The organism is Sphingomonas azotifigens NBRC 15497, from assembly GCF_002091475.1.
Lineage (GTDB): Bacteria > Pseudomonadota > Alphaproteobacteria > Sphingomonadales > Sphingomonadaceae > Sphingomonas > Sphingomonas azotifigens.
Genome location: NZ_BCTR01000028.1, coordinates 55,240 through 110,371, shown reverse-complemented (window position 1 = coordinate 110,371; position 55,132 = coordinate 55,240). Strand labels below are relative to the sequence as shown.

General features: G+C 68.3%; 53 protein-coding genes (1 of these 53 cut by a window edge). 27 read left to right on the top strand and 26 right to left on the bottom strand.

Going from position 1 to position 55,132, the window contains the following annotated elements; all coding sequences use genetic code 11:
- Window positions 1–254: 254 nt before the first annotated feature.
- From SAZ01S_RS11850 to SAZ01S_RS11835, 4 genes are read left to right on the top strand one after another with little or no spacing between them, the layout of a single operon-like run.
- The gene (locus SAZ01S_RS11850) at window positions 255–1,160 is read left to right on the top strand and encodes a LysR substrate-binding domain-containing protein (protein WP_084582468.1); all 906 of its coding nucleotides are present in this window, start codon (window positions 255–257) and stop codon (window positions 1,158–1,160) included.
- 59 nt (window positions 1,161–1,219) lie between these two features.
- Window positions 1,220–1,720: a sterol desaturase family protein gene (locus SAZ01S_RS11845; protein ID WP_084582503.1), complete on the top strand. Its 501-nt coding sequence runs from the start codon at window positions 1,220–1,222 to the stop codon at window positions 1,718–1,720.
- 50 nt (window positions 1,721–1,770) lie between these two features.
- The gene (gene msrB / locus SAZ01S_RS11840) at window positions 1,771–2,184 is read left to right on the top strand and encodes a peptide-methionine (R)-S-oxide reductase MsrB (protein WP_084582467.1); all 414 of its coding nucleotides are present in this window, start codon (window positions 1,771–1,773) and stop codon (window positions 2,182–2,184) included.
- Between the two features lie 44 nt (window positions 2,185–2,228).
- The gene (locus tag SAZ01S_RS11835) at window positions 2,229–4,376 is read left to right on the top strand and encodes a transglycosylase domain-containing protein (protein ID WP_084582466.1); all 2,148 of its coding nucleotides are present in this window, start codon (window positions 2,229–2,231) and stop codon (window positions 4,374–4,376) included.
- Here SAZ01S_RS11835 and SAZ01S_RS11830 read toward each other — a convergent pair.
- Genes SAZ01S_RS11830 through SAZ01S_RS11820 form a run of 3 tightly spaced genes read right to left on the bottom strand, consistent with a single transcriptional unit; the run spans window position 4,373 to window position 6,053 of the window.
- Window positions 4,373–5,044 (bottom strand): M48 family metallopeptidase, encoded by a 672-nt coding sequence (locus SAZ01S_RS11830; RefSeq protein ID WP_084582465.1) that lies wholly within the window; start codon window positions 5,042–5,044, stop codon window positions 4,373–4,375. The two genes, SAZ01S_RS11835 and SAZ01S_RS11830, sit on opposite strands and share 4 nt — an antisense overlap.
- Complete coding sequence (locus SAZ01S_RS11825) at window positions 5,041–5,484, bottom strand: YcgN family cysteine cluster protein (RefSeq protein ID WP_084582464.1); 444 nt, start codon at window positions 5,482–5,484, stop codon at window positions 5,041–5,043. Before SAZ01S_RS11825 ends, SAZ01S_RS11830 begins: the two co-directional genes overlap by 4 nt.
- Window positions 5,472–6,053, bottom strand: a complete 582-nt coding sequence (locus tag SAZ01S_RS11820; protein ID WP_084582463.1) for an SCO family protein — start codon at window positions 6,051–6,053, stop codon at window positions 5,472–5,474. Before SAZ01S_RS11820 ends, SAZ01S_RS11825 begins: the two co-directional genes overlap by 13 nt.
- A gap of 71 nt (window positions 6,054–6,124) precedes the next feature.
- Between SAZ01S_RS11820 and SAZ01S_RS11815 the strand changes: the two genes are divergently transcribed.
- The gene (locus SAZ01S_RS11815) at window positions 6,125–6,742 is read left to right on the top strand and encodes an ankyrin repeat domain-containing protein (protein ID WP_084582462.1); all 618 of its coding nucleotides are present in this window, start codon (window positions 6,125–6,127) and stop codon (window positions 6,740–6,742) included.
- Window positions 6,743–6,746: 4 nt separating this feature from the next.
- On the opposite strand, the gene SAZ01S_RS11810 is transcribed toward SAZ01S_RS11815, so the two are convergent.
- From SAZ01S_RS11810 to SAZ01S_RS11760, 11 genes are all read right to left on the bottom strand, one after another.
- Window positions 6,747–7,244 carry an MmcB family DNA repair protein gene (locus SAZ01S_RS11810; protein WP_084582461.1) on the bottom strand — a complete coding sequence of 166 codons (498 nt, stop codon included), beginning with the start codon at window positions 7,242–7,244 and terminating at the stop codon, window positions 6,747–6,749.
- An 86-nt stretch (window positions 7,245–7,330) separates the two neighbouring features.
- Entirely contained in the window at window positions 7,331–7,948 is a 618-nt protein-coding gene (locus SAZ01S_RS11805; protein WP_245824790.1) for a cell wall hydrolase, read from the bottom strand.
- A gap of 197 nt (window positions 7,949–8,145) precedes the next feature.
- The gene (locus tag SAZ01S_RS11800) at window positions 8,146–8,487 is read right to left on the bottom strand and encodes a DUF1491 family protein (protein ID WP_084582459.1); all 342 of its coding nucleotides are present in this window, start codon (window positions 8,485–8,487) and stop codon (window positions 8,146–8,148) included.
- Window positions 8,484–8,951, bottom strand: a complete 468-nt coding sequence (locus SAZ01S_RS11795; RefSeq protein WP_084582458.1) for a PaaI family thioesterase — start codon at window positions 8,949–8,951, stop codon at window positions 8,484–8,486. Before SAZ01S_RS11795 ends, SAZ01S_RS11800 begins: the two co-directional genes overlap by 4 nt.
- Window positions 8,938–9,405 (bottom strand): PTS sugar transporter subunit IIA, encoded by a 468-nt coding sequence (locus tag SAZ01S_RS11790; protein WP_084582457.1) that lies wholly within the window; start codon window positions 9,403–9,405, stop codon window positions 8,938–8,940. Before SAZ01S_RS11790 ends, SAZ01S_RS11795 begins: the two co-directional genes overlap by 14 nt.
- Window positions 9,406–9,446: 41 nt before the next feature.
- Entirely contained in the window at window positions 9,447–10,046 is a 600-nt protein-coding gene (hpf, locus tag SAZ01S_RS11785; RefSeq protein WP_084582456.1) for a ribosome hibernation-promoting factor, HPF/YfiA family, read from the bottom strand.
- Between the two features lie 34 nt (window positions 10,047–10,080).
- Window positions 10,081–10,791: a DNA polymerase III subunit epsilon gene (gene dnaQ / locus SAZ01S_RS11780; protein WP_084582455.1), complete on the bottom strand. Its 711-nt coding sequence runs from the start codon at window positions 10,789–10,791 to the stop codon at window positions 10,081–10,083.
- A 7-nt stretch (window positions 10,792–10,798) separates the two neighbouring features.
- Window positions 10,799–11,404, bottom strand: a complete 606-nt coding sequence (gene coaE, locus SAZ01S_RS11775; RefSeq protein ID WP_084582454.1) for a dephospho-CoA kinase — start codon at window positions 11,402–11,404, stop codon at window positions 10,799–10,801.
- Complete coding sequence (gene aroE / locus SAZ01S_RS11770; protein WP_084582453.1) at window positions 11,401–12,210, bottom strand: shikimate dehydrogenase; 810 nt, start codon at window positions 12,208–12,210, stop codon at window positions 11,401–11,403. Before aroE ends, coaE begins: the two co-directional genes overlap by 4 nt.
- Window positions 12,207–12,806 (bottom strand): Maf family protein, encoded by a 600-nt coding sequence (locus tag SAZ01S_RS11765; protein WP_084582452.1) that lies wholly within the window; start codon window positions 12,804–12,806, stop codon window positions 12,207–12,209. The genes aroE and SAZ01S_RS11765 overlap by 4 nt, the downstream gene beginning before the upstream one ends.
- Window positions 12,806–13,621 carry a pyruvate, water dikinase regulatory protein gene (locus tag SAZ01S_RS11760; protein WP_174596110.1) on the bottom strand — a complete coding sequence of 272 codons (816 nt, stop codon included), beginning with the start codon at window positions 13,619–13,621 and terminating at the stop codon, window positions 12,806–12,808. The genes SAZ01S_RS11765 and SAZ01S_RS11760 overlap by 1 nt, the downstream gene beginning before the upstream one ends.
- A 377-nt stretch (window positions 13,622–13,998) precedes the next feature.
- Between SAZ01S_RS11760 and hemE the strand changes: the two genes are divergently transcribed.
- From hemE to SAZ01S_RS11740, 4 genes are all read left to right on the top strand, one after another.
- Complete coding sequence (gene hemE, locus SAZ01S_RS11755) at window positions 13,999–14,955, top strand: uroporphyrinogen decarboxylase (protein WP_245824788.1); 957 nt, start codon at window positions 13,999–14,001, stop codon at window positions 14,953–14,955.
- Window positions 14,952–15,404 carry a CopD family protein gene (locus SAZ01S_RS11750; protein ID WP_084582451.1) on the top strand — a complete coding sequence of 151 codons (453 nt, stop codon included), beginning with the start codon at window positions 14,952–14,954 and terminating at the stop codon, window positions 15,402–15,404. The genes hemE and SAZ01S_RS11750 overlap by 4 nt, the downstream gene beginning before the upstream one ends.
- Before the next feature lie 174 nt (window positions 15,405–15,578).
- Window positions 15,579–16,835 (top strand): transcription termination factor Rho, encoded by a 1,257-nt coding sequence (rho, locus tag SAZ01S_RS11745; protein WP_064313625.1) that lies wholly within the window; start codon window positions 15,579–15,581, stop codon window positions 16,833–16,835.
- Between the two features lie 136 nt (window positions 16,836–16,971).
- The gene (locus SAZ01S_RS11740) at window positions 16,972–17,691 is read left to right on the top strand and encodes a TerC family protein (RefSeq protein ID WP_084582450.1); all 720 of its coding nucleotides are present in this window, start codon (window positions 16,972–16,974) and stop codon (window positions 17,689–17,691) included.
- A gap of 45 nt (window positions 17,692–17,736) precedes the next feature.
- On the opposite strand, the gene SAZ01S_RS11735 is transcribed toward SAZ01S_RS11740, so the two are convergent.
- Both SAZ01S_RS11735 and SAZ01S_RS11730 read right to left on the bottom strand, forming a co-directional pair.
- Window positions 17,737–18,432 (bottom strand): dienelactone hydrolase family protein, encoded by a 696-nt coding sequence (locus tag SAZ01S_RS11735; protein WP_084582449.1) that lies wholly within the window; start codon window positions 18,430–18,432, stop codon window positions 17,737–17,739.
- Window positions 18,429–18,905 carry a methylated-DNA--[protein]-cysteine S-methyltransferase gene (locus SAZ01S_RS11730; RefSeq protein WP_084582448.1) on the bottom strand — a complete coding sequence of 159 codons (477 nt, stop codon included), beginning with the start codon at window positions 18,903–18,905 and terminating at the stop codon, window positions 18,429–18,431. Before SAZ01S_RS11730 ends, SAZ01S_RS11735 begins: the two co-directional genes overlap by 4 nt.
- Before the next feature lie 53 nt (window positions 18,906–18,958).
- Between SAZ01S_RS11730 and SAZ01S_RS11725 the strand changes: the two genes are divergently transcribed.
- The 7 genes from SAZ01S_RS11725 (at window position 18,959) to SAZ01S_RS11695 (ending at window position 25,990) form a co-directional block, all read left to right on the top strand.
- Entirely contained in the window at window positions 18,959–19,195 is a 237-nt protein-coding gene (locus tag SAZ01S_RS11725; protein WP_084582447.1) for a DUF6489 family protein, read from the top strand.
- A 10-nt stretch (window positions 19,196–19,205) separates the two neighbouring features.
- Window positions 19,206–20,489, top strand: coding sequence for a tRNA uridine-5-carboxymethylaminomethyl(34) synthesis GTPase MnmE (mnmE, locus tag SAZ01S_RS11720; RefSeq protein WP_084582446.1), 1,284 nt, complete (start codon window positions 19,206–19,208; stop codon window positions 20,487–20,489).
- A gap of 84 nt (window positions 20,490–20,573) precedes the next feature.
- A complete protein-coding gene (gene mnmG / locus SAZ01S_RS11715; RefSeq protein WP_084582445.1) occupies window positions 20,574–22,409 on the top strand; it encodes a tRNA uridine-5-carboxymethylaminomethyl(34) synthesis enzyme MnmG in 1,836 nt (611 codons plus the stop codon).
- On the top strand, window positions 22,406–23,029 hold the full coding sequence (gene rsmG, locus SAZ01S_RS11710) for a 16S rRNA (guanine(527)-N(7))-methyltransferase RsmG (RefSeq protein ID WP_084582444.1): 624 nt from the start codon (window positions 22,406–22,408) through the stop codon (window positions 23,027–23,029). The genes mnmG and rsmG overlap by 4 nt, the downstream gene beginning before the upstream one ends.
- On the top strand, window positions 23,026–23,808 hold the full coding sequence (locus tag SAZ01S_RS11705) for a ParA family protein (protein ID WP_084582443.1): 783 nt from the start codon (window positions 23,026–23,028) through the stop codon (window positions 23,806–23,808). Before rsmG ends, SAZ01S_RS11705 begins: the two co-directional genes overlap by 4 nt.
- Complete coding sequence (locus SAZ01S_RS11700) at window positions 23,805–24,704, top strand: ParB/RepB/Spo0J family partition protein (RefSeq protein ID WP_084582442.1); 900 nt, start codon at window positions 23,805–23,807, stop codon at window positions 24,702–24,704. The genes SAZ01S_RS11705 and SAZ01S_RS11700 overlap by 4 nt, the downstream gene beginning before the upstream one ends.
- Before the next feature lie 62 nt (window positions 24,705–24,766).
- Window positions 24,767–25,990, top strand: coding sequence for an FAD-binding domain-containing protein (locus SAZ01S_RS11695; protein ID WP_084582441.1), 1,224 nt, complete (start codon window positions 24,767–24,769; stop codon window positions 25,988–25,990).
- 21 nt (window positions 25,991–26,011) lie between these two features.
- Here SAZ01S_RS11695 and SAZ01S_RS11690 read toward each other — a convergent pair whose 3' ends face one another.
- Window positions 26,012–27,085 carry an alpha/beta hydrolase gene (locus SAZ01S_RS11690; protein ID WP_084582440.1) on the bottom strand — a complete coding sequence of 358 codons (1,074 nt, stop codon included), beginning with the start codon at window positions 27,083–27,085 and terminating at the stop codon, window positions 26,012–26,014.
- 156 nt (window positions 27,086–27,241) lie between these two features.
- On the opposite strand from SAZ01S_RS11690, the gene upp reads away from it, so the two are divergent.
- Window positions 27,242–27,898 (top strand): uracil phosphoribosyltransferase, encoded by a 657-nt coding sequence (gene upp, locus SAZ01S_RS11685; protein WP_084582439.1) that lies wholly within the window; start codon window positions 27,242–27,244, stop codon window positions 27,896–27,898.
- Between the two features lie 6 nt (window positions 27,899–27,904).
- Here the strand turns inward: upp and SAZ01S_RS11680 are convergent, their stop codons facing one another.
- A complete protein-coding gene (locus SAZ01S_RS11680) occupies window positions 27,905–28,909 on the bottom strand; it encodes a cupin-like domain-containing protein (protein WP_084582438.1) in 1,005 nt (334 codons plus the stop codon).
- The gene (locus SAZ01S_RS11675) at window positions 28,910–29,587 is read right to left on the bottom strand and encodes a SapC family protein (protein ID WP_084582437.1); all 678 of its coding nucleotides are present in this window, start codon (window positions 29,585–29,587) and stop codon (window positions 28,910–28,912) included.
- Window positions 29,588–29,904: 317 nt separating this feature from the next.
- Here SAZ01S_RS11675 and SAZ01S_RS11670 point away from each other — a divergent pair, with 317 nt between their 5' ends.
- From SAZ01S_RS11670 to SAZ01S_RS11635, 8 genes are all read left to right on the top strand, one after another.
- Entirely contained in the window at window positions 29,905–32,826 is a 2,922-nt protein-coding gene (locus SAZ01S_RS11670) for a TonB-dependent receptor (RefSeq protein ID WP_084582500.1), read from the top strand.
- A gap of 69 nt (window positions 32,827–32,895) precedes the next feature.
- Window positions 32,896–34,437: a tryptophan halogenase family protein gene (locus tag SAZ01S_RS11665; protein WP_084582436.1), complete on the top strand. Its 1,542-nt coding sequence runs from the start codon at window positions 32,896–32,898 to the stop codon at window positions 34,435–34,437.
- 20 nt (window positions 34,438–34,457) lie between these two features.
- Entirely contained in the window at window positions 34,458–37,109 is a 2,652-nt protein-coding gene (locus SAZ01S_RS11660) for a glycoside hydrolase family 3 C-terminal domain-containing protein (RefSeq protein WP_084582435.1), read from the top strand.
- 242 nt (window positions 37,110–37,351) lie between these two features.
- Entirely contained in the window at window positions 37,352–38,290 is a 939-nt protein-coding gene (locus SAZ01S_RS11655) for a DUF808 domain-containing protein (protein WP_084582434.1), read from the top strand.
- Window positions 38,291–38,546: 256 nt separating this feature from the next.
- Window positions 38,547–39,047, top strand: coding sequence for a 2Fe-2S iron-sulfur cluster-binding protein (locus tag SAZ01S_RS11650; protein WP_084582433.1), 501 nt, complete (start codon window positions 38,547–38,549; stop codon window positions 39,045–39,047).
- Window positions 39,044–40,027 (top strand): FAD binding domain-containing protein, encoded by a 984-nt coding sequence (locus tag SAZ01S_RS11645; RefSeq protein ID WP_084582432.1) that lies wholly within the window; start codon window positions 39,044–39,046, stop codon window positions 40,025–40,027. Before SAZ01S_RS11650 ends, SAZ01S_RS11645 begins: the two co-directional genes overlap by 4 nt.
- 14 nt (window positions 40,028–40,041) lie before the next feature.
- The gene (locus SAZ01S_RS11640) at window positions 40,042–42,231 is read left to right on the top strand and encodes a xanthine dehydrogenase family protein molybdopterin-binding subunit (RefSeq protein ID WP_084582431.1); all 2,190 of its coding nucleotides are present in this window, start codon (window positions 40,042–40,044) and stop codon (window positions 42,229–42,231) included.
- Window positions 42,232–42,435: 204 nt separating this feature from the next.
- Window positions 42,436–43,173, top strand: coding sequence for a Crp/Fnr family transcriptional regulator (locus tag SAZ01S_RS11635; protein WP_245824785.1), 738 nt, complete (start codon window positions 42,436–42,438; stop codon window positions 43,171–43,173).
- Between the two features lie 7 nt (window positions 43,174–43,180).
- On the opposite strand, the gene SAZ01S_RS11630 is transcribed toward SAZ01S_RS11635, so the two are convergent.
- Both SAZ01S_RS11630 and SAZ01S_RS11625 read right to left on the bottom strand, forming a co-directional pair.
- Window positions 43,181–45,115: a hybrid sensor histidine kinase/response regulator gene (locus SAZ01S_RS11630; protein ID WP_084582430.1), complete on the bottom strand. Its 1,935-nt coding sequence runs from the start codon at window positions 45,113–45,115 to the stop codon at window positions 43,181–43,183.
- Between the two features lie 117 nt (window positions 45,116–45,232).
- Window positions 45,233–47,635 carry a membrane-bound PQQ-dependent dehydrogenase, glucose/quinate/shikimate family gene (locus tag SAZ01S_RS11625; RefSeq protein ID WP_084582429.1) on the bottom strand — a complete coding sequence of 801 codons (2,403 nt, stop codon included), beginning with the start codon at window positions 47,633–47,635 and terminating at the stop codon, window positions 45,233–45,235.
- Between the two features lie 165 nt (window positions 47,636–47,800).
- Here SAZ01S_RS11625 and kdsA point away from each other — a divergent pair, with 165 nt between their 5' ends.
- Window positions 47,801–48,622, top strand: coding sequence for a 3-deoxy-8-phosphooctulonate synthase (gene kdsA, locus SAZ01S_RS11620; RefSeq protein WP_084582498.1), 822 nt, complete (start codon window positions 47,801–47,803; stop codon window positions 48,620–48,622).
- A gap of 192 nt (window positions 48,623–48,814) precedes the next feature.
- On the opposite strand, the gene SAZ01S_RS11615 is transcribed toward kdsA, so the two are convergent.
- The 4 genes from SAZ01S_RS11615 to dinB all read right to left on the bottom strand — a co-directional run bounded on the left by SAZ01S_RS11615 (window position 48,815) and on the right by dinB (window position 53,650).
- On the bottom strand, window positions 48,815–49,039 hold the full coding sequence (locus SAZ01S_RS11615; protein WP_084582428.1) for a DUF3072 domain-containing protein: 225 nt from the start codon (window positions 49,037–49,039) through the stop codon (window positions 48,815–48,817).
- Window positions 49,040–49,106: 67 nt separating this feature from the next.
- Window positions 49,107–51,467, bottom strand: a complete 2,361-nt coding sequence (locus SAZ01S_RS11610; RefSeq protein ID WP_084582427.1) for a hypothetical protein — start codon at window positions 51,465–51,467, stop codon at window positions 49,107–49,109.
- Between the two features lie 63 nt (window positions 51,468–51,530).
- The gene (locus SAZ01S_RS11605; protein WP_084582426.1) at window positions 51,531–52,472 is read right to left on the bottom strand and encodes a YihY/virulence factor BrkB family protein; all 942 of its coding nucleotides are present in this window, start codon (window positions 52,470–52,472) and stop codon (window positions 51,531–51,533) included.
- Window positions 52,473–52,564: 92 nt separating this feature from the next.
- Entirely contained in the window at window positions 52,565–53,650 is a 1,086-nt protein-coding gene (gene dinB / locus SAZ01S_RS11600) for a DNA polymerase IV (protein WP_084582497.1), read from the bottom strand.
- A gap of 92 nt (window positions 53,651–53,742) precedes the next feature.
- Here dinB and SAZ01S_RS11595 point away from each other — a divergent pair, with 92 nt between their 5' ends.
- On the top strand, window positions 53,743–54,621 hold the full coding sequence (locus SAZ01S_RS11595) for a PEP-CTERM sorting domain-containing protein (RefSeq protein ID WP_084582425.1): 879 nt from the start codon (window positions 53,743–53,745) through the stop codon (window positions 54,619–54,621).
- Here SAZ01S_RS11595 and SAZ01S_RS11590 read toward each other — a convergent pair.
- Window positions 54,597–55,132: the 3' portion of a glycosyl hydrolase 115 family protein gene (locus SAZ01S_RS11590; protein WP_084582424.1), read on the bottom strand. The gene runs 2,212 nt beyond the window's last position; the window shows 536 of its 2,748 coding nt (coding positions 2,213–2,748); the start codon falls outside the window, past its right edge; the stop codon is at window positions 54,597–54,599. The genes SAZ01S_RS11595 and SAZ01S_RS11590 overlap by 25 nt on opposite strands.

The following is a 55,132-nucleotide window of genomic DNA, read 5'->3' as shown; positions in this document are numbered from 1 at the left end:
CGGCGGAGGCAAAAAAAAGGGCCGCCTCAAAAAGGGCGGCCTTGGAAAGTTTTAGGAGAGGATGCCTGAAAGGCCTGCTCTATGTGCAGCGCGGCACGGTTTTGTGCAAGTGCGAAAATTACACCGCGTAGATGCAAGGCTTGCAATCAGTGTTGTCCGTAGCGATACTGGTGGGGAGGGAGCGGGGCTGCTGCGCCGGGCAGAGAGTGCCGCTTTGAGTATACTGCATTGCACCATTGAGAGAGTCGGATTCGATGCGTCGCCTTCCGCCGCTCACTGCCATCGAAGCCTTTGTCCAGGTTGCGCGCCTGGGCTCGATCAAGGCCGCTGCCGAGGAACTGGCGCTGTCTTCTCCAGCACTTAGCCGCCGCGTGCAGGCGCTGGAGCGTTTCATCGGCAAGCCGCTGTTCGAGCGCCGTCACCAGTCGCTACGGCTCAACGACGATGGCGACCGGCTGCTCAGCCTGATCGCGCCGGCGCTCGACACGATGACCGATGCGATCGAGACGATGACCAGCGGCAGCGAGTTGCTGCGGCTCCGACTCGGCGTGCTGCCGCTCTACGCTACGCAGCAATTGCTGCCGCGCCTGCCCGAGCTCAAGAAGCAGCACCCTCAGCTGCATCTCGACGTCGACACCGGCAGCCATGGCATGGCGCGGCTGGGCGACGGTCTCGATGCGGCGATCGTCATCGCCCGGGATATCGATCCCGGCTATTACTCGCGCCGGCTCGATCGCAACCGCGTCCACGTCATCGGCGCGCGGAGTCTCGTCGAGGGCCCCAACCCGGTGCGCGATCCGACCGACCTGTCGCGCCTGACCGCATTGGTCCACCGCGAAATGCCCGAGACCTTCACCGCCTGGCGAATGGCGGCGGGCTATCCCGATCTCGAGCCCGCCGCGATCGACCTGTTCGATTCGGGCAACCTGATGCTGGAGGCCGCCGCGCAGGGGCTGGGCGTCGCCTTCATGCTCGAATCGCACTACCAGTCCGCCCGCGACGAGCGGCTGGTGCAGCTGTTCGACCTCGCGGTGGAGAGTCATTACAGCTACTGGTTCGTCTGCCGCCCCCGCGCGCTGACGCTGCGACCGGTGCAGATCTTCCACGACTGGCTGATCTCGGCGATGGGCGCCGATCTGCTCGACATGCCGCAGGGCTGACCCTGCCCCTTTGGGCAAAGTCAATGGAACGGCGGGCCGCAATCGCCTACAGGGAGGCCATGTCGCCGCTCAATGCCTTCCTGCTGTTCGTCGCTACCGTGCTCGGCATGGAGCTGTTCGCTTATGCCGCGCATCGCTGGATCATGCACGGGCCGGGCTGGTTCCTGCATGCCAGCCATCATCGCCCCCGCACCGGCAATTGGGAGTGGAACGATCTGTACGCCGCGATCTTCGCGGTGCCCTCGTTCGTGCTGCTGCTCGGCGGCGTCCAGCTCGGCTGGTGGCCGGGCTTCACCTGGATCGGCGCAGGCATCGCCGCCTATGGCGCGATCTATTTCGGCTTCCACGACCTGATCGTCCACAAGCGGATACGCCACCGCTACATTCCCCGCTCCAGCTACATGAAGCGGATCGTCCAGGCGCACCGGCTTCACCATGCAGTACGTACCCGCAAGGGCACGGTGAGCTTCGGCTTCCTCTATGCGCCCAGGCCCGAGGTGCTGAAGGCGCAGCTGCGGCAGAGCGGGGCGGTCGTCCAGCGGATCACCATTCCCGATTGAGCGCTTCCCCGGATTGACGGCGGCTGCCCCCAGACCCACATTTTGGGCCTATGGAACAGCTGAACCTCCCCGAGTCCGAATGGCGCAAGCGCCTTACCCCCGAGCAGTTCCACGTACTGCGCGAGGCAGGTACCGAGCGCGCCTTTTCGGGCCGCTACAACGACAACAAGGCCGACGGCATCTATCGCTGCGCCGGCTGCCAGCTCGAACTGTTCGACAGCATCGACAAATATGATTCCGGCTCCGGCTGGCCGAGCTTCACCCAGCCGATCGCGGCTGGCCATGTCAGCGAGCATGCCGATACCAGTCATGGCATGCGCCGGATCGAGGCGCGGTGCGCACGCTGCGATGGCCATCTCGGCCATGTCTTCCCCGACGGGCCGCCGCCGACGGGCCTGCGCTATTGCATGAATTCGGTCAGCCTCGATTTCCGGGCGCGCGCCGCGGGCGCATCGGCCGCCTGATCCTTGTGGGAATGCCCCGCACGCTGTAATCGACCACGCCGTACATGGCCGTGAAATCGAAAACCGCAGCTGCGCCCTGGTGGCGCCGGGGCTCCTTCTGGAAGAAGTTCTTCCTCTGGTCGCTGGTCAGCGGCGTGGCGTTGGCGCTGATCGCCTTCATCGCGCTGGTGATCGCGGTCTATTCGGCGCGGGCGACGCTGCCCAGCTTCGACCAGATGAAGTCCTCGCCCAACGGCCAGATGATCCGCGTGCATGCGGTCGACGGCACGGTCCTGGTCTCGCTCGGGCCGAGCTATGGCGAGTGGATCAAGTACGACCAGATCCCGCAGGTGATGAAGGACGCGATCATCGCGACCGAGGATCGTCGTTATGAATCGCACTGGGGCGTCGACCCGATCGGCGTGCTTCGCATCCTCTGGGTGGCCAAGCGGCTGCACGACGAGGGCCGGCGCCTGCAGGGCGGCTCGACCATCACCCAGCAGGTCGCGCGCACGATCTTCCTGTCGAACAAGTACAGCGTCGGCCGCAAAATTCGCGAGGCGGTCCTCGCGCTGGCGCTCGAGCGTAAATTCTCCAAGCAGGAGATCCTCGAGCTCTACCTCAACAAGGTCTATTTCGGCGGCGGCGCCTATGGCATCGACGCGGCGAGCCGCAAGTTCTTCGGCCACCCGGCGACCAACCTGACGCTGGGCGAATCCGCGATCATCGCGGGGCTGGTGAAGGCGCCGTCGCATTATTCGCCCACCGCCGATGCCGAGGCCGCGGTCGATCGCGCGACCGTGGTGCTGAAGGTGATGGCCGATGCCGGCAAGATCAGCGACGCGCAGGCCAGCGCGACCGATCCGCACGCGGTGCAGCTGGCGCCGGAGCCCAAGCAGAACAGCGTGCGCTACTTCACCGATTGGGCACTGCCGCAGCTGGAGACGCTGATCGACGAGACCGACGCGCCGCTCGACGTGTGGACGACGCTCGACCTCAACATGCAGCGCAGCGCCGACCAGGCGATCCGCGTCAACGCGCCCGACGGCGCGCAGGGCGCGCTCGTCTCGATCGACCGCGACGGCGCGGTGCGGGCGATGGTCGGCGGCAAGGACTATGTGTCCTCGATCTACAACCGCGCGACCCAGGCCCAGCGCCAGCCGGGTTCGTCGTTCAAGCTGTTCGTCTATCTCTCGGCGCTGGAGGCTGGGCACAAGCCCGACGACATCGTCGTCGACGAGCCGGTGACGATTGATGGCTGGACCCCGCGCAACGATTCGCGCCGCAACAGCGGCCCGATCACGATCCGCACCGCCTTCGCCTATTCGGTCAACACGATCGCGGCGAAGCTGGGCCAGGAGGTGGGCTTCACCACCGTGGCGGACATGGCCAAGCGCTTCGGCATCACCACGCCGATCAACACCCAGCCGGCGATGGTGCTCGGCACCTCGAACGTCCGCCTGATCGACATGACCCGCGCCTTCGCCTCGGTCGGCAACAACGGCGTCGCGGTGACGCCCTATGGCATCACCCGGGTGACCGCGAACAACCGCGTGATCTACCAGCATGAGGTGGACACGAGTCACGTGCTGGTCGCCAACTATGTCGCGGCGCAGATGATCGACCTGATGCAGACGGCGGTGGCCACCGGCACCGGCCGCGCGGCGCAGATCGGCCGCCCGGTCGCGGGCAAGACCGGCACTACGACGTCGAACAAGGACGGCTGGTTCATCGGCTTCTCGAGCGGCCTCACTACGGGCGTGTGGATGGGCCGCGACGACGCCAAGGTCGTGCCGGGGCTGCAGGGCGGCCGCGCGCCTGCACGCGCCTTCCACGACTTCATGATCCAGGCGGTCGCCAATCGCCCGGTCGAACAGTTCGAGACGCAACTGACCCCGCCCGACAACATGCTCGAACCCGACGAGGACGCCTATGGCGCACCCGACAACGGCATGATGGTCGATCCCGACGGCAATCCGATCGCCCAGCCGCCGCAGGTGCCGGTGGAGCCGCAGGACGGCGGCGACAGCGACGGCACTCCGCCGGCGCAGCAGGGCGGGCGCCCTGCGCCCGTCCAACAGCAGGGCGAACGGCTCGATCGCGACTGGATCAACCGGATGACCGGCCGCGCGCCCGCGCAGCAACAGCCCGGCCGCCAGCCGCAGCGCCAGCCGGCACCGCAGGACCGCCAACGGCCCAACGACGAATACTAGGCTCGACCGACCCAGTGCAGCGCCGCACCGTGGCGGCGTAGCCAGTGCCGATGCGGCGTCGGGTCAGCGCCGTAGAGCTGCTCGACCAGCGCGTGAAATTCGGGGCCGTGGTTCATGTGCACCCGGTGCGCGACTTCGTGCGCTACCGTCGCCCGGCGGACCTCGCTGGGCGCCAGGATCAGTCGCCAGCTGTAGCGGATCACCCCCGTCGAAGCGCAGCTCCCCCAGCGGCTGCGCGCATCGCCGATCGCCACCTTGGTGACGCGCACCCCCGCGATCGCCGCATAATACGCGGTTTCTTCGCTCAGCACCCGCAGCGCCTCGGCGCGGAGCCAGCGTTCGACGCGGCGGCCCAGTCCTTCCTCGGTCCCGCCGCAGAGCAGTTGATCGCCTTCGCGCCGCACCCCGCGCACGCCCGCCGCAGGCCAGACGATCACAAGCTCGCCATCGCCGAACGGCACACGCGCTCCCGGCACGAACGGTCGCCCACCCGGCAGCCGCGCGCGTTGCGCGGCGATCCAGACCTGCTGCTCGCCCACCCATTGCATCGCCTTGGCGAGGCTGGCGCGCGGCGGGATGGTCAGCCGCACCTTGCCGTCGCGGGGGTTGATCGCGAGCCGCATCCGCCGCGCGCGGGGATGGCGGATCACTTCGAGCCCCTCGATCAAAGGCGGCGGTCCGTCATGTGATGTTCGAGATCGCCGGCATCGTCCTCGGAGATGGTCCAGCCGCGGGTCGATTCCCCCGCCTTATGCACTGCCTCGCGGTCGCCCGAGACGAGATAGTGCCATTCGGGCAGCTTCTCGCCATTCGCCCGCAGACGATAGGCGCAGGTGGTGGGCAGCCATTCGATGTCGCGCACGTTGCGCGTCGTCAGCCGCACGCATTCGGGCACATAGGCGCGGCGGTGCTTGTAATCCTTGCACAGCCCCATCCGGCGATCGAGCAGCTTGCAGGCGACGTTGGTGGCGAACAGTTCGCCGGTCTCCTCGTCCTCCAGCTTGTGGAGGCAGCATTTGCCGCAGCCGTCGCACAGGGCTTCCCATTGTGCGCGGTCGAGGGCCTCCAGCGGCAGATCTTCCCAGAATTTGATGGTCAACGCACCCAATGCTCAAGCTCGGCGACGATCGCCTTGGGATCCTTTTCCAGCGGCAGGCTGGTGATCGGCTTGCCGTCCGGCCCCATCAGATAGGCGACCTCGGTATGGCCCATCAGATAGCCCGACGGCGTCGGCTGCTTCATATAGGCGATAGCATATTCCTTTGCCACCTGCGCGATCGCTTGCGGCGTGCCGGTGAGCCCCACCAGACGCGGGTGGAAATTGCCGACATATTGCTTGAGTTGCGCCGGGGTGTCGCGCTCGGGATCGACCGAGATGAACAGCGGCACGATCTTCTGCGCGATGCGCGGCGCCTGCTTGTCGAGCGTGCGCAGCGCGGCGCCGATCTTGGTGAGGTCGGTCGGGCAGACGTCCGGGCAATAGGTGTAGCCGAAATAGACGATGCGGTACTTGCCGGCGAAATCGGCGTCGGTGACGGTCTTGCCATCCTGGTTGGTGAGCGTGAACGGACCGCCAACGCGCGCGCCGGCCAGCGGCGGCTCGCCGGGGCCGCTCGCGCCACAGGCCGGCAGCGCCAGAAGTGCCGCAACGCCAAAGATCCGAAACATGCTGTTCATGGTAACCACCGCCAGTCTTTGCTAGGAGGGTCGCCGCATCCGTCGCCAGTATCGAAGGTACCGATCCAGCAATGACGTTCCGTCTCGCCTCTGCCGCCGCCGCGGCGCTGTTTCTCCTGCCGCTCCCCGCATCGGCCCAGGGCTTGGGCCAGCCGCGCGAAAGCATCCAGTTCCTCGATGCGATCCGTAAGCAGGACGGGAACAAGGTCAACGAGTTCCTGCGCGACAAGGCCGTCACGATGATCAACGTGAAGGATCCGTACGGCACCGGCGAGGCGGCGCTCCACATCGTCGTGAAGCGGCAGGACCCGACCTATCTGTCGGTGCTGATCAACCAGCCGGGCGTGAACGTGAACATCCAGGACCGCGACGGCAACACGCCGCTGATCTTCGCGGCAGGCCTCGGCTGGGCCCCGGGCGTGGACGCGCTGCTCGCCAAGAAGGCCAACGTCAACCTCGCCAACAATGGCGGCGTCACCCCGCTGATTCGTGCGGTGCTGGCGCATGACCCGGAAGTGGTGAAGAAGCTGCTCGACGCCGGCGCCGATCCCGATCGCGCCGATTTCGGCGGCGGCCTCTCGGCGCGCGAATATGCCCAGCGCGAAACCCGCTATCCGACGATCGCCAAGCTGCTCGCCGACGCCCCCAAGGTGGGTCGCGCCGCCGCCGCGGCAGGTCCCAAGCTCTAAACGCTCAGAACCCGTCGGCGACGTCGGGGTCGAGCGTTCCCAGCAGCCTTCGCCCCGCGCGCCGGGCGAAGGCCAGCGTGGCCTTGCGCCGCGCTGCGGCCGCAAGCGGCACCGTCGCCGCTTCGCGCGCCACTGCCGCGTCGTAGCGATCGGCGACGATCAGCCCGGTGCGTTCGGGCAGGAAATGCGGCTGGTCAAGCGGGCGCAGGTCGAAGCCTTGCGGCACCGCCCAGAAAAATCGATCGCAATGGGCGAGATATTCCTGCCACTTGCCGTCGCCGAGCAGATCGGCACGCGATACCTTGATCTCGACGATCACGATGTTGCCGCGCGCATCGAGCGCCATCAGGTCGACCCGCCGGCCGCCTTCCAGCGGCACCTCGGCGATCGCCACGCAATCATGGCGCAGCAGCATCCGGCACACGCCGCGCACGACGTCGGCGCTGACCAGCGCCGACGCTTCTGGCGAGGGCGAGGGGGGCAGGGGATGGTGCGCGTTCATGGTCGGAAACCTAGAACAATCCACGAACATAGAAAAGCCGCCGAATCGCTTCGGCGGCTTTTCGATTCCGGTCGGCAGCGAGCCGATCAGCGATAGAAGATGTGGTTGCCCACCGTGGCGACCGACGCGCGACCAAGGCTGGCATTGGCGTAGCGCGCGTGGAAATAGAGCGCGTCCCCGGCCGGGCTTTCCCACAGATTCTTGCGGGCAACCTGCGCCACCGCCAGCGCGCGGCGCCACTGCGCGTTCGCCGGCGGGGTCGGCAGCTTGCCGTGGCGGACGAACGAGAACTGGCCCTTCTGGGTGACGACCGAGCAGACCGAGCCGGGGAAGCGACCCGAGGTGCTGCGGTTGAGAATCACGTCGGCGACGGCGAGCTGGCCGGAGAGCGACTCGCTGCGTGCCTCGAAATACACGCCCGTGGCGAGGCAGCGCAGTTCGCGATCCTCTTCGAGCGTGGCGATATCCTCTTGTGCGGCAACCGCGTCGGAGAGGGTGGCATATTCGGTGTTGCTGCCGTCCTGGGTGTCGGTCCCCTGCTGCTCGACCGCGGCCTGGGGCGCGGGAACCTGCTGGGAAGCGAGGACGTTCTGTACCTGAGCCGGTGCGGGCTGCACCGTCGCCTGAATCTTCGCCTCCTGCTGCGGGAGCGCGTTCAGGTTGAGCGTGGCGGCATTCGCAAGTGCGCCAGCGCAAAAAGTCACAGCTGCGAAAGTCGCAGCCCGTGGCAGAAACTTCATTTCAAATCTGTATTGTGCGGTTGGCGTGCGGTCGGACACTGCTCCCGAGGAGACTGGACCGCCGGACTTACCCCCCGACTGCGTAACCGATCGACTTCACACCCCGAACGGCACAACGCGAATGAACGTGGTAGCTCCTTTCGCGGGCGAGGCTCGGGCTGTCAACAAAGGTTCATCGTTTCAGCGGCGAACCGTTCGCCGCCTGCGATATCCAGTTCGACGACCCACAGATCGGTGTCGCGTTCGCGCCGCCGCCGCCAATAGGCGCTCGCCTCGGCCTCGTCGGCCAGTTCTCGGGGGCCGGCGGGGAGGAGCACCGGGACTCCGTCGGGCCCGATCGCCCGCTCGACAAAACGGGGTCGGCCGCCGCGTTCGAGCAGCAGGAGGAGAATCGCGCCCGAGGTCGCGTCGCCCTTGGCCAACACCATCGCCGAACCGCCGGTCGAATCCGCCCGGCGTACCAGCGCGCTCACCAGCATCGCGCTGGTCAGCCGCGGAGTCATGCGGTGCGATAGCCGGGCAGGGTGGCGAGCGGGATGCGCGAGCGCATGAAGGTACCGGTGCCGCGCGCCGCTTCCTCGCCATGCGCGTCGATCAGCCGCGCCTCGGCGACGAACACGCGGCGCTGGCCGCTTACCCAGCGGCCTTCGGCAATGACCGGGCCTTCCGCCAGCGGCTTGGTCAGCAGCAGGTTGAACGCGGTGGTCAGCAGAAAGCGATCGGTGACGAGGCTGTTCGCCGCATAGAAGGCGGCATCGTCCAGCATCTTGAAATAGCTGGTGCCGTGCGCCGCGCCGGCAGCGTGGAAATAGCGCGGATCGACCTCGAAGCGAATCCGCGCGACGCCTGCTTCCGGAATCTCGAGCACCGACGGAAACAGCTGGTTGATCGGTGCCGCAGCGTAGAGCGATTCGAGCGCCCGATAATGCGCCTCGGCCCCGGTCGGGGCCGATTCAGGCGGCGTCACGCGCCTCGACTCCGGTGAGCAGCACGTAGAGCGCGTCCGGCGAGCCGGCGCCGCGCAGCTTTTCCGCGAATGGCCGCTCGCGCAGGCGGCGCGAAACCGAAGCGAGCGCCTTGAGATGCTCGGCACCGGCATTGGTCGGCGAGAGCAGCATGAACACCAGGTCCACCGGCAGATCGTCGACGGCACCGAAATCGATCGGCTGGGTGAGCCGGGCGAACACCCCACACACGCGCGGCAGATCGTCCAGCCGCGCATGAGGAATGGCAATGCCACCACCAAAGCCGGTCGAGCCCAGTCGCTCGCGCTCGGCCAGGCGCTCCGCCACCAGCCGCGGATCGACGCCGTGCGCCGCCGCCGCGGTGGTACCAAGCTGCTGGAACAGCGCCTTCTTGTTGCCCGCCGTCACGCCGGCGAGCACCGCCTCCGGGACGAGCAAATCGCTCAGATCAGTCATTACTCGTTCCAAAGAAGCGGCTGCCCGCCGGCAGGCCGGCCTTACGCCGGTGCGCGGTTTGGCTCAACCCAGCCGATCGTCCCGTCGCCGCGGCGATAGACCATATTATAGGCGCCGGTGCCGCTGTTGCGGAACAGCAGCGCGTTGGTATTGCGCAAGTCGAGCATCATTACCGCGTCCGAAACCGTTGAATCCGGCACGTCGACACGGGTTTCCGCGATAACCAGCGGCGCATCGGCGACTTCTTCCTCGGCAAGCGGTTCCTGGAACAGCGTGTAGCCGGCATTATCGAAGCCGTTATCATAGGCGCCCCCCTCGGCCAGTGCGATGACTTCGGTGGGGCGGCGATCCTTGAGCCGACGGACATAACGGCGCAGCTGCTTGTCGATCCGGTCCGCCGCGCCGTCGAACGCGCCATGCGCCTCCATGCCGCTGTTGGTCGCCTTGAGCACCAGCCCCTGCGTCACGTGCATCACGATGTCGCACTTGAAACCGTTGTCGTGCGGCCCTTTGCCGAAGGTGATCTGTGACGAAATCGTTCGGGAGAAATACTTATCGGCGATACCCTGAACCCGATCCGTCACCTGCGTCTTGAGCGCGTCGCCCGTATCGACCTGATGCCCCGAGATCCGGATATCCATATGTACCTCCACTTCGCAAATTAGGACGAGCGACCTAGGGCTGCGCCGAAACCGCGTCGATTGTGGGAACACCCCATAGCGGCTCGTCCAGGGACTTCAGAAACGCTGCGTGCCGTTCTAGTTCCACAGCACTCGCGGTGAACTGCCGCGCAGGCCGGACGTGTACCCGGCTCGGCGCCTCGGCGACGGTCTCCGGCACCACCGGCACCTCTTCGGCCAGACCCAGCGTGATCTGACGGCCGCCGGTCAGCTCGACATAGACCTGCGCCAGCAACTGCGCGTCGAGCAGCGCGCCGTGCAGCGTCCGCGCGCTGAGATCGATGCCGTAGCGGCTGCACAGCGCATCGAGGGTGTGCTTGGCGCCGGGGTGCCTGGTGCGGGCGAGCACCAGCGTGTCGACCATGCGGCTCAGGTCGACGATGGGACGACTGCAGCGGCCCAGTTCGCCGTTGAGGAAGCTGAAGTCGAATCCGGCATTGTGGGCCACCATCGGCGAGTCGCCGATGAACGCCAGCAGGTCCTCGACAACATCCTCGAACAGCGGCTTGTCGGAGAGGAATCGCTCGGACAGGCCGTGGACGTTGAACGCCTCCACCGGCATGGGCCGCTGCGGATTGATATAGGCGTGGAAGTGGTTGCCGGTGGCAACGCGGTTCACCAGCTCGACACAACCGATTTCGACGAGGCGATCGCCGCCTGAGAAGCTGAGTCCCGTCGTTTCGGTGTCAAACACGATTTCCCGCATGGAGCGCTTATCCACCCGCAGGCGGCGCGAGGCAAGCGATGACCTTGCGTACGCAATCTTCCGTAACGCGCAGACCTTCGCCCGTCGGGATCACGAAATCGGCACGGGCGCGCTTTTCGGCATCGGATAGCTGGCGCGCGAGAATGGCGTCGAAGCGTTCCGCGGTCATGCCGGGCCGGGCGAGCACGCGTTCGCGCTGCACCTCGGGCGGGGCGGAGACAACGACGATCTTGTCGACATGCCGCCAGCCGCCAGCCTCGAACAGCAATGGTACGTCAAGAACGACCATCGGCGACTCGGCGTGGGCAGCCAGGAACGACTCGCGCGCCTCGGCAACGGCGGGGTGGAGAATCGCCTCGAGTCGGGCGAAGGCGGTGGGATCGGCCATCACCGCCTCGCGCAGCAGCGTGCGATTCACCCCGAGTTCGGTGGTGGTGTCCGGAAACTCGGCTTCGATCGCTGCGACCGCCGCACCGTTCGGGCCCTGGAGGTGGTGGACGGTCGCGTCGGCGTCGAACACCGGGACGCCGTCGGCGGCGAACATCGCCGCGACCGTCGACTTGCCCATGCCGATCGAGCCGGTGAGCCCGAGCACGATCGGCCGCCTGCTCATGCGGTAAGCAGCGCGCGCAGTTCCTCGTCGCGGTCGCGCGGGGGCTCGGCGCCGAAGAACAGCTCGAAGGCGAGCGCGGCCTGGCCGACCAGCATCTCGAGGCCGTCGACCGTATCCAGCTCCCGGTCGCGCGCCTGGGCGAGCAGCCGCGTCTCGAGCGGGGCGTAGACGATATCGTACACCACCGCATGCTCGGGCAGCGGATCGAGATCCAGGTCGAGCGGGGGCTGGCCGTCCATGCCGAGCGGGCTGGCGTTCACCAGCAGATCGGCGGCGGGGAGGGGCGCGCCGATCGGCAACGCATCGCCCTTCATCCCGAAGCTGGAGAGCAAGGCGGCCGCCTTGAGCACGTTGCGGTTGAGAATCGTCACCCGGCCGATGCCGACGCGGGAGAGCGCGAACAGCACCGCGCGGGCACCACCACCGGCGCCGACCACCACCGCATGACGCCCTTCCAGCTCCAGCCCGGCGATCGGCGAGAAGAAGCCGCCGGCATCGGTATTGGTGCCGATCAGCGCGCCGTCCTCGCCGCGGATCACGGTGTTCATCGCACCGATGGTGTTCCGCACCCCGCCGGGATCGCCGACCAGCTCCATCACCGCCAGCTTGTGCGGGATCGTGACGTTGCAGCCGCGCCAATCGGCATCGTCCTTCGCGCGGGCGAAATAGGCCGCGAGATCGTCGCCCAGCACATGGGTCCGGCGATAATCGCCCTCTATCCCCAGCGCCTCGAGCCAGAATTTGTGGATGATCGGCGATTTGGAATGGGCGATCGGATCGCCGATCACCTCGGCATAGCGAGTCACTTGGGCAGCACTCCGCGGGTACGCAGATAGTCGAGAATCGGCAGCAGCGGCATGCCGAGGATGGTGAAATGGCTGCCGTCGGTGCGGTGGAACAGCTGCACACCGAGCCCTTCGATCCGGAAGCAGCCGACACAGCCGGCAATGGCGGGCCATTCGAGGTCGAGGTAGGATTCGATGAAGGCGTCGCTCAGCGGGCGGACGTGCAGCCGGGCGCGATCGACATGCCGCCAGACGGGGCGACCGCCCTCGGCGATCACCGCCGCGCTGTAGATGTCGTGGGTCTTGCCCGACATGCGCTGGAGATGATCGCGCGCCTGGTCGCGGCTCTCGGGCTTGTCGAGCAGGCTGCCATCGTCGAGCGCGACGAGCGAATCGCCACCCAGCACCAGCGCCTGCGGCGCCATGCGCGAGACCTTGAGCGCCTTGAGCTCGGCGAGCGCATCGGCGAGGTCGCGGGGAGACGTGCCCTCGGCGAGCAGCGATTCCTTCGCGCTGGCTTCATCGACCATCGCCGGTAGCGCCTCATGCGCGACGCCGGCGGCATCGAGCATCGCGCGACGCGAGGCGCTCTGGGAGGCGAGGACGAGAGTCGGCATTATCGGCGGTCCATTTCACGGTCGTTGCACAGCTGGATGATCGCGGCGGCGGTCTCCTCGATCGAGCGGCGGGTGACGTCGATCACCGGCCAGCCATTGTCGGCGAACATGCGGCGGGCATAGGCTATCTCGCGCTGCACCGCTTCCTGATCGACATAGTCGGTCTCGGGCGCCTGGTTGAGCGAGAGCAGCCGGTTGCGGCGGATCTGCACCAGTCGATCGGCGCTGGTGGTAAGGCCGACGACCAGCGGCCGCTTCAGGTCGAACAGTTTGGCCGGCGGCGGCGACTCCACGACGATCGGGATGTTCGAGACCTTGTAGCCGCGATTGGCGAGATAGATCGAGGTCGGCGTCTTCGACGAGCGCGATACGCCGGCGAGCAGGATGTCGCTCTCCTCCCAATCCTCCCAGCCGATGCCGTCGTCATGGGCGATGGTGAACTGGATCGCATCGACGCGCGCGAAATAGGCGGCGTCGAGCATGTGCTGCCGCCCCGGCCGCGCCTTCGCCTCCTGCCCGAGCAGGTTCGAGAGCGCGTGGCTCACCGGATCGAGCGGCGCGATCGCCGGCAGGCCGAGGGCGCGGCAGCGCGTCTCGAGCATGCGGCGGATGTCGCGATTGACCAATGTGTAGATCACCAGCCCGGGGTTCTGCGCGATCTCCTGGAGGATCCGCTCGAGATGGGCCTCGCTGCGCACCATCGGCCAGAAATGGCGCAGCGGCTCGACATCGTCGAACTGCGCCAAGGCGGCCTTGGCGATATTTTCCAGCGTCTCGCCGGTCGAGTCCGACAGCAGATGGAGGTGCAGCCGCATCAGGCTGGGGAGCGATCTGTGCATAACATGGCGAACAAGCGGTAGCGTAACCGCGGCACCCGGCCAACCCGCCGAGATTCGGGAAAGCCCGCGTGATTCGTCCACAGCGGCGTCCCCAGCTTGTGCTTTCCGTTCACAGCCTGTGAGTCTTGTGGACAGATTTCCCGAATCCGGGCGAATCCGTATGGCCACAGGAGTCAAATTGTTGGCAACTGACTCACATCGCCATAAGCCCCGGCTTTCACCCGCCAACAGACTCCAACATCCTGAGAATCGAATCTTCTAGTAGTGGGATCCCGGCTCTGACTCTTCGCGCATCCAAGCCGCTGCTCGCGACCCTCCAAGGTGTTCGCCAGCCCGTTCCGCCCGTCTGGCTCATGCGCCAAGCCGGTCGATACCTGCCCGAATATCGTGCGCTTCGTGCCGAGAAGGGCGGATTCCTGGCGCTCGCAATGGACCCCGACGCGGCCGCCGAGATCACGCTGCAGCCGATCCGCCGCTTCGGCATGGACGGCGCGATCCTGTTTTCCGACATCCTGGTGGTGCCCATGGCGCTCGGTCAGCAGCTCTGGTTCGAGACCGGCGAAGGCCCCAGACTCGCCCCGACCGTGACCGCACGGGACGTGCTCGACGGCTTCGATGCCGATTCCAGCGTCCTGGAGCCCATCTACGACACGATTCGGCGGGTGAAGGCGGCACTGGACCCCTCGACCACCTTCCTGGGCTTTGCGGGCTCTCCCTGGACCGTGGCGACGTACATGATCGCGGGGCAGGGCAGCCGCGAACAGGCCGAGGCGCGCCGCCTGGCCTATCGCGACGAGGGCCTGATGCAGGCGCTGGTCGATCGGATCGCCGACCAGACCATCGCCTATCTCCGCGCTCAGGCCGAAGCGGGCGTGGAGGCGGTGCAGCTGTTCGACAGCTGGGCCGGTAGCTTGAGCCCGGCCCAGTTCGAACGCTGGGTGATCGCCCCGAACGCCCGGATCGCGGCCGCCGTTCGGGATCTGGTGCCCGTGATTGGATTCCCGAAGGGGGCGGGGGGCAAGCTCGCCGCCTATGCTCGCGAAACCGGCGTTGATGCGATCGGACTCGACGAAACGGTCGACCCCGATTGGGCGAATGCGGTGCTGCCGGAGGAGCTGCCGGTGCAGGGCAATCTCGATCCGCTGGCGCTGATCACCGGCGGTGCGGTGCTCGACAGCGCCATCGACCGGATCCTCGCGGCCTTCCCGGAGCGGCCGCATGTGTTCAACCTGGGCCATGGCATCCTGCCCGACACGCCGATCGCGCATGTCGAGCAGCTGCTGGCCCGCGTGCAGGGGACTTCGGCATGATCGGCTGCCTCGGCAGTGCCTATCTTTGGGTGAAGGCGTTCCACGTCATCTTCGTGGTGTTCTGGATGGCAGGGCTGTTCCTGTTCCCGCGCTACCTGATCCATCACCAGGAGGCGCTCGGCACGCCCGAGGCCGCTGCCTGGGCGAAGCGCGAGGCGCTGCTCAAGCGGATGATCCTCACGCCTTCGATGCTCATCGTCTGGGTGCTCGGGCTGGCGCTTTCCGCCAATATCGGGCTGTTCGATGGGCAGACGGGGATCGGCTGGCTGCATGCCAAGCTGCTGCTCGTCGTGCTGCTCAGCGGCTATCATGGCTGGGCGGTGGGCTATGGGAAGAAGCTGGCCCGCGGCGAGGCGCCGATCGCCACCCGCACGCTGCGTTTCCTCAATGAAGTGCCGGCGCTGGCGCTGGTCTTCATCGTCATTCTCGCCGAGGTGAAGCCCTTCTGAGAACACTGCGATTCGGCGGGGTAAATCTGCGCCGAATCGCAGTTGACTTGGGGCAACCCGATACCTAATTTTATCGACGTGTACCGAACCCGGTGCATCCTTCCTTCAAGCATCGACTCCTGCGCGTACCTATCGCCGATCGACGCTCTCCCCCTTAGAATTTCCGGACCTTCCATGCATCTCAAGGACCTCAAGAAAACCGCCCCCGCCGAGCTGGTCACCATGGCCGAGGCACTGGGCGTCGAGAGCGCGTCGACGCTGCGCAAGCAGGACCTGCTCTTCGCCATCCTCAAGGCCCAGGCCGAGCAGGGTGACCAGATCATGGGCGAAGGCACGATCGAAGTGCTGCCCGACGGCTTCGGCTTCCTGCGCTCGCCCGAAGCCAATTATCTCGCCGGCCCCGACGACATCTATGTCAGCCCCAACCAAGTCCGGAAGTTCGGGCTGCGCACCGGCGACACGGTCGAGGGCGAAATCCGCGGTCCGAAGGACGGCGAACGCTATTTCGCGCTCACCAAGCTGGTGAAGGTCAATTTCGACGATCCCGATGCGGTGCGCCACCGCGTCAACTTCGACAACCTGACCCCGCTCTACCCCGAGCAGAAGCTGCGCCTCGACACGCTCGACCCGACGGTCAAGGACAAGTCGGCGCGCGTGATCGACATCGTCGCGCCGCAGGGCAAGGGCCAGCGCGCGCTGATCGTCGCGCCGCCGCGCGTCGGTAAGACCGTTCTCTTGCAGAACATCGCCAAGGCGATTACCGACAACCATCCCGAAGTCTTCCTGATCGTGCTGCTCATCGACGAGCGCCCGGAAGAAGTCACCGACATGCAGCGTTCGGTGAAGGGCGAAGTGATCAGCTCGACCTTCGACGAACCGGCAACGCGCCACGTGCAGGTTGCCGAAATGGTGATCGAAAAGGCCAAGCGCCTGGTCGAGCACAAGAAGGACGTGGTGATCCTGCTCGACTCGATCACCCGCCTCGGCCGCGCCTACAACACCGTGGTACCGAGCTCGGGCAAGGTGCTGACCGGCGGTGTCGACGCCAACGCCCTGCAGCGCCCGAAGCGCTTCTTCGGCGCGGCGCGCAACATCGAGGAAGGCGGCTCGCTTTCGATCATCGCCACCGCGCTGATCGACACCGGCAGCCGCATGGACGAAGTGATCTTCGAAGAGTTCAAGGGCACCGGCAACTCGGAAATCGTGCTCGACCGCAAGGTGGCGGACAAGCGCATCTTCCCGGCGCTGGACGTCGGCAAGTCGGGCACCCGCAAGGAAGAGCTGCTGGTCGAAAAGGCCAAGCTCACCAAGATGTGGGTGCTGCGCCGCATCCTGATGCAGATGGGTACCATCGACGCGATGGAATTCCTGCTCGACAAGATGAAGGATTCGAAGACCAACGAAGACTTCTTCGACAGCATGAACCAGTAACGCGGGCCGTCGCTCGCGTGATTTCGGAAAGGCCGGGCCTGGGTGCCCGGCCTTTTTGCGTCGCGGCCGGACGGAACGTCTCGGGCCGGGCAAGCGTAGGCGTTGCGTGCGCCGATGGGGGCGCTAGGGTTTTGGCATGATCGATCTTCTTCTCAGCGCCGCGGCGGGCGGCATCGGCTCCCCGCTCGACATCTGGCAGCACATCGTCGCCGATTTCTCCAATCTCGGCGATCCGGCGGCGCTGGCAGCGTTCGGCTCGGTGCTGATGATCGATCTGGTGCTGGCCGGCGACAACGCCATCGTCGTCGGCGCGCTGGCGGCGGGGCTGCCGGCGGACCAGCGCAAGAAGGTCATCCTGATCGGCATCGGCGCGGCGCTGGTGCTGCGTATCGCCTTCGCGCTGATCGTCAGCTGGCTGATGGGGATCGTCGGGCTGATCTTCGCGGGCGGGCTGCTGCTGCTCTGGGTCAGCTGGAAGTTCTGGCGCGAGATCCGCCATGGCGGTGAGAGCGCCGGATCGGAGGAGATCGAGGGTGACGAGCATTCGGGCGTGCGTTCCGCGCGCAGCTTCGCCGGTGCTGCCTGGGCGGTAGCCGTTGCCGACGTCTCGATGAGCCTCGACAATGTGCTGGCGGTCGCCGGGGCCGCGCGCGAGCATCCGGGCATCCTCGTGGTCGGGCTGCTGCTGTCAGTCGCGCTGATGGGATTGGCGGCGAACCTGATCGCCAAGCTGATCGATCGCCATCGCTGGATCGCCTATATCGGCCTGGCGGTGATTGTCTTCGTCGCGTGCAAGATGATCTATGAGGGCTGGGTCGGCACCCGGGAGACGGCCGGGATCACCAGCCTGTTCTGAGGCTATATTCCCCTCCCTGACGCGCAGGGAGGGGAGAGGCGTGCCTCAGGCGAGGTACTCGGCGAAGAAGTCCGCCGTACGCTTGTCGGCGAGCTGGGCGGCGTCTTCCGAGCGGCGCTTGCCGAGTTCCGCCGCGAAGCCATGGTCCTCGCCGGGATAGTCGTACAGCGTCACCTTGGGATGATCGTCCAGGCCTTCATGCATCTTCGCCTGCACCTCGGGCGAGACGAAGTGATCGGCCTGCGGGATGTGGAGCATCAGCGGCTTGGCGATAGCGTGCTTCTCGCCGAGCAGCCCGTCGATTCCCACGGCATAATAGCCGACGCTCGCATCGATGTCGGTTCGCGCGGCGGTCATATAGGCTAGGCGGCCGCCGAGGCAGAAGCCCACCGCACCTACCTTGCCGCCGCCCAGCTCTGCGCGCGCCACCTGGATGGTCGATTCGATATCGGCGATGCCCTTGTCCTGGTCGAACTTGCCGAACAGGTCGAGCGCCTGCTGGAACTGCTCGGGCACATCCGCGTCGAGCTCGATGCCCGGCTTGAGGCGCCAGAACAGGTCGGGTGCAATTGCGAGATAGCCCTCCCGCGCGAAGTCTTCGCACTTCTGGCGGATGCCGTCGTTCACGCCGAAGATCTCCTGGATCACGATGATCGCGGCGCGCGGGGTGTCTTCGGGACGCGCGACATAGGCGGAGAAGCTGCCGGTCTCGTCCAGTGCGTCGATCGTCAGGGTGCTCATAGCAGATACTCTCCGGTTAACCGCCGCTCATGATCGAGCAGCCAGGATTTGGTGGTCGGCCCCTCACCGGCCGAGTAGGCGCCCAAGCCCCCGCCCTGGTTCAGCACGCGGTGGCAGGGCACGACGAGCGGGAAGGGGTTGCGCGCGCATAGTTGCCCGATCGCCCGCGCGCTGGAGCCCAGCACGCGCGAGAGATCGCCGTAGCTGATCGTCTGCCCGAACGGCACTGCGATCAAGCCATCCCGAAGGATGGCGCCGCGTGGGGTCGCGGGCGGCGCGAGCGGCAGGTTGAAGTGGCGTCGCTCGCCGGCGAACCACTGCGCGAGCTGCTCGGCGGCATGCCGGACGGCGGCGGTGCCGGGCATCGGTGCACCTTCCGCGCCGATGACGATCCGTAGCAACTGCCGATCGTCGCCTTCGATCCGAATGGAGCCGATGGGCGTTGCGATCAGGGCATGGTCGCGCGCATACATGGGCTACGACCTAGCAGGGGGTCGGCGATGCGCTCAAGCGCGGAAGGGGTCCTATGAAGATCAATGTCGAAGTCGAGTGCACGCCGGAAGAAGCGCGCCGCGCGATGGGGCTTCCCGATCTCACGCCGGTGCATGATCGCTATGTGCGGCTGATGGTGCAGGCGATCGAGAATCACGGCACGCCGGAAGGCTTCGAGCAGATGATGCGCAGCTGGGCGCCGATGGGCGAGGCGGGCATGAATTTCTGGCGCGGCCTGTTCGACGCAGCGACCAAGAAGCCGGGCGGCTGACGGCACCCGCATGGACACGATCTTCGCGGTTTCCAGCGGCGCGCCGCCGGCGGCGATCGCCGTGGTGCGCATCAGCGGTCCGCGGGCGTTCGCCGCGGTGCAGGCGCTGGCCGGCGACGTGCCGCCGGCGCGGCGGGCGGCGCTGCGCACCCTGCGCGATGCGACGCGCGCGCCGCTCGACCAGGCGCTGGTGCTCTGCTTCCCAGGGCCGCGCTCGGCGACGGGCGAGGATCTTGCCGAGCTGCATCTGCACGGCGGCCGCGCGGTGGTGCGCGCGGTGGAGGCGGCGCTTGGCGAACTTCCCGAACTTCGCGCAGCGGAGGCAGGGGAGTTCACCCGGCGGGCACTGCTCCATGGCCGCCTCGACCTGAGCGAGGCCGAGGGGCTGGGCGACCTGCTGATGGCGGAGACCGAGGCGCAGCGGCGCGCGGCGATCCGCAGCGCCGGCGGCGCGGTGCGTCGCCAGGCCGAGGACTGGACGACGCGGCTGCTCGGCATCGCCGCGCGGATCGAGGCCGAGCTCGACCATGGCGACGAGGGCGATGTCGCCGGCGACGACCCGCTGCCCGCCCTGCGCGCAGCCGCGGCGGCGCTCGGCGAGGACATTGCCGCCGTCGCCGCGCGGCCGCCGGTGGAGCGGCTGCGCGACGGGCTGCGCATCGTGCTCGGGGGGCCGCCCAATGCCGGCAAGTCGACGCTGTTCAACGCGCTTGCCGAACGCGACGCGGCCATTGTCTCCCCGATCGCAGGAACGACCCGCGATCGCATCGAGGTGCCGGTGGTGCGGGGTGGCATCGCCTGGCTGCTGGTCGACACGGCAGGACTGGCCGGGGCGACCGACGATCCGATCGAGGCGATCGGCGTCGCGCGCGCCCGCGAGGCATTGGAGGAAGCCGACCTGCTGCTGTGGCTGGGCGACGATGCCCCGCCGCCGCATCGCTGTGCGCTCTGGGTCCATGCCCGCGCCGACGCGCCCGACCGTTCGGCTCCACAGGCCGGGCAGCTTTCGGTATCGGTGCGCGAGGATCGCGGCCTCACGCAGCTGTGGGAACGCATGGCCGAGATCGCGGGGACGCTGCTGCCGCCACCGGATCTGGTCGCGCTCAACGCCCGCCAGCGTAGCTGGTGCGATGCCGCCGCGGGGGCGCTGTCCCGCGCGGCAATGCTCGACGATGCGCTGCTCTTCGCCGAGGAACTGCGGTCGGCGCGGCGCGCGCTCGATGCAATCACCGGGCGAGCCGGAGTCGAGGATGTACTCGATGCGCTGTTCGGGAAATTCTGCATCGGTAAATAAAGTGTTTCACGTGGAACACGGCACACCACCGTTCCACCGCAGCGGCTCTGGACAAGCGGCGCGCGAAGGCGTTTAGCGAAAGCCATGCAATTCGATGTGATCGTGATCGGGGGCGGCCATGCCGGCACCGAGGCGGCGGCTGCTGCCGCGCGCCGCGGCGCGCGCACCGCGCTGCTCAGCTTCGATTTGACCAAGCTGGGCGCGATGTCGTGCAATCCGGCGATCGGTGGCCTGGGCAAGGGACACCTCGTTCGCGAGATCGACGCGCTCGACGGGCTGATGGCGCGCGCCGCCGACGCCGCCGGCATCCATTACCGGATGCTCAACCGCTCCAAGGGCACCGCGGTGCAGGGCCCGCGCGTGCAGGCCGATCGTGGGCGTTATGCCGCGGCGATCCAGGCCATGCTGGAGGCGCAGGACGGGCTGACATTGGTGCAGGGCGAGGCCGAGGCGCTGGTGCTGGAGGGCGGGCGCATCGCGGGCATCCAGCTGCGCGACGGCAGCGTGCTCGGTGCATCGGCCGTGGTGCTGGCGACGGGTACCTTTCTCGGCGGTCGGCTGTTTCGCGGCGAGGAGCGGTTCGAGGGCGGCCGGGTAGGGGAGGCCTCGGCATTGCGTCTCGCCGCGCAGTTGCGCGAGCTGGCGCTGCCGATGGGCCGCCTCAAGACCGGCACGCCGCCGCGGCTCGACGGGCGGACGATCGACTGGGCGCGCACCGAGGAACAGCCCTCGGATGCCGAGCCCTGGACGATGTCCGCCAGCACGCCGGCGCGGCCGCTGCCGCAGCTTCACTGCGCGGTCACCCGCACGACGCAGGCGACGCACGATGCGATCCGGAGCGGCCTCGATCGCTCGCCACTGTTCACCGGCGCGATCGAGGCGCAGGGCCCGCGTTATTGCCCCTCGATCGAAGACAAGGTGCATCGCTTCGGCGACCGCGACGGGCACCAGATCTTCCTTGAGCCCGAGGCGCTCGACCATCACTGGATCTACCCCAACGGGCTTTCTACTTCTCTGCCGGTCGACGTGCAGGCGGCGATGATAGCGTCGATTCCGGGGCTGGAGACGGCGGAGATCACCGTTCCGGGCTATGCCGTCGAATATGACTATATCGATCCGCGCGCGCTCGATTCGACGCTGGGCCTGCCGCAGATCCCCGGCCTGTTCTTCGCCGGGCAGATCAACGGCACGACCGGCTATGAGGAAGCAGGCGGGCAGGGGCTTGCCGCCGGTGCCAATGCGGCGGCGCTGGCGCTGAACATGGCGCCGTTGGTGCTGGACCGTGCGACCTCCTATCTGGGGGTGATGATCGACGATCTGGTGCTGCAGGGTGTGACCGAGCCCTATCGCATGCTCACCGCCCGTGCCGAGTTCCGCCTGCGCCTGCGTGCCGACAATGCCGAGACACGCCTTGGGCCGGTCGGCGAGGCGCTGGGGCTGCTGGGCGCCGACCGCCAGGCGCGGCTGGTGGCCCGCCACGCTGGACGGGCGCAGCTCGATACCATCTTCGCGGTCGAGCGGACCGCGCATCAACTCGCCGAGCGCGGCGCGCCGGTGGCACAGGATGGCGCCCGACGGCCTGCGCGCGAGTGGTTGCGCTTCCCCGGCGTGGTGCTGGATCAGGTGCTCGATGCGGTGCCGGATGCCGATCCGGCGCTGCTCGCCGAATATGTCGAGGATGCCCGCTACGCGCCCTATCTCGAGCGGCAGGACGCCGAGGTCGCCCAGCTCCGCGCCAATGACGCGGTGCGGCTGCGCGCGGACATGGACTATGCCGCGATCCCCGGATTGTCGAACGAGATGGTCGAGCGGCTCACGATCGCCGCGCCGGAAACGCTGGGTGCCGCTGCCCGCATCCGCGGCATCACCCCCGCGGCGCTGTCCGCGATTTTGCTGCACGCACGAAAGGTGGTTGCATGACCGAGGAAGAGGCGCGGACATGGGTCCGCGAACGCTTCGGTGTTTCACGTGAAACGATGGTGGAGCGATTTGGCGCGATCCTGGTCGCCGAGGCCGAGCACCAGAATCTGATCGCGCGGTCGACGCTGGAGTCGCTCTGGGGCCGTCACCTCACCGATTCCGCGCAGTTGGTGCCGCTCGCGGCAGGGGCTAGGGAGGGGGTGTGGCTCGACGTCGGGAGCGGCGCGGGCTTGCCGGGACTGGTGGTGGCGCTGCTCACCGACCGTCCGGTGGTGCTGGTCGAGCCGCGCGCAAAGCGGGTGCGGTTCCTTCGCGACGCCGCGAATGCCCTCGGCATTGCTGAGCGCGTGACGGTGGTGGGCAGCAGGGTGGAGTCCTATCGCCCTGCGCAGCCCGTGGCGGTGGTCTCCGCGCGTGCGGTCGCCGAACTGTCGGCACTGATCTTATCCACAGTACATTCCACCGATTCGTCCACAGTCTGGTTGCTGCCAAAAGGGCGCAGCGCACAATCGGAGGTGGATGCCGCGCGCGCGAAATGGCAAGGTCAGTTCCACGTGGAACCCAGCATCACGCAGCCAGACTCGGGCATCGTGGTCGCAACACAGATAGGCGCCAGATGATCACGATCACGATCGCCAATCAGAAGGGCGGGGTGGGCAAGACCACGACCGCCATCAACGTCGGCACGGCCCTCGCGGCAACGGGCAAGCGCGTGCTGCTGATCGATTTCGACCCGCAGGGCAATGCCTCGACAGGGCTTGGTATCGGCCGCAACGATCGCGAGCATTCGAGCTACGACCTGTTGGTGTCCGATGCAGACCTGGAGGATGTTGCCGTCCCGACCGAGGTGCCTGGCCTGGACGTCGTCCCCGCGACGCAGGACCTGTCGGGTGCCGAGATCGAGTTGATCGAATTCGACGCCCGAACCCACCGGCTCGATGCTGCGATCAAACGCCACCAGGCGGAGCGCTGGGACGTGATCTTGGTCGATTGCCCGCCGTCGCTGGGTCTTTTGACCGTCAACGCAATGGTGGCGGCGCACGCGCTGCTGGTGCCGCTGCAGTGCGAGTTCTTCGCGCTGGAAGGGCTCAGCCAGCTGCTCAACACGGTCGAGCGGATCCGCACCCGGTTCAACCCGGGCCTGTCGATCCTCGGCGTCGCGCTGACCATGTACGATCGCCGCAACCGGCTGACCGACCAGGTCTCCGACGATGTGCGGGCGGTGCTGGGGCGGGTGGTGTTCGACACCGTCATCCCGCGCAACGTCCGCCTCTCCGAAGCGCCGAGCCATGGCGTGCCGGCGTTGATCTATGATCATCGCTGTGCCGGATCCGAAGCCTATATCGCGCTCGCCCGCGAAGTGATCGATCGCCTTCCCAAATTGCAGAAAGCCGCATGACCGAAACTCCCGCCGCCGCCCGCAAGCCTCGCCCCGGCCTTGGCCGCGGGCTTTCCGCATTGCTGGGCGACAGCCTTCCCGAAGAGCCGATCAAGGGCAATCCGACCAGCGCCTCCGGCGTGCGGATGCTGCCGATCAGCTCGCTGGTCGCCGACCCCAACCAGCCGCGCCGACACTTCGACGAGGAGGCGCTCGATACGCTGGCCGAGTCGATCCGCACCCGTGGGCTGATCCAGCCGATCTTCGTGCGGCCGCACGGCCAGAGCTTCCAGATCGTCGCCGGCGAGCGGCGCTGGCGGGCGGCGCAGCGGGCGCGGCTGCACGAGGTGCCGGTGATCGTGCGCGAGCTGAACGACGCCGAGACGCTCGAGATCGCGCTGATCGAGAACATCCAGCGCCAGGACCTCAACGCGATCGAAGAAGCCGAGGGCTATGCCCGGCTGATCCGCGAGTTCGGGCATACCCAGGAAGCGCTGGGCAAGATCGTCCACAAGTCGCGCAGCCACATCGCCAATCTGTTGCGCCTGCTCGACCTGCCCGCGCCGGTGCGCGAGATGGTGGTCGAGCGTTCGCTGGAGATGGGGCATGCCCGTGCGCTGATCGGCGCGCCCGATCCCGAGAAGCTTGCGCGCGAGGTGGTGGCCAAGGGGCTGTCGGTCCGCGATACCGAGAAGCTGGCGCGCACCGCCAAGCCAGTGCCGAAGCGCAAGCCGAGCGAGGCGGGGGCCGGTGCTCCCGACCCGGACATTGCCGCGCTCGAGCGACATCTGGGCGATGTGCTCGGCCTCAACGTCCGCATCGCGCATGGCGAGAAGGGCGGCACGCTGACGGTGGGCTATTCGACGCTCGACCAGCTCGACATGGTGTGCCAGCGCCTGACCGGCGAGCGGATCTGATCGGGTTCCGCTGCCCTTAGTGGCAGGTAGGAGGTGGGGGAGCGGCGTGGCAGCATCTGCCGATGCTGCTCTCCGCCTCCGGTCGCGCGCCGATCCTTTCCTTCGACTTCCCGCTGTCGCGCGCTGCAGCCGAGGCGCGGCTGGCGGCGTTTTTGCCCGAGGCGGGTCGCGCCTATGCAGCGCGGCGCAATGCCGAGGCAGGGCCGGGGCCGCATGATGCCGTGTCGCGGCTGTCGGCGGCGTTGCGGCGGCGGTTGATCAGCGAGGAAGAGGTGGCCCGGGCGGTGATCGCGGCGCAGGGCGCGGAGGCGGGCGCGGCGTTCCTGCGCGAACTGTTCTGGCGGACCTATTGGAAGGGGTGGCTGGAGCAGCACCCGGCCGTGTGGCACGACTGGCGTGGGCGCTGCGCGGCGCTGACTGGGGAGGCGTTGCCGGCCGGCTATGCGGCAGCGGTCGACGGCCGGACCGGCATCGACGCGTTCGACGCCTGGGTGCGCGAGCTGCGCGAGACCGGCTATCTGCACAATTGGGCGCGCATGCAGTTCGCCTCGATCTGGATCTTCACGCTGGGCCTGCCCTGGGAGCTCGGCGCGGCGTTCAGCTTTGCCCACCTCGTCGATGCCGATCCGGCATCGAATACGCTGTCGTGGCGGTGGGTGGCGGGATTGCAGACGCAGGGCAAGCCGTATCTCGCCGATGCCCAGCGGATCGCTGCGCGGACCGGGGGGCGGTTTCGTCCGGTCGGGCTGGCGACGCGGGCTGATGTTCCACGTGAAACGTCCGCGGCGGCGGGCGTGCCGCTACGCGTCCCGCTGCCGGTGGATGTTTCGGCGCCGACCTTGCTGCTGCTGACTCCCGAAGATCTCTCGCTGGAAACCGAAACCGCGCTCGCCGAACTCGACGTGCGGCGCGTGGCGGCGTGTCGGCAGCATTGCAGCGGGCCAGCCGATATCGCCGCGCTGGCCGACGGGCTGCAGCGTGCCGCTGCCTATTGGGGGGCGCCGGCGGTGTGGCTCGACGACTTGGACGCGGTGGCAGCCGCCGCGCAAGCCGAGGGCTGCCGCCAGATCGTCACCGGCTATGCGCCGGTCGGGCCGGTGGCCGATTCGCTCGCGTCGTTTCCGCTGCCCGCTGGCCTCCAGCTCGCGGAGCACCAGCGGGGCTGGGACCAGCGCGCCTGGCCGCATTGCACCAGGGGCTTTTTCCCTTTCGCCAAGCACATCCCCGCGCTGCTCGCGGCAGCGCAGGTCGAGGATCGGCAATCTGTCTTGGCAGAAACGTCGTGAAGATCGGGTAAACGCGTGGGCTCAGCGGGGTGGGGCGAAGGCCAGCGCCTTGCTGAAGAAGGGTAGCAGGGAGTTCTGGAAGCGATCGGCGACGCCGCTGGTATGGTCGCCCGGATAGACGGTGAAGCTGTTGGCGATGCCGTAGCGATCGAGCGTCTCGTGCAGCGCCTGGGCGTCGCCACGCAGGCCGTCACGGTCGCCGACATCGATCGCGATCGCGCGGTAGCTGCGCAGCGCGCCGATATATTGGTCGACAAAGGCGAGGGGCGCGTTGGCCGCCCATTTCGCCAGCACCTCGGGCCGCTGCTTGCCGTCCCGGATCGGCAGGTCGAGATAGAGCGGCGGCGCCTTCGGATTGGGCGACCAGGCCGCCGCCGCGGCCAGCGTGGCGCGCAGGCCCCAGGGCAGGGTGGTCGCCGCCGCGCGGGTCTTCACCGCATCGAGCTGCGCCATGGCGGCGGCGTCGAGCATGCCCGCGTCGCGCGCGGAGAGGCAGCAGGGGCTCATCATGTAGAGCGCGCCGAACACATCGGCATGCTTCATGCCGATGCGGCTTGTGCCATAGCCGCCCATCGAATGGCCGGCGAGGCCGCGGCTCTCGCGGCGGGCGAGGGTGCGGTAATGCGCGTCGATATAGGCAACCAGATCGTGCGCCACGAAGCGCTCGAAATTGCCGGTGGTGGCCGAGCTCGAATACATCGATCCGTTGTGCAGCGTCTTGCTGTCGGGCAGCACCAGGATCATCGGCTTGGCGCCCAGCGCGAAGGCGCCCTCGACGACTTGCGGGACGTGGATCTCCTTGATCCACTGCTCGGCACCGATCGAATAGCCGTGCAGCGCATAGACGACCGGGTAGCGCTTGCGCGGCGCGGTGGCATAGTCGGGCGGCAGCACCACGATCACATCGCGATCGGCGCTCTCGCCCTCCAGATTGCCTTCGATCGCGGCGGAGTGGACCTTGATCCGCTCGACCCGCACCGCCTTGGCGCCGGCGACGACGGGCGGTACGTGCGTCTGTACCTGCGCCTGCGCGCCCCCGGTGGCGAAGGCCGCAGCCATCAGCCAAGCCCCTAGCGCGAACACTCCCTTGCCCATCGATCCTCTCCCTTGCCGCTTCATGCGGACGCCGTTGCTGGCGCCGCTTCGGACGCCTCCGGGCTGGAGCATATCGCGCGACGCGCTGTGGCGGTAGCGGTAACATGCCACATGGCGCGCCTTGCATCGCGGGGCCGCATCGCACACGCTAGCGCCATGTCCACGCCTGCGCCGGTCCCCGACGGACTCACCATCGTCGCCCATCCGCTCGTCCAGCACCGGCTGACCCGGTTGCGCGACCGGACGACGCCGCCCGAGCGGTTCCGGGCCGAGCTGCGGGCGATCGCCGGACTGCTCGCCGCCGCCGCGCTGGCCGACCTGCCGCTCGCGGCGGTGGCGATCGAGACGGTGATGGCGCCCATGACGTCGCCGCTCCTGGCCGGGCTGCCGCCGGTGGTGGTGCCGGTGCTGCGTGCCGGGCTCGCCATGGCGGACGGCGTGGTCGACCTGCTGCCCGAGGCGGCGGTCGCGCATCTCGGCCTGTATCGCGACCCGCAGACGCTCGCCGCGGTCGAATATTATTTCAACGCGCCGCCGCAGCTCGGCGAACGGCCGGTGCTGCTGGTCGATCCGATGCTCGCCACCGGCCATAGCGCGATCGCCGCGCTCGACCGGCTGAAGGGCGCGGGCGCGCGCGATGTGCGCTTCCTCTGCCTGCTCGCCGCCGTTCCCGGCGTGGCGGCGGTACTGGCAGCGCATGGCGACGTGCCGATCTGGACCGCGGGGCTCGACGCCGCGCTCGACGCGCGCGGCTACATCGTGCCGGGGCTCGGCGATGCCGGAGACCGCGCCTTCGGCACCGAGCATCGCTGACCCGCGCTAGCCGCCGCGCAGCAGCTGCATGACGAAGGCGCGGATCCGGCCGCGATTTTCGCGGGTATCGGCGAGGATCCCGTGCCGCTCCGGCGGCAGATGGGCGAGCGGATGCCCCTCGGGCCGAAAGGCATAATGGTCGAAGAACGCCCGCCAGGCGGCGCGTTCCGCCGGGGGGCGATCGGCCAGCGTCGTCATCGCCAGCAGCAGCGCGGTATAGGGCGAATCGGGGCCGCCGGCGAAATCGTCCCACCAATAGTTCATCAGCAGGTTGAACGGCGCGGTCGCCTCGACCTGATGCCACCACAATTTGGGCAGGTAGAGCGCATCGCCCGGCGCGAGGGTGACCGTCTGCGCGCGAGCGGCGGCGCGGGCGAAGCGGGGATAGCGCGGATCATCTGGCGCGCTGCCCGCGGCGAGGCTGACCGGCTGGCCCGCCATGGTGTGGTCGATCGGGCCGACATACAGGTCGCCGATCGCGTCGGGCGGGTAGAGGGTGAAGCGGCGTTCGCCGGCGATCACGCAGGCGAGATTGTCGAACCGATCATAATGGCAGGCGATCGTCGAGGCATTGCCGATCCATAGCCGCGGCAGCACGCCCGCCGGCACCAGCGGCACGGCATTGGCCTCGGCAAAGCCGGGCAGGTGCACCTCGGCCGGCAGCGAGCCGCAATAGACGCTCGGCTGACCTGGATCGACGGCAGCAAGGGCGATTCGGGCCAGCGCCGCTGGCAACCCCAGCGTCTCGCGGGTGAAGTTGAATCCGTCCGCGCCGCCGCCATAGGCATAGCGGCCGCCGATCGCCGGGTCGCCGACAAAGGCCTGCGCCGTTTCCCCCGCATCGAAGCCGAGAAGATAGGCGCAGAGCGCTTCGAGCGACGCCGCGGCACGGGTGACCGGCAGCGCCGCCGCAATGCCGCGCAGCACGATCGGCACGCACGCGGTGCGTGCCTCGGCGAAGGCGGCAGAATCGAGACCGGGCCCGGGCCCGACCTCGCGCAGCGCCGACATTCAGGCGGCCAGCCGCCGGTTGCGACGGGCAGCGAGCACCGCGACCTGCCGCAGCGAGCTGGCCATGGCATAGGCGAGCTGGAGATGGCCGGCGCGGAACAGCGTGACCACTGCGGCATCGTCGAGCGCATCGAGCGCGTCGAGGCTGATCGTGTACAGCCCGGCCAGATCGAGCGAGGTGCCGTCGTCGAAGCGCAGGGTGATGTCGATCGGCTCGACCAGCTTGTGGCCGAGCATCGCATCGACAAAGGCCTGGGTTGCCTCGAGGCCGCGGTGCAGCTGGGCGAGCGTCTGCTGGATCCCGCGCAGCGCCGGGGCAGGGGCGCCATCCGCACCGAACAGTGGCTCGCCGTCCTGGTGGGTAAAGCGGGAGTCCTGTGGATCGATCGCGATCGAATCACCGGCGATGAAGAAGCCCTGACGCTCGACATGGAGTGGCCAGAAGCCTTCGCCGGCGCGGAGCTCGACGAGCGATTCGCCGGGCTGAAAGCCGAGCATCGCGCCGGCATAGAAGCGTCCGGTCTCGGCGTCCTTGGCGAGCAGCAAGGGGCAGGCGGCAGCGGCGGCAGCGAATTCGGCGGCCACCACCGGCACGAAATAGGGCAGGGGCCCTGCCGGCGCGCGTACCCGAAGATCCCGATGCTCCGCCGAATCGAGCAGCGTCACCGTATCCGTCATTGCATCCCTCCGAACCTTACCGCGCGCCCACTCCAGGAAGCGCGGCTTTGACACCCTGCATATCCCCTCGCCCTGCAGCCGCCAATGGCCTGACTAAAGACCAAGAATACGCCGACAAAAACGTGTTGATAGCGCTAACGTAAACCGCTACCATCCATTACAGATTCGCAGAAGTCGAATAGATCGGGGAGGATGTCGTGCCGCTGTTTTTGCGGATGCGAAGCTTATTGCCTTTTCTCCGAGCGATTGATGCACCGCAACATGTTGTGGCGCGCGCGGATCTGAGTCGATCCCAACGATAAGCTGGAGGGGGTATGATGAAACCAAATATCAAGGGAGTCGGGGCAACCCGCAGCCGGGTTCTTCTTTCGCGGCGTGCGATCACAGGTGCGTCCAGCGTCCTGGCGCTCAGCATTGCGGCGCCGGTGCATGCGCAGACCACGCAGGCGCCGAGCAGCCAGGCGCAGGACGAGGAAATCATCGTCACCGGTATTCGCGGTTCGCTGCAGCGCAACCTGGATGCCAAGCGCAATGCCTCGGGCGTGATCGAGCAGATCTCGTCGGAAGACATCGGCAAGTTCCCCGATTCGAACGTCGCGGCATCGCTGCAGCGCCTGCCGGGCGTCTCGATCCAGCGCGACGGCCCGCGTGGCGAGCCGAACGGCGTGACGATCCGCGGTTTCGGCGGCGATTTCAACGAGACGCTGGTGGATGGCCGCCGTCTCTCGACGGCAACCGGTGGCCGCTCGATCGACTTCTCGACGGTGGGCTCGGACTTTGTCGGTGGGCTGACGGTGCTCAAGACGCCCGACGTCTCGCTGTCGTCGAGCTCGATCGGCGCGACGATCAATGTCTCCTATCCCAAGCCGTTCGATCGACCCGGCTTCCATCTCGCCGCAACGGCCTCGGGATCGATCCAGGACAATGCGGGCAAGATCGTGCCGACCGGCGGTCTGCTGGTCAGCCAGACCTTCGCGGGCGACACGCTGGGCATCCTTGCCGACGTGATCTACACCCGGCACGATACGCAGACGAACAATGTGTTCGTTCATGGCTGGCCCGGCGGCCGTTACGCACCCTGCCAGATCTCGGGCAGCACGGCGACGGTCTGCAACCCCACTAGCGACGTCAATTCGCCCGATTACGCACTGGTCACTAACCGGCAGACGGTGGTCGGCTGGTTTGAACAGCAGTTCGGCGCGGCGCAGAACTATACGCGCGACGAACGCATCGACGGCCGTATCGCGTTGCAGTGGAAGCCAGCCGACAACGTGTTGCTGACGCTCGACGACAATTATTCGGACCAGCGCGTCAACACCGATAATTTCGGCTTCGGCATCTGGTTCAACCAGGGCAGCCTGCGCAACGTCAAGCTCGACAAGAACGGCACCACGGTCGACTTCACCCAGGCCGGGTCGCAGACCGATTTCACCGCTGGTACCGACAGCAATTATCGCCGCACCAACCAGACCGGCCTCAACGTCAAATGGGACGTTTCGGACAAGCTGCAGGTGGAAGGCGATGCGAGCCTTTCGAAGAGCTGGCTCAATCCGGACGGGCGGATCAGCTCGCTGGGCGCCGATGTCGGCTATGGCTATGCGATCGGGCCGACGCTCGGCATCGCGATCAACGGCGACAGCAAGGATGTGGTGCCGGAGCTGCACGGCTATGGCGTCAACGGCAATGCCAGCCGCTGGGCCGATCTCTCCGCGATCGGCAGCCACGTCACCGTCAACATCGCCAATCGCAACCGCGACACGATCAAGCAGGGCCGGTTGGGGCTGAAGTGGCAGCAGGACGATCTCACCCTGCGAATCGGCGGCTCCTATCTCGATGACAAGTTCGAGTTCCGCAGCGCCAACACCTTTGCCAACAATTTCTGGCAGGCCTATTCGGGCTATGGCCCGGCTTCGGGCACCTCGGGCGGCGTCGCACTGCCGGCGAGCCTGTTCAAGGGCACCGTCGGTACCGGCGGCTTCCTGCCGGGCTATGGCGGTACGCTGCCGCCGGCGCTGATCAACTTCCGCGCGGCCGATTACCAAGCCTATCTCAGCGGCCTAGGCAATCCCCAGACCAAGACGATCCCCGGCTACAGCACGTCGTGCTGCAACAACGCCTTCGCCGGACAATTCCTCGTCGCGGATGATGTCGGCAGCACGCGCGACATCGGCGAGAAGACCTGGGCGCTCTATGCATCGGCCAATTTCAAGACCGAGATCGGCGGCATGCCCTTCTTCTTCAACGCCGGCGTGCGCGAGGAAGTGACGCATGTCAGCTCCACGGGCATCGGTCGTCTCCCCGTCTCGATCACCGCGAGCACGACCGACAAGACGCTGCTGACGGTGGCGTTCGGCAACCAGCAGGCGATCACCACCAAGTCGGACTATGCCTATCTCCTGCCCTCGCTGGACATGAAGCTGGAGGTTACCGACGCGCTGCACCTCCGCTTCGATGCATCGCGCACGCTGACACGGCCGACGCTCAACCTGCTGACGCCGGCGCTCAACATCGGCAGCGGCCAGCGCGTCAACGCGCTGACCGCGGATGGCGGCAATCCCACACTGCAGCCGTATCTCGCGGATAATTTCGACGCGGCGGTGGAATGGTATTATCGGCGCAACTCCTATGCCGCGGTCAATTTCTTCCTGAAGGACGTCAGCAACTTCATCGTGCAGGGCGTACAGCGGCAGACCATCAACGGCGTGGTCGATCCGTCGACGGGGACGCTGGCGCAGTTCGCGGTCTCGCAGCGAGTCAACGGCCCCAAGGCGACGGTGCGCGGGGTGGAAATCGCGTGGCAGAACACGTTCGGCAACAGCGGCTTCGGCTTCCTCGCCAATGTGACCTTGGTCGATACCAACAAGCCTTATGACTCGAGCAACATCAGTCAGAGCGGCTTCGCGGTGACCGGCCTCGCCAATTCGGCCAACTTTGTCGGCTTCTACGACAAGAACGGCATCGAATTCCGCGCGGCGGCGAACTGGCGCGACAAATATCTGCTCCAGTTCGGTCAGGCGCAGAATACCGGATCTTTCGGTGCCGAGCCGACCTTCGTCAACTCCAGCCTCCAGGTCGATCTGAGCGCGAGCTACCAGATCACCAAGGCGATCAACGTGTTCGGCGAGGCGCTCAACATCACCAACGAGGTGCAGAGCACCCATGGCCGCTTCTCGAACCAACTGCTCGACGTGTTCGCCTATGGCCGGCGCTTCACGGCGGGCGTGCGCTATCGCTTCTAAACTCTCTTCCCACGACTGGGGATGTCGGTATCGTCCGGCATCCCCTTCTTTTTGCACGGGTCGGCACGCGTGAAACGGGTTCGCAACATCGTCATCGTCGGCGGCGGCACCGCCGGTTGGCTCACCGCGGGGGTGATCGCCGCGCGGCACCAGGGGCGGATGCCCGGCGGCTTCACCGTCACCCTGGTCGAATCGCCGACCACACCGATCATCGGGGTGGGCGAGGGGACCTGGCCGACGCTGCGGACGACGCTCGCCAAGATCGGCGTCTCCGAAACCGATTTCTTCCGCGAATGCGATGCCGCCTTCAAGCAGGGCGCGCTGTTCGCCCGCTGGACCACCGGCGCTGCGGACGACGCCTATTACCACCCGCTGATGCTGCCCCAGGGCTTCCACCAGCTGAGCCTGGTGCCGCACTGGATTCAGGACTCGAAAGGCCGCAGCTTCTGCGACACGGTCACCCCGCAGGGCCGGATCTGCGACGCAGGCCTCGCCCCCAAGACGATCGCCACGCCCGAATATGATGGGCAGGCCAACTATGCCTATCACCTCGATGCGGGCAAGTTCGCGCCCTTCCTGACGCGCCACTGCACGACGAAGCTCGGTGTCCGCCATGTCCTCGCCGATGTCCGCGCGGTCGAGCTGGCCGAGAATGGCGACATCGCCGCGATCGACACCGAGCAGGCCGGGCGGATCGAAGGCGATCTGTTCGTCGACTGCACCGGCTTCCGCTCGCTGCTGCTCGGCGAAACGATGGGGGTGGGCTTCAAGGATTGCGGCGATGTCCTCTTCTGCGACGCCGCACTCGCCGCGCAGATTCCCTATCCGGAAGAGAACGCGCCGATCGCCACCCATACGCTGTCGACGGCACAAGGATCCGGCTGGATCTGGGACATCGGCCTGCCGACCCGGCGCGGCACCGGCTATGTCTATTCCACGGCCCACACCAGCGACGACCAGGCCGAGGCGACGCTCCGCGCCTATCTCGGCCCCGCCGGCGCGGACGTGGCCGTCCGCCGCATCCCGATCCGATCTGGCCATCGCGAGATCTTCTGGAAGAACAATGTTGTCGCGGTCGGCCTCGCCGCAGGCTTCCTCGAGCCGCTGGAAGCCTCGGCGATCGTGCTGATCGAGCTCTCGGCCAAGCTGATCGCCGAGCAGATGCCGGCGGTGCGCGAAGTGATGGACGTGGTCGCCAAGCGGTTCAACGCCACCACGCTCTATCGCTGGGGCCGGATCATCGACTTCCTCAAGCTCCACTATGTGCTCACCAAGCGGACGGACACCGCATTCTGGCGCGACAATTTGCTGCCCGAGACCATCCCCGAGCGGCTCCAGGAGCTGCTCACCCTGTGGCGCTACCAGCCGCCTTGGTTCCATGACGAGTTCGACCGGGTGGAGGAGGTCTTCCCGCCCGCCAGCTACCAGTACGTCCTCTACGGCATGGGCTTCCGCAGCGAGGTGGAGCCCGAGGCCCTGAGTGGCGACCAGCGGCTCGCCGAGCGGGCGATGCGCGAGAATGCCGCGCAGACCGAACGGCTCTGCGCCGGGCTGCCGCGCCACCGCGACCTGATCCGCAAGATTCACGAACACGGGCTGCAACCGGTCTGACGGCCCTGAGGGAGACACCCATGAACCGCACCATCCGCGCCGCGCTGCTCGCCGCCGCGTTCCTGCCGCTGCCCGCGCTCGCCCAGAGTGCCGACCCGCGCGCCGAGGCCGATGCCAAGGCGGCGGCGATCGTCGCGCAGCTGACGCCCGAGGAGAAGTTCGCCCAGCTGCTCAACGTCGCGCCGGCGATCCCGCGGCTCAACATCCCGCGCTACAATTGGTGGACCGAATCGCTCCACGGTGCGCTCGGCACGCTGCCGACCACCAACTTCCCCGAGCCGGTCGGCCTCGCCGCCAGCTTCGATGCGCCGCTGGTCCACGACGTCGCCGCCGCGATCAGCAGCGAGGTGCAGGGGCTCCACGCGCTCGCCCGTGAGACCGGGCGGATGGGGCGGATCGGCACCGGGCTCGATACCTGGTCGCCCAACATCAACATTTTCCGCGATCCGCGCTGGGGCCGGGGGCAGGAAACCTATGGCGAGGATCCGTTCCTCACCGCCAGGATCGGCGTCGCCTTCATCCAGGGCATGCAGGGGCCGAACCCGGACCTGCCGGGCGTGATCGCCACGCCCAAGCATTTCGCCGTGCACAGCGGCCCGGAATCGACCCGGCACGCGGCGAACGTGTTCGTCTCGCGCCACGACCTGGAGGACACCTATCTGCCGGCGTTCCGCGCCGCGATCGTCGAGGGCAAGGCGGGATCGGTGATGTGCGCCTATAACCGCATCGACGGCCAGCCCGCCTGCGCCAGCGACGAACTGCTCAAGGACCATCTCCGGGGCGCCTGGGGCTTCAAGGGCTATGTCGTCTCCGATTGCGACGCGGTGAAGGACATCAGCGACAACCATCATTATGCGCCCGACGGCCCCAGCGCGGTGGCAGCGGCGATCCGTGCGGGGGTCGACAATGAGTGCAACGGCGCGACGCTCACCGACACGGCGGGGCTGGGCGACCGGTACCGCGATGCGCTCGCCAGGGGGCTGATCACGCAAGCCGAGATCGACCGGACGCTGGTGCGGCTCTTCTCCGCGCGGCTGCGCAACGGCGACCTGCCGGGCATCCGCACCGCCAGCGGCAAGCCGGGCGATGTCGGTGCACCGGCGCACCGCGCGCTGGCGCTCGACGCGGCGGAGAAGAGCCTGGTGCTGCTCAAGAACGACGGCCTGTTGCCCTTGAAACGCGGCAGCCGCATCGCCGTGATCGGCCCGCTCGGCGACGCGACGCGGGTGCTGCGCGGCAATTACTCGTCGTCGCTGTCGGGCCAGCCCATCTCGGTGGTGGAGGGCCTGCGCCGTGCCTTTCCACGTGCAAACGTCAGCTATGCCCCCTTCGGCGCCTCGGTGACCGACGGCGACCGGGTGCCCGGCTCGGCGCTGCGCACGCCCAGCGGCAAGCCCGGCCTGCTCGCCCGCTACTTCAATCCGGTGACGCCGGCGCCCGCCGAGTTCGCGCCCGGGACCTTCCGAGACGCCGTCGCCAAGATGCAGTTCGCCGACACGCCGGTGGTGACCCGGGTCGAGGCCGATGTCTCGGCCCGCAGCCTCGACCTGCCGACCGTCTCCGAACATCATCGCACGATCTGGACCGGCTTCCTCGTGCCGCCCGAGACCGGCACCTACCGGCTCGGCCTGACCGGCTTCGGCGGCGCGATGACCTTTGAGGGCAAACCCTTTGTCGACCTCACCAAGTCCGGCTGGGGCAGCCTGCCGACCATGCGCGAGGTGCAGCTGGTCAAGGGCAAGCGTTATCCGATCGAGGTGCGCACCGACGAGCATGTGCTCTCGGGCATCGATCTGGTCTGGAAGCGGATCAGCGCCGATCCGGTTGCAGCCATGAAGGCTGCCGCTGCCAAGGCCGATGTGCTGGTCGCGGTAGTAGGGATCACCTCCGATCTCGAAGCCGAGGAGTCGCCGATCCAGGTCCCCGGCTTCAAGGGCGGCGACAAGACCAGCCTCGATCTGCTCCCCGACCAGCAGGCGCTGCTCGATGCCGCCAAGGCGACCGGCAAGCCGCTGGTCGTCGTCGCGATGAACGGCAGCCCGATCAACCTGAGCTGGGCCAAGGACCATGCTGCCGCGATCCTGGAGGCCTGGTATCCGGGCGAGGTGGGCGGCACCGCGATCGCCAACGTGCTGTCCGGCAGGACCAGCCCGTCGGGCCGCCTGCCGCTGACCTTCTACCGCAGCGTCGACGACCTGCCGCCGTTCGGCGACTACAGCATGCAGGGGCGGACCTATCGCTACTTCACCGGCACGCCGGTCTACCCGTTCGGCTTCGGCCTCAGCTACACCAGCTTCACCTATGGCGCGCCGGTGGTGGAGAAGGCCGAGGGTGGGCCGGGGGCGGGGCTGACCGTAACCGCCGAGCTGCGCAACACCGGCGCCCGGGCGGGCGACGAGGTGGCACAGCTCTACCTCAACTTCCCCGAGGATCCCGGCGCGCCCAAGGTCGCGCTGCGCGGCTTCCAGCGCGTGTCGCTCAAGCCGGGCGAGAAGCGGACGATCCGCTTCACGCTCTCGCCGCGCGACCTCAGCACGGTGACGGTGGACGGCCAGCACCGGGTGCTGGCCGGCACCTACCGCGCGACGGTCGGCGGCGGACAGCCGGGCAGCGGGGCGGCGGGGGCCTCGGTGCAGTTCAAGCTCGAGCGACCGATCGACCTGCCGGATTGAGGGGGAGGCCGTGGGGCACCGGAAGGACGCCCCACACCCCCTTCGTCATTCCCGCGAAGGCGGGAATCCATTGGCGCTGAAGCGGCGGTTCCTGCCCCCGGCGGCACGGCGAATGGATCCCCGCTTCCGCGGGATGACGGTTGCTTTGTTGCGACTGCGCAGCGCACCGCCGGGAGCCTCGGTCGACCGCGTGCATTTCCGCTTCATCTCGGCTAGCCCGGGGCGAACATGAGGGGGATTTGATGGCGGGTGGCCTGGTCGCATTGCTGGACGATATCGCGGCGCTGGCGAAACTGGCGGCGGCGTCGCTCGACGACGTGGCGGGCGCAGCGGGCAAGGCAGGGGCCAAGGCCGCCGGGGTGGTGATCGACGATACCGCGGTGACGCCGCGCTATGTCGTGGGGCTCACCCCCGATCGCGAGCTGCCGATCATCGGCAAGATCGCGCTCGGCTCGATCGCCAACAAGCTGGTCGTGATCCTGCCGCTGGCGCTGCTGCTCAGCGCCTTCGCACCCTGGGCGCTGACCCCGATCCTGATGCTGGGCGGCACCTATCTCTCGTTCGAGGCGGCGGAGAAGATCCTCGAGGCGCTGACCGGCACCCACGATGCCGACGCGGTCGCCGAGATCACCGACGCCAAGGCGCTGGAGAAGCGCCAGGTGCTCGGCGCGATCCGCACCGATCTGATCCTCTCGGCCGAAATCATGGTGATCGCGCTGGCGCAGCTGCCCGACGACATGGCGTTCGTGACGCGCGCGGGCGCGCTGGTGCTGGTGGCGTTCGCGATCACGATCGGCGTCTACGGCGTGGTCGCGCTGATCGTGAAGATGGACGATATCGGCCTGCACCTCAGCCGCGGCGAGGGGAAGGGCGCGGTTGCCGGCTTCGGGCGCGGGCTGGTCAAGGCAATGCCGGTGCTGCTCACCGCGCTGTCGCATATCGGCGTGGCGGCGATGGCCTGGGTCGGCGGCGGCATCCTGCTCCACGGACTGGAGGAATTCGGCGCGGGGGGAGTGCCGCATGCGCTGCACCATGGGGCCGAGCTCGCGGGTGCGGCGACCGGGGCGCTGGGCGGCATGGTCGCATGGCTGGTCTATGCGCTGGGTTCTGCGGTGGCGGGGCTGATCGTCGGCGCGGTCGTCGCCGGGCTGCTCCATCTGATCCCGCGCAAGGGGCATTGAACTTTCGCTCCCCTCCCGCTCGCGGGAGGGGTTGGGGGAGGGATCGACGTGGAAGAAGCGCGATGACGTTTCAGCCCCTCCCAGCTTTGGGGTGAACAGCGCCCAGCGCTGTTCAGGCCATGCTGGGGGCATGGCCGACCCCGACGCTCCCTCCCGCAAGCGGGAGGGGAACGCAGTTGTCGACGTCGACATTCCCTTTTGGGCGGGACCGATCCCGATGCCGGCGCGTTCGCCCCCCTGATCAGGGAGGCCGCGCATGCCCATCACCATCAACGGCGCCGAGTATGAGCTCGACGTCGATCCCCGTACCAGTCTGCTCGATTTTCTCCGCCGCGACGCCGGCCTCACCGGCACCAAGAAGGGGTGCGACCACGGCCAGTGCGGCGCCTGCACGGTGCTGCTCAACGGCCAGCGGATCAACAGCTGCCTCACCCTGGCGGTGATGCACGACGGTGACAGCGTCACCACGATCGAGGGCCTCGGCACCCCCGATGCGCCGCACCCGCTACAGGCGGCGTTCGTGCGGCACGACGGCTATCAGTGCGGATACTGCACGCCGGGCCAGATCTGCTCGGCCAAGGCGATGCTCGACGAGATCGCGGCGGGCTGGACCAGCTTCGTCAGCGACGATGTGGCAGGCACGCCGAAGCTCAGCGAGGAAGAGATCCGCGAGCGGATGAGCGGCAATCTCTGCCGCTGCGGGGCCTATTCGAACATCGTCGCGGCGATCTCCGAAGTGGCGGAGGCGCAGGCATGAAACCCTTCGACTATCAGCGGGCCCATGGCCTGGACGATGCCGGCCAGCTGCTCGTCGCCGACGGTGCCAAGCCGATCGCCGGCGGCACCAATCTGCTCGACCTGATGAAGCTGGAGGTGGAGACGCCGACCGCGCTGGTCGACGTCAACCGCCTGCCGCTCGGCGGGATCACGGCGCATGGCGAGGGGCTGTATATCGGTGCGCTCGTCTCGAACTGCGCCTGTGCCGCCGATCCGCGCATCCGCTCCGACTATCCGGTGCTGGCCCGTGCGATCCTGGCGGGGGCGACCTTCCAGCTGCGCAACAAGGCGACGACCGGCGGCAATCTCTGCCAGCGGACGCGCTGCTATTATTTCTATGACCTCAGCCAGACCTGCAACAAGCGCGCGCCCGGCACCGGCTGCGCCGCGATCGGCGGGTTCAACCGGATCCACGCCATCCTCGGCGCGAGCGATACCTGCATCGCCACCTATCCGGGCGACATGGCGGTGGCGCTCTCCGCGCTCGACGCCACGGTCGAGATCCATGACGTGAAGGGCGACAAGCGCCTGGTCCCGGTCCGCGACTTCCACCGCCTGCCCGGTGACACCCCCGAGCGCGACAATGTCCTGGAGCCCGGCGACGTGATCACCGGCGTGGTGCTGCCGGCACCCGCGGGCGGCACCCAGCTCTATCGCAAGGTGCGCGACCGGGCCTCTTACGCCTTCGCGCTCGTCTCGGTAGCGGCGGTGATTCACGTCGAGGACGGCAAGATCGCCAAGGCGCGGCTCGCCTTTGGCGGGCTGGCACACAAGCCCTGGCACGATGCCCGCGTCGAGGCGCTGCTGGAAGGCGAGGCGCCTTCGGACGCGCTGTTCGACCAAGCTGCCGCGCTGCTGCTCGACGAGGCTCGCGGGCAAGGCAGCAACGATTTCAAGATTCCGCTCACCCGCCGCACGCTCAAGGCCGTGCTGCGCGAAGCGACGGGAGGTACGCTGTGACTCGCCTGTACACGATGGACAAGCCGGACGACCGCAACCGGCTCGATGCGATGGCGCAGGGCATCATCGGCCGTCCGCTCGACCGGCCTGACGGCAGCGCCAAGACGGCGGGTGTCGCGCCCTACGCCGCGGAATATGTGATTCCCGAATGCGCCGAGGGCGTGCTGGTCCTGTCGACGATCAGCCGCGGCGAGGTGGTCGAGATCGAGTCCGGCCCGGTGCTCGCCATGCCGGGCGTGCTGGCGGTGATCGCCGATCCGCGGATGATCACCCGCTCGGCGCAGGGCGGCGCGGGCAAGTCGCCGGTGCGCGAGATCCAGCATGTCGATTATTATGGCCAGCCGGTCGCGCTGGTCGTCGCCGAGACCTTCGAGCAGGCGCGCGATGCCGCCACGCGGCTGCGCATCGCCTATCGCGCCGACGATCCCGCCAAGGTGCCGCTCGATTCGGAGGACGGCCACGCGCCCCATGAATCCTTCGGCGAGCCGGTGCAGCAGGGCAACCTCGACGCCGCGATGCGCGATGCCGTGCACGCGGTCGACGTCACCTACACCACCGAGGGCCATGCCAGCGCCGCGATGGAGCCGCATGCCAGCATCGCCGAATGGGACGGCAACACGCTCACCGCCCATTCGAGCCTGCAGATGCTCAAATACAACCAGAAGGAGCTCGCCGACGCGCTCGGTCTCCAGCCCGAGCAGGTGCGGCTGATTGCGCCCTATGTCGGCGGCGGCTTCGGCTCGAAGCTCGGCATCAGCGCGGAACTGACCGCAGCCGCGGTGGCTGCGATCGAGCTCGGCCGGCCAGTGCGCGTGGTGATGAGCCGCCAGCAGGTCTTCCAGACGGTGATGCGCCGCTCCGAGACGCGCCAGCGCATCCGCCTAGCCGCCGATGCCGAGGGGCGGCTGGACGGCTTTGGCCATGAGGCCTGGGTCTCCAACCTGCCGGGCGAGAAGTTCGCCGAGCCGGTGACCCAGGCGAGCGAATTCCTCTATCGCGGCGCGCATCGCACGCTCCGCATCGACCTCGCCCGCATCCACCGGATGACCGCCGGTTCGGTCCGCGCGCCGGGCGAGGCGGTGGGCATGCAGTGCCTGGAAGCGGCGATGGACGAACTGGCGATCGCCAGTGGCATCGACCCCGTCGAGCTGCGGCTGCGCAACATCCCCGAGCAGCATCCGAGCGAGGGCCTGCCCTATAGCTCGCGGCGGCTGGCGGAATGCCTCAAGATCGGCGCCGAGCGCTTCGGCTGGGACGGCAGCGATCGCCGCCCACTCCCGCGCCGCGAAGGCGAGTGGTGGATCGGCACCGGCATGGCGACCGCCTGCCGGGTCCACAATCTCAACGAAGCCCAGGCCAAGGTAACGCTGTCGACCGACGGCACGGCGGTCGTCGAAAGCGACATGACCGATATCGGCACCGGCACCTATGCCATTCTCGGCCAGATCGCCGGCGAGATGCTCGGCCTGCCACCCGAGAAGGTACTCGTCCAGCTCGGCGACACGCGTTATCCGCCGGGCGCCGGCTCGGGCGGCAGCTGGGGGGCGGCATCGACCGGCTCGGCGGTGATGGTCGCCTGCGAGGCGATCCGCGAGCAGCTGGCGCAGCAGCTCGGCGTCGAGGAAGCCGATCTCACGCTCAAGGACGGCGAGGCGATCACCGGCAACCGGCGCATCCCCTTTACCGAGCTGCTCGAGACCGACCTCACCGAGACCGGCCATTTCAAGAATGGCGGGATCGACGAGCAGTTCGCCATCGCGATGTACGGCGCCTTTTTCGTCGAGGTTGGCGTAAACGCCTATACCGGCGAGACGCGGGTGCGGCGGATGACCGGGGCGTTCGGGCTCGGTCGTGCGCTCAACGCGAAGACCGCGACCTCGCAGTGCCTGGGCGGCATGGTGTGGGGCATCGGCAGCGCGCTGACCGAGGAACTCGTCTTCGATCCCCGCGACGGCCACCTCGTCAACCACGACCTTGCCGAATACCACGTGCCCGTGAATGCCGACGTCCCCGCGCTCGACGTGGTGCTGGTCGACGAGCGCGATCCCGCGGGCAGCCCGCTCCAGGCAAAGGGGGTCGGCGAGCTCGGCATCTGCGGTGCGGCAGGCGCGATCGCCAATGCCATTCACCATGCCTGCGGCGTCCGCGTCCGCAGCTTCCCGATTACTCCCGACAAGCTGCTCGACCAGCTCCCCGAGGTGTGAGCGCACGGGGAGCGGTGTCCCGCTTGAAAATGCAAACGTTATAACAGGTTAAGTCGAATTTCCCGGACGGGTGTGATTGCCAGCCGGAGGCGCTCCGGCTAGGCAGCGCGGGTGAGCGAGCAGGCCCCGGGTGCAGGGGCCGCCGCTCCTGCACGTCGGCGGCCTGCCGGCGGAGGACACATCCAGGACAGGGGAGCATCTGGGGTGCCGAACTACCCGTTGACGCGATTCCACGAGCAGGCTTCGCTCACCGACGAAGAAGCCGAAATTCTGCGCGGGCTGGGCGAGCCGGAAATGCTGGTGCGCCGCCAGAACATGATCCGGCGCGACCGCGAGCCGGTCGACGCCATCTATCTGCTGCTCGAAGGCTGGGCGACCGCGTCGATCCGGCTGCCCGGCGGCCGGCGCCAGATCGTCAAGGTCCACATCACCGGCGACATGATGGGCACGCCGAGCATGGTGCTGGACAGCGCCGCCGACGCGCTGACCGCGGTCACCGAATGCCGCGCCGCCAAGGTGCCGCTGGCGCGGCTGCGCGAAGTGCTGATCGCCTATCCGCGGCTGGGGCCGCTGCTGCTGATGTCGGTGCAGGTCGAGCGGCTGGCGCTGATGGATGTCGTCGCGGCGATGGGCAAGTCGTCGGCGCGCGAGCGGATGGTGCGGCTGCTGCTCGACCTGCACGATCGGCTCGCCAAGATCGGCGCGGTCGAGGACGGCCGGTTCGACATGCCGCTGACCCAGGAGGTGCTGGGCGACGTGCTCGGGCTCACCGCGGTGCACGTCAACCGCACGCTACGGCTGCTCGAACGCGAAGGCCTGATCGCCCGGCACGGCCAGCGCGTCGCGCTCGGCGACCTCGATCTGTTGCGCAAGCTCTCGCCGCTGCCGCCGCGGCAGGTCCGGTTCGATCCCGTCTGGCTGCCTGCCCCCGGCGAGATGTGATCGCAGATCAGCCGAGCAGCGCGTCCACCGCATCGATCAGCTCGCGCTCGCGGAACGGCTTGCGCAGCTGGGGCACGTCCTGCGGCAGGTCCTCCGCCGCATCGGTATAGCCGGTGAGCAGCAGGAAGGGCTGGCGGCTGCCGCCGGCGCGCGCGCGGGAGATGAATTCGCCGCCGGTGCCGCCGGGCATCATATAGTCGGTGATCACCAGCGCGGTTTCGGGAGCATCGGCGAGCGCCCGCATGCCCTGGCCCAGTGATTCCGCCTCGGTCACCTGATGGCCATGGGCGCGCAGCACCTCGGCAGCGGCTTCGCGCACGGCGGGATCGTCGTCGACGAGCAGGATCTCGGCGGTGCGGGTCGGGCGGTCGCGGGGCGCATCGGGCATCGGCGCGGGCGCATCGGTGGCGGGCAGGATCAGCGTCGCCGTCGTGCCCTGGCCGGGCGCGCTTTCCAGCACCAGCCGGCCGGCCGATTGCTCGGCAAAGCCATGGACCATCGACAGGCCGAGTCCGGTGCCGCGGTCGCCCGCCTTGGTGGTGAAGAACGGCTCCATCGCCCGGCGCAGCGTCGCCGCGTCCATGCCGCAGCCATCGTCGGACACCGCCAGCGCGAGATAGTCGCCGCGCGGCAGGCCGCGCACTTCCTCCGGGCGCGGGGCCCGCGTCTGGACGACGATGCTGCCGCTGATCCGCTCGCCGGTCTTGATCGCGTCGCGCGCGTTGATCACCAGGTTGAGCACCGCCAGTTCCAGCTGGTTGCGATCGGCGCGCACCGGCGGCAGCCCCGGCGCGGCGTGCAGCGTGCAGCGGATCGTCGGCCCGACCGAGCGCTGGAGCAACTCCTGCAGATCGGCGAGCATCGCCGCGACGTCGATCGCCTCGGGGGTCAGCGCTTGGCGCTTGGCATAGGCGAGCAGCCGCGCGACCAGGCTGCGCGCCCGCTCCGCGCTCGTCGTCGCGCTGTCGATATAGCGCAACGCCTTGGGATCGGTGCCGACCCGGTTGCGCAGCAGGTCCAGCCCGCCCAGGATCGGCGTCAGCAGGTTGTTGAGATCATGCGCCACGCCGCCGGTCAGGCGGCCCAGTGCCTCCAGCCGCTGCGCCTGCAGCGTTGCCGCCTGGCGCTGGCGGAAGCGTCGCAGTTCGATCATCAGCGCATAGGTCAGCGCGGCGAAGACGGCGAGCGCGACCACCCCGCCGCCGATCAGCACCATCCGGGTCTGGCGCGTCAGCGCGGCAAAGCTGCCGCGCGGCACCGCCACTTCCATCTGCCAGCCGGTTTCGGGCACCGCCGTCACCGAGGATTGTACGGCATCGTTCTCGATCGAGCCCGCTTGCGCGATCACCGCGCCGCGCCGGTCGAACAGCCGCAGCCGCCAGTTCGGCGGGATCTCCTCACCGTTCAACAGGCGTTGCATCGCGCGCACCGGCACGACCGCGGAGACGACATAGGGGACACCGCGATCGTGCAGCACCGGCGCGCGCACCGCGAATGCGGTCACGCCCCCGGGGCCGCGGATCACATGCCCGACCTGCGGCAGGCGGGTGCGGACCGCGCGGGCGAGACTGACCGGATCGACTACCTTGCCGAGCGTGCCGCCGATCGGCGTCGGCAGGTCGAGGATGCGATTGCCCTGGGAATCGGCGATGCTCAGCGTCGCCCAATCGGGATGATCCTCCATCAGCCGCATGCCCAGCACGGTGAAACGGGGCCGATCGATGCCGCCGTCGAGCGAAGGGGAGCGGCTGATCATCTTGACCGCATCGATGGTCGCGGTGATCTCGCGTCCTATCAGCCGCGCGGTAGAGCGGCTGGTGAGCGCCGCCTGACGATCGAGCGCGGCCCGCTGCTCGCGAAGGGTGACGGCGCCATAGGCGGAGCCTAGCACAACGATCGGCAGCATGCCGGTGAGACCCATCAGGATCAGCGATCGTCGCACCCTATCCTGTCCTCGTTACGCGGACCGCTCAGAGCCGCCCCGAACCAGACAAGTATTTCATGCCCAAAGTCAAACCTATATCCTGGATCAACAGCGGAGGTGTAACGACTTCGCGGATTAGGATCCCGACTTGGGCAGGGCATAGGCGACGATCGAGTCACCGCGTCTGGTCCCGAGCGAGCCATGGCCGCCCGCTGCAAGGACAACGAACTGGCGGCCGCTCTTCGCAGACCAGTAGCTCATCGGCGTTGCCTGGCCGCCGGCCGGCAGCCGGCCACGCCACAACACCCTGCCGGTCGTCACGTCATAGGCGCGCAGGTAATAGTCGAGCGCCGAACCCATGAATGCCACGCCGCCCGCGGTCAGCATCGGCCCGCCGAGCGAGGGCACGCCGAGCTTGAACGGCAGCGGCACGGGCGTCTGGTCGCGCGAGGTGCCGTTGCGGTGCTGCCACACGGTCTTGCCGCTCACCAGGTCGATGCCGGCGACATAGCCCCAGGGCGGCGCCTGGCAGGGCAGGCCCAGCGCGGAGAGGAAGGGGTTGAGCGCCACCGCGAAGGGCGCGCCGGTGTTCGGGTTGAATCCCTTAATGTCCGATCCGCTGAAGTCGGACCCACCGGCCGGACCCCGCAGCTTGGGATCGGCCGCGTCGGATTCAGGGCGCGGCACCAGCCGGTCGACGAACGCCATGTAGTTGGGATGGGCGAAGGCGATCATGCGGACCGGGTCGATCGCCATGCCGCCCCAGTCCATCACCCCGAAATTGCCCGGGAAGACCAGCGTGCCCTGCTGCGAGGGCGGGGTGAACGGCCCTTCGTAGCGCAGCCGCTTGAACTTGATGCGGCAGGCGAGCTGGTCGAACATCGTCGCGCCCCACATGTCCGCATCGGTGACGCGCTTCTTCGCCATCAGGCTGAGCGCGGATTCCGGCTGGGTGGGGGACGTGCGGTCGCCGGGCGCCGCGCCCTGCGGCACGGGGATCTCGCGCACCGGCACCACCGGCTGGCCAGTGCGGCGGTCCAGCACGAAGATGTTGCCGGTCTTGGTCGACTGGATCAGCGCCGGCACCCGGCCGCGGCCGGGCAGGCTGAGGTCGACCAGCGCGGGCTGGGCGGGGACGTCCATGTCCCACAGGTCGTGATGGACGGTCTGGAAGGTCCAGCGGACCTTGCCGGTCGCCGCCTCGAGCGCGATCACCGAGGTGGCGAAGCGCTCGGTCTCCGGCGTGCGGCGGCCGCCCCATTGGTCGATCGCGGCCATGCCGGTGGGGATATAGACGAGGCCCAGCGCCGGATCGGCGGCGGCGATCGTCCAGCTGTTCGGGCTGGACGGGGTGTAGCGGCCGGTGCCGGGGGGCTTGGGGCGCGTGTCGTTCGGGTTGGCCGGATCGAACGCCCAGACCGCGCGGCCGGTGTTCACGTCATAGCCGCGCACCACGCCCGAGGGCATGAAGGTGGTCTTGTTGTCGTAGACCGCGCCGCCGAACACCGCGAGGTTGCCGATGATCACGGGCGGCGAGGTGATCTGCCACCAGCCGCGCTGCTGGCCCGGCAGGCCTGGCCAGACATCGACCTGGCCGCTGGTGCCGAAGCCGGGGCAAGGGCGGCCGCTCGCCGCGTCGAGCGCGATCAGCCGCGCGTCGTTGGTGCCCATGAGGATCCGGTTGGCGCACAGCCCGCCGGTGCCGGGTGCCGCGCCGTTGCTGTGATAGGAAACGCCGCGGCAGGTGAGGTGCTGCATCTCCTGCGAGGCGCGGATCTGCGGATCGTACCGCCACACCTGCTGGCCGGTCTCGGCATCGAGCGCGAAGACGATGTTGTGCGGCGAGCAGAGATAGACGAGCCCGCCCACCTTGATCGGCGTCACCTCATAGGTGAACTCGTCGGGATCGCTGCCGGTCTTGAGGTCGCCGGTGTGGAATTCCCAGGCCTTTTCCAGCCTGGCGACATTGCCGGGGTTGATCTGGTCGATCGGCGACCAGCGATCGCCGCGCCACGAGCGACCATAGGCGTTCCAGTCCTCCTTGGGCGTGCCGCCCAGCACACTGGCCGGCGCGATGCCGCGCGCGCCGGGCAGGGCGCCGGCGAGGTCGTGCGGGTTGGTGAAGGCGGTGGCGAGCAGCACCAGCGCGGCGATGCCCAGGCTGCCGACCAGCGGCCAAGCCCGGCCCGGCCAGCGCGGCGAGCCCAGCCGCCGGGTGACGAAGGGCAGCGCCAGCACGATGCCGAGCGGCACCAGCACGTCGCCGCGCGGGGCGAGCGCCCAGAAGTCCCAGCCGGCTTCCGCCACCGCCCAGACCATCGTCGCGACGAGCAGCGCCGCGTAGAGCAGCAGCGCCGCGGCATTGCGCCGATAGAGCAGCCAGCCGGCGGCGATCAGCGCGATGCCGGCGAGCAGATAATAGACCGAGCCGCCGAGCAGCGCGAGCCACAGCCCGCCGCCGCCGATCGCCAGGCCGATCAGCGCCAGGATCACGGCGAGCACGGTGAGCACGCGCGAGGAACGTTGCTGGTCGGCCATCGGGACGCTCCGAATCAGTCGCGTGGAGATGCCCGCCAAACCGGTCGCGCGGTGCGGAGGTTCCCGCGCGGGCTCGACCAACCCGGTTTTTCTGGCGTAGGCGGGGTGGAGATGCTCCTGGCGCGCCGCATCGGTGCAACGGTGGATGACGTGAAGGATCTACAGATGAAGACGGTGACGGTCGGTGCCCTGGAAATCGCCAACGACAAGCCGTTCGTGCTCGTCGCCGGCCCCTGCGCGATGGAGAGTCGCGACCATGCCTTCGCCATGGCCGAGGCGCTGACCAGGCTCTGCGCCGATCTCGGCATCGGCTTCATCTACAAGAGCTCGTTCGACAAGGGGAACCGCACGGCGATCGACGCGCCGCGCGGCATCGGCATGGACGCAGCGCTGCAGGTGTTCGCCGACCTCAAGGCCGAATTCGGCTGCCCGGTGCTGACCGATGTCCATGATGCCGGCCAGTGCGCGCCGGTGGCCGAAGTGGTCGACGTGCTGCAGATCCCGGCATTCCTCTGCCGGCAGACCGACCTGCTGGTCGCCGCGGCCAAGACCGGCCGTGCCGTGAATGTGAAGAAGGGCCAGTTCCTTGCGCCCTGGGACATGAAGAATGTCGCGCAGAAGCTCGCCGCCTCGGGCAACGACAACGTCATCCTCTGCGAACGCGGCGCCAGTTTCGGCTACAACACGCTGGTGAGCGACATGCGCGCGCTGCCGATCATGGCCGAGACCGGCTATCCGGTGATGTTCGACGCGACCCATTCGGTGCAGCAGCCCGGCGGCCAGGGCACCAGCTCGGGCGGGCAGCGCGAATTCGTGCCGGCGCTGGCGCGGGCGGCGGTGGCGGTCGGCGTCGCGGCGGTGTTCATCGAGACGCACCAGGATCCCGACACCGCCCCCAGCGACGGCCCCAACATGGTGCCGCTCGCCGAAATGCCGGCGCTGCTCGCCCGGCTCAAGGCGTTCGACACGCTTGCCAAGCAGGGCTGATACCAGGCTGCGTTGATACCGACTCCTCCGGCCTCTGCCCGTCATCCCGGCGAAAGCCGGGATCCATTCGCCTCTCGGTCTCAGCAAACGCCGATAGCGAGATCGCAATGGACCCGGGCTTTCGCCGGGGTGACGATGTGGAGGACGAAGATAGGTTCTTTTCCGTGTAGGTTGGTATGAGCCGGCCGCGGTTCAGCGGCCGAGCTGCTCCTTCAAGGCATCGATGCGCTTCGAGGCTTCCGCCTTGTTGAGGTTGCCCTCGATCGGTGGTTCGCCGGCTTCTTCGAGCAATGTGGTGAGGTAGGAGGCTTGGGCGCCGGTCATCGGATCGTCGCCCGAGACCCAGTCGTCGGGATCCTTCTCGGTGTTCGAGCCCGGATGCGCGTCGAGCTTCGGATTGTGGAGCGGTTCCGCCATGATCGCCTTTCCTGTTCCTGTTGTGTTCTGAACGGTCGGCGCGCGGGGCGGTTCCGGGCGCTTGCGATCAGCCGGGCAGCGTCACCTGCACCACGCTCTCTGGCGCATCGTGCAGCCGCAGGTACAGCGTCTTGCCGGCCGGGCGGGGCAGCGTGATGCTGCCGCCGACAAAGCCCGGCGGGACGAGCGTCGCGCCCGAGAGGTCGGGCTTGTCGCCGATCGCGGCGATCAGGAACAGGTCGGTGCCCGACAGCGTGCAGGACGGCCCCTCGGCGGGGCAGGCGATGCCGCGCAGCTGGGGCAGGCGCGCGACCGTGACCAGCGGCTGCCAGTCGCCGGCACCGCCGCCGTCGGCCAGTCGGTAGCGTAGCGGGCCGGCAATGCCCGCGCCGAGCAGCGCCCGCGGGGCGAAATGCGCGACCACCACGTCACCGACGCGCTGCAGGGTGCCGTCGCGGAAGCCGAGCCGTGCGACGGGCCCGTCGTTGCCGGTGATCTCCACCCCGCCGGCATCGGGCAGCGCCCCGCGGATGACCTTGAACGAGAAGTCGATCGCGCCGTCCGCTGGCAGTACGCCATCGGGCAGGGTGAGCGCCAGCGTGTCCGGCGCGGCCTTGGCGGTGGCGGCGCGGCTGAGCAGCGAGGCGACCGGTCGCGGCGCGGCCGCGCGGACCGCCAGCTTCACCGTGCGGCCGTCGCGGAGGCGCACCAGCGCTTCGCCGTCGCCCGCAGGGATTGGGGCGTCGGTGGTCATCGCCAGCCGGTCCCCCTCGACGCCGCGGGAGAGATCGCCGGGGGTGAAGTGGACGCCGTGCCAGTCGATCCCCGCCACCTGGTCGAGCCGGGCGCCCTCCAGCACGCCGTCGCGATCGCCCTCGTGCAGGACGAGGCGATCGAGCCGGCTTGCCTCGAGCCGCGCTGCGAGCGGAATCGTGTCGGGCGGGGCGGTGCCGAAGCGAGCGACGTTCAGCGTCAGCGCGCCGGGCTTCGCGTCCTTGAGCGGCAGGGTCATGGTCAGCTCGTCCTGGCCGCTGACCTTGAACGGGACCGGGGTGCGCGTGCCCTTGGCGTCGCTCAGCGCGATCTGGCTGACGCAGAAGGCGGCGCCGCCGCGCAGCACCAGCGGATGGTCGCGCCCGACGACGACGGCGCTGTCCGGCACCGCGCGCCACGCGCCCATCGCGTCGAGCTGCACCGGCAGGCGCGGGCCCGAGAAGCTGTCGAACCCCCAGCGGCCGTGGAGCACGGCGGTGGAGACGGTGCCGAGATCGGCCGGCACCGCGCCGTCGAGCCGCACGCCGCCCTTCTCGACATCGGGGGTGACGGGCAGGTCGAGCGTCTTGCCCTCGTTGCTGGTCAGCCGGATCGCGAGCGTGCGGGCGAAATCGGTCGCGTAGAGCAGCGGCGCATCCTCGAGCGGGAGCGCGAGGCCGGGCTGGGCGAGGCACACCGGCGTCGGGCCGCCGGCCTGCCAGACCGGCGGCGCGGCCGGGCCGATCGGCGGCAGCGCGGCGACCAGCACCGAACGCGGGTTCTGGAACGACGGCGCAGCGTTGAGCAGCAGCTTAAGCGAGTCGCTGCGGCCGAGGCCCAGCGCGGGCAGATACTGGTATTGCGGGCTGCGGAATGCCCCGAACAGCTTCGCCACGTCGCGCGCCAGCCCGATATAGGGGCTGTAGAAGCCGCCGCCCCCCTGCGGGGTCGCGGCGAGGCTGTAGGCGAGGTCGACCGGCGCGCCGGTCAGCGTCTCGGCCAGCGTGGTGCCGCGCTGCGCCTGCAGCACCAGCGTGTCGCGATTCTGGGTGAGGCATGCCGCCTGCAGCCCGCGCGGCCGGCTGAGGCATTCGGCGTTGAGCTTGATCCGCAGCGCATTGGCGAGCACCGGCGCTGCGGTCGAGAGCCGATCGGGCGCGGCATCGCCGATTCGCGCGACCGCATTGACAAAGGCATCGAGCCGGGCCCGGTCGAGCGAGGCCTGGAACAGGTCTTGCGCCGCGCGGACGAACACGCCGGGCCGCCCGCGCACGGTATCGCGCACCGCATCGAAGCCGCCGCCGGTTTCGGGCGCGAGCAGCAGCACCGCCTGTTCGGCGCCGTCGGGCACCGTCAGCTCCAGCCGGTTCTTCTTCTTGCGCCAGGTTTCGGCGACGAAGAACCAGTCCTTGGGCGGCGGGTTGGTCGCGCCGCGCAGGAACGCGACCACCAGCAGATAATGTGCCGCCTGGTCGGGCGGCAGCGCCGCCTCCGCCGTCACCTTGTCGCCCGGCTGGAGCGAGGGGACGGCGCCGATCGGCAGCGTTACCCCGGCGCGGGTGACGCTGAGCTTCAGGTCGGGCCCGACCAGATCGAAGGCATTCTGCTGGGCCTGGGCGGGAAGCGCGGCGCAGAGCAGCGCCAGCAGCAGCGGGATCAGGGGCACGCGAACCATGGCGCCGCTATAGGGGAGATCGGCCCGGCAGGGCCACTGCCGTCGCGACGAGCCGTTGGCGGCTCATTCGGCGACGTTGTCCGCCACCCAGGCGCGGCGCTGGCCGAGCGGTTGCGGCGCGCCGGTGGTCGTATCGTGTTCGGTCTGGTGCTCGAGCTCCGAGTTGAGCTCGGCGCCGAACAGCAGCACATAGGCAGAAAGATACAGCCAGGTGAGCAGCGCGACGATCGCGCCCAGCGAGCCATAGGTCGCATCGAAGCGGCCGATATAGCGGACATAGGCGCCAAAGCCGATCGTCAGCGCCAGCCACAGCAGCGCGGCGAACAGCGATCCCGGCGTGATCCAGCTCCAGCGCGGCTGGGCGCGCGACGGGCCGAACCGGTACAGCGCCGCCGCGCCCGCCGCACCGGCCAGCGTCAGCAGCACATGGCTCGCGATCTTGCCGACGAGCAGCAGCGCCTCGGGCGCGAAGGGCAGCAGCCGGTCCAGCGCCCCCAGCGCCGTCATCGCGATCGCGGCCACCACCGCGGCCAGCACCGCGCCGAGCGTGATCACCAGCGCGGTCACGTTCACCCAGAAGAAGTTGCGCTTCTCCTTTTCCTCATAGGCGATGTTGAGCGCGGCGATGATCGCGCCGGCGCCGTTGCGCGCACCGAACAGCGCGATGGCCAGCGCAAGCAGGATGCCGAACCCCTTCTGGCCGTCCGGGCTGTGAACGAGGCCGAGCAACTGGTCGCCGACCACGGCAGCGATGTCGCGCGGCAGGATGGTGGACAGCGCGCGGACATCGTGCAGCACCGTTACCGGATCCGCGATCAGCCCGTAGCAGAGCACCACCGCGCCGAGCAGCGGCACCAGCGCGAGGAAGCCGTAAAAGGCGACGCCGGCGGCGATCAGCCCGATATTGTCGTCGCTGGCCTCGTTCCAGCTGCGCCACAGCACGGATTTCCACCCGGCCCATGGCATCGCCCATGGGCTGCGCGCGTCGCGCCCCTTCGGATCCATCCTGCTTCCCCTGTTTCTCGTCGCGGGAAAGCGCGCGACCGGCAAAACCGGTTCCTTACGCCCAAAGGTGCAGGCTATTGAGAACGCGGTGGTTACGGAATGTCAGCATGGCCGAATAGCGGCAGCGGCTCCGCCAGCCCGCGCTCGAAATTGGAGACCGTTACCCCCACCAGCCTTATGCCCTTGGGCGTCGGCAGCACCGATCGCAGCAGCGCGAGGCTCGCCGCGTGCAGCTGCTCGCGGCTGGTGATCGGGGCGGTGTGGCTGCGGCTGCGGGTGATGATCTGGAAATCGGCGTATTTGATCTTCACCGTCGCGGTGCGGCCGAAGCCCTGGGTGCGTTCGCACCATTCCCAGACGTCGTCGGCCTGGCCGAGCACCGCGGCCTCGATCTCGGCATCCTCGGTCAGGTCACGGCTGAAGGTGGTTTCGGAGCCCGAGGATTTGCGCTCGCGGTTGGGGTTCACCGGCCGCTCGTCGATCCCGCGGACGATCTGGTAATACCATTCGGCGCTGCTGCCGAAATGTTGGACGAGGAAGTCCATCGACTTGGCGCGGAGATCGGCGCCGGTCTCGATGCCCAGCCGCTGCATCTTGGCGGCGGTGACCGGGCCGACCCCGTGGAAGCGCGAGACCGGCAGCGTCTCCACCCAGGCGGCCCCCATCTCGGGCGTGACCGCGAACTGGCCGTTAGGCTTGCGATGGTCCGAGGCGAGCTTGGCGAGGAATTTGTTGTAGGAGACGCCCGCCGAGGCGGTGAGGCCGGTCTCCGACAGGATGCGCGCGCGGATCTCCCTGGCGGTCGCCCAGGCGGTGCCGAGCCCGCGGCGGTCCTCGGTCACGTCGAGATAGGCTTCGTCGAGCGACAGCGGCTGGATGAGATCGGTATAGTCGGCGAAGATCGCGTGGATCTGCTGCGACACCGCCTTGTACACGTCGAAGCGGGGACGGACGAAGATCAGGTCCGGGCAGCGGCGCAGCGCGGTGACCGAGGGCAGGGCGGAGCGCACCCCGAAGGTGCGTGCCTCGTAGCTCGCCGCTGCCACCACCCCGCGCGCCGCCGCCGATCCCACCGCCACCGGCTTGCCGCGCAACGACGGATCGTCGCGCTGCTCGACCGAGGCGTAGAACGCGTCCATGTCGATATGCAGGATCTTCCGGATGGGCGGCGCGGCCATGGCGCGGATATACCGCCGGATGAACGAATAGGGAACAGCGTTTCCTGCCCAGGTCATTGTGAAACCCGGGCGGGGGCGGCTAGAAAAGCACCATGCCGACTCTCGCCCGCCGCTTCGCCCTGCTGATCGCCTGTCTCGTCTGGACGCTGCCCGCGGCCGCGAAGACCATCCTGTTCGTCGGCAACAGCTTCACCTTTGGCGCCAACTCCCCGGTGATGCGCTATCGGCCCGATCGCGTGGTGGACCTCAACCGCGAGGGAATCGGCGGCGTGCCGGCGCTGTTCCGCACTTTCGCGATCGAATCGGGGCTCGACTGGCAGGTGAGCCTGGAGACCTCGCCCGGCAAGGACCTCGCTTGGCATGTCGCCAACCGCCGCGCGCTGATCGACCGGCGCTGGGACGTGGTGGTGCTGCAGGGCTTCAGCACGCTGGATGCCGAGCGGCCGGGCGATCCGACGCGCCACCTTGCCGCTGCGCGCGAGCTGGCGGCGCTGTTCCACGCGCGCAACCCGGCGGCGCAGGTGGAGCTGGTCGCGACCTGGTCGCGCGCCGACCAGACCTATCGGCCCGGCGGCCATTGGCACGGCGCTTCGATCTACCGGATGGCGGAAGACCTGCTGGCGGCCAATCGGCTGGGACTGGCGCCCGGATATGGCATCCACGGCGTGCTGCCGGTCGGCACCGCCTGGAACCGCGCGATCCGCGACGGTTTCGCCGATGCCAATCCCTATGACGGCATTGCCTGGGGCCAGTTCAGCCTGTGGACCTGGGACCAATATCACGCCAGCGCCGAGGGCTATTATCTGGAGGCGCTGGTCGAGTTCGGCGCGATCACCGGCCGCGATCCGCGCAGCCTCGGCCCGCGCGAGCGCGCCGCCGAGGATCTGGGGATCAACCCCGAGGTCGCCCGGCGGCTGCGCGACGTCGCCGCCGCCGAGCTGGCGGCTCAGCGGGTCGGCGGCGCGCCGTAATAGTCGGGCGCGCCGTCGAGGCGCACGTCGATCCGGTCGAGCAGGAAGCCCGGGTCCATCGCGAAGACTTCGATCCGGTGCGCGCCCGCGGGAAGCAGACCCAGCTTGAGGGTGCGTATCGCGGTGTTGGAGAGGACATTGGCCTTCCACTCGTCGCTGCGGCCATGGGTCTCATAGTCCAGCACGCTGATCGCGCCGCCATCCACCCGCACGCCGATGCGCAGCTTGTTCGCCGAGGTGAGGGCGTGGACCGGCAGGGCGACGATCCGGAGCTCGGCATCGCCCTTGTTGCCCAGCACGAAGGGCAGGACGAGCGGGGCGGCGGCATCGGCGCGATCCGTGGAGGGCAGGTCGAGTTTGCTGCGCAGCACGGCGCCGCGCGAGCCTAGCTCGGCGACGCGCTCCCACGGCGTGCCGGCCAGGTTCAGGTCGGCAGGGGTGAGCGAAATGATGTGGTTCACCTCGGGCGTGGCGTCGCCGGCGGGGAAGGGCTGGAGCACCGGCTCGAGAT

What these genes read in the sequence shown, in the direction of transcription:
- SAZ01S_RS11850 (WP_084582468.1), top strand. Translation starts at nt 255, where the DNA reads ATGCGTCGCCTTCCGCCGCTCACTGCCATCGAAGCCTTTGTCCAGGTT.
- SAZ01S_RS11845 (WP_084582503.1), top strand. Translation starts at nt 1,220, where the DNA reads ATGTCGCCGCTCAATGCCTTCCTGCTGTTCGTCGCTACCGTGCTCGGC.
- msrB (WP_084582467.1), top strand. Translation starts at nt 1,771, where the DNA reads ATGGAACAGCTGAACCTCCCCGAGTCCGAATGGCGCAAGCGCCTTACC.
- SAZ01S_RS11835 (WP_084582466.1), top strand. Translation starts at nt 2,229, where the DNA reads ATGGCCGTGAAATCGAAAACCGCAGCTGCGCCCTGGTGGCGCCGGGGC.
- SAZ01S_RS11820 (WP_084582463.1), bottom strand. Translation starts at nt 6,053, where the DNA reads ATGAACAGCATGTTTCGGATCTTTGGCGTTGCGGCACTTCTGGCGCTG.
- SAZ01S_RS11815 (WP_084582462.1), top strand. Translation starts at nt 6,125, where the DNA reads ATGACGTTCCGTCTCGCCTCTGCCGCCGCCGCGGCGCTGTTTCTCCTG.
- SAZ01S_RS11810 (WP_084582461.1), bottom strand. Translation starts at nt 7,244, where the DNA reads ATGAACGCGCACCATCCCCTGCCCCCCTCGCCCTCGCCAGAAGCGTCG.
- SAZ01S_RS11800 (WP_084582459.1), bottom strand. Translation starts at nt 8,487, where the DNA reads ATGACTCCGCGGCTGACCAGCGCGATGCTGGTGAGCGCGCTGGTACGC.
- SAZ01S_RS11790 (WP_084582457.1), bottom strand. Translation starts at nt 9,405, where the DNA reads ATGACTGATCTGAGCGATTTGCTCGTCCCGGAGGCGGTGCTCGCCGGC.
- hpf (WP_084582456.1), bottom strand. Translation starts at nt 10,046, where the DNA reads ATGGATATCCGGATCTCGGGGCATCAGGTCGATACGGGCGACGCGCTC.
- dnaQ (WP_084582455.1), bottom strand. Translation starts at nt 10,791, where the DNA reads ATGCGGGAAATCGTGTTTGACACCGAAACGACGGGACTCAGCTTCTCA.
- coaE (WP_084582454.1), bottom strand. Translation starts at nt 11,404, where the DNA reads ATGAGCAGGCGGCCGATCGTGCTCGGGCTCACCGGCTCGATCGGCATG.
- SAZ01S_RS11765 (WP_084582452.1), bottom strand. Translation starts at nt 12,806, where the DNA reads ATGCCGACTCTCGTCCTCGCCTCCCAGAGCGCCTCGCGTCGCGCGATG.
- SAZ01S_RS11760 (WP_174596110.1), bottom strand. Translation starts at nt 13,621, where the DNA reads ATGCGGCTGCACCTCCATCTGCTGTCGGACTCGACCGGCGAGACGCTG.
- hemE (WP_245824788.1), top strand. Translation starts at nt 13,999, where the DNA reads ATGCGCCAAGCCGGTCGATACCTGCCCGAATATCGTGCGCTTCGTGCC.
- SAZ01S_RS11750 (WP_084582451.1), top strand. Translation starts at nt 14,952, where the DNA reads ATGATCGGCTGCCTCGGCAGTGCCTATCTTTGGGTGAAGGCGTTCCAC.
- rho (WP_064313625.1), top strand. Translation starts at nt 15,579, where the DNA reads ATGCATCTCAAGGACCTCAAGAAAACCGCCCCCGCCGAGCTGGTCACC.
- SAZ01S_RS11740 (WP_084582450.1), top strand. Translation starts at nt 16,972, where the DNA reads ATGATCGATCTTCTTCTCAGCGCCGCGGCGGGCGGCATCGGCTCCCCG.
- SAZ01S_RS11735 (WP_084582449.1), bottom strand. Translation starts at nt 18,432, where the DNA reads ATGAGCACCCTGACGATCGACGCACTGGACGAGACCGGCAGCTTCTCC.
- SAZ01S_RS11730 (WP_084582448.1), bottom strand. Translation starts at nt 18,905, where the DNA reads ATGTATGCGCGCGACCATGCCCTGATCGCAACGCCCATCGGCTCCATT.
- SAZ01S_RS11725 (WP_084582447.1), top strand. Translation starts at nt 18,959, where the DNA reads ATGAAGATCAATGTCGAAGTCGAGTGCACGCCGGAAGAAGCGCGCCGC.
- mnmE (WP_084582446.1), top strand. Translation starts at nt 19,206, where the DNA reads ATGGACACGATCTTCGCGGTTTCCAGCGGCGCGCCGCCGGCGGCGATC.
- mnmG (WP_084582445.1), top strand. Translation starts at nt 20,574, where the DNA reads ATGCAATTCGATGTGATCGTGATCGGGGGCGGCCATGCCGGCACCGAG.
- rsmG (WP_084582444.1), top strand. Translation starts at nt 22,406, where the DNA reads ATGACCGAGGAAGAGGCGCGGACATGGGTCCGCGAACGCTTCGGTGTT.
- SAZ01S_RS11705 (WP_084582443.1), top strand. Translation starts at nt 23,026, where the DNA reads ATGATCACGATCACGATCGCCAATCAGAAGGGCGGGGTGGGCAAGACC.
- SAZ01S_RS11700 (WP_084582442.1), top strand. Translation starts at nt 23,805, where the DNA reads ATGACCGAAACTCCCGCCGCCGCCCGCAAGCCTCGCCCCGGCCTTGGC.
- SAZ01S_RS11695 (WP_084582441.1), top strand. Translation starts at nt 24,767, where the DNA reads ATGCTGCTCTCCGCCTCCGGTCGCGCGCCGATCCTTTCCTTCGACTTC.
- SAZ01S_RS11690 (WP_084582440.1), bottom strand. Translation starts at nt 27,085, where the DNA reads ATGGGCAAGGGAGTGTTCGCGCTAGGGGCTTGGCTGATGGCTGCGGCC.
- upp (WP_084582439.1), top strand. Translation starts at nt 27,242, where the DNA reads ATGTCCACGCCTGCGCCGGTCCCCGACGGACTCACCATCGTCGCCCAT.
- SAZ01S_RS11680 (WP_084582438.1), bottom strand. Translation starts at nt 28,909, where the DNA reads ATGTCGGCGCTGCGCGAGGTCGGGCCCGGGCCCGGTCTCGATTCTGCC.
- SAZ01S_RS11675 (WP_084582437.1), bottom strand. Translation starts at nt 29,587, where the DNA reads ATGACGGATACGGTGACGCTGCTCGATTCGGCGGAGCATCGGGATCTT.
- SAZ01S_RS11670 (WP_084582500.1), top strand. Translation starts at nt 29,905, where the DNA reads ATGAAACCAAATATCAAGGGAGTCGGGGCAACCCGCAGCCGGGTTCTT.
- SAZ01S_RS11660 (WP_084582435.1), top strand. Translation starts at nt 34,458, where the DNA reads ATGAACCGCACCATCCGCGCCGCGCTGCTCGCCGCCGCGTTCCTGCCG.
- SAZ01S_RS11655 (WP_084582434.1), top strand. Translation starts at nt 37,352, where the DNA reads ATGGCGGGTGGCCTGGTCGCATTGCTGGACGATATCGCGGCGCTGGCG.
- SAZ01S_RS11650 (WP_084582433.1), top strand. Translation starts at nt 38,547, where the DNA reads ATGCCCATCACCATCAACGGCGCCGAGTATGAGCTCGACGTCGATCCC.
- SAZ01S_RS11645 (WP_084582432.1), top strand. Translation starts at nt 39,044, where the DNA reads ATGAAACCCTTCGACTATCAGCGGGCCCATGGCCTGGACGATGCCGGC.
- SAZ01S_RS11640 (WP_084582431.1), top strand. Translation starts at nt 40,042, where the DNA reads ATGGACAAGCCGGACGACCGCAACCGGCTCGATGCGATGGCGCAGGGC.
- SAZ01S_RS11625 (WP_084582429.1), bottom strand. Translation starts at nt 47,635, where the DNA reads ATGGCCGACCAGCAACGTTCCTCGCGCGTGCTCACCGTGCTCGCCGTG.
- kdsA (WP_084582498.1), top strand. Translation starts at nt 47,801, where the DNA reads ATGAAGACGGTGACGGTCGGTGCCCTGGAAATCGCCAACGACAAGCCG.
- SAZ01S_RS11615 (WP_084582428.1), bottom strand. Translation starts at nt 49,039, where the DNA reads ATGGCGGAACCGCTCCACAATCCGAAGCTCGACGCGCATCCGGGCTCG.
- SAZ01S_RS11610 (WP_084582427.1), bottom strand. Translation starts at nt 51,467, where the DNA reads ATGGTTCGCGTGCCCCTGATCCCGCTGCTGCTGGCGCTGCTCTGCGCC.
- SAZ01S_RS11605 (WP_084582426.1), bottom strand. Translation starts at nt 52,472, where the DNA reads ATGGATCCGAAGGGGCGCGACGCGCGCAGCCCATGGGCGATGCCATGG.
- dinB (WP_084582497.1), bottom strand. Translation starts at nt 53,650, where the DNA reads ATGGCCGCGCCGCCCATCCGGAAGATCCTGCATATCGACATGGACGCG.
- SAZ01S_RS11595 (WP_084582425.1), top strand. Translation starts at nt 53,743, where the DNA reads ATGCCGACTCTCGCCCGCCGCTTCGCCCTGCTGATCGCCTGTCTCGTC.